We start from the raw sequence: 57,671 nt of genomic DNA, 5'->3' as shown, positions 1-57,671 counted from the left end.
GCTCAGGCCATCGCGAATCATATAACCACAAGTTACTGCTGCAGTGCTTACAAAAATGGCGCTCAGCGGGGCTGGTTTTATCACCCACTTTGGCATGGTAAATAGTAATATGCTCACGCCCTGTAACCTTAAGCGTGCTGTATTGTGCGTTCAAGTTTATAACAAACCCGCCACTGCCGGCCGTTTTACGACAAATAGAGCAGTAACATAAGTTATAAGGATAAGGGTGTTTAGAGCTCACACTAAACGTTACTTTGCCACAGTGACAAGCGCCTTTAAGCTTCATAATAAATCCAATTAGTTACTGTTTAGAGTTAATACCATAACCAGTTAGCCATAAAAAAACCACACCCTTTACAGGGTGTGGTTATTATTTGCTAAAGCGTTTTGTTCTAACGCTGCCAAAATCTTAAATTGCGCAATGTTTCAATAAATTTATCTGCAGAGTGCATGTTTAAATCTATCCAACCATCGTCGGCTTTACCATCAAGCCCTGCGGCTTCAAATAATGCCATGGCATCTTTTGTGTAGCCTATGTATTTCATGTGCGCGAACGCATCGCTCACAAAGTCTTTCGCCTCAGGGATACCAGCAAGCTTCTTAGCGCCCTCTTGCGTTGCAAGTACCATCACCGCATCGTAAAGCACCGAAGGGCCGCCATTAATTACTTGATCCGCTGCTACATGCTTACCTTTACTACAACATGCACCACCTACTTGTGCGGCCACAATTTCGTAGTTAGCACCTTCAGCGTCTAAGGCATTTGTAACCGAATTAAAAATATCAGCATCAAAGCCATCGCTCACTAAAATACCTAACTTACGACCTTTAAAGGTATCTGGCGCATTTTTTAAAATACTTAGCGCATCTGATACAGGTAAATCGTTACGCGTTGGCATAGCAGCTTCAGCCGGCTCTGGCATATCTTGTAAGCGCAGGCCTTTTGCAACTTCTTGCGCTAATGTGTTATCTACATTTAATAAGTGCGAAACCACACGCTCACGAATCGGTACATGCTCTACTTTTGAAAGCTCAAATACAAATGCATATTGAATGTGCGCTTGCTCTACGTCTGTTTGGCTTAAGTAAAATTGGCGCGCTTGGCTGTAGTGATCGCTAAATGTTTCTGAGCGATAACGCAGCTTATCTCCACCGCTTACTTCTGGCTCGCTTGAGCTTTTAAAGCCATGCACTGGGCATTCGCGGGGGTTATGCTCATCGCCGCTCCAGGAGTTTGGCTCGTAGTTAGCACGCCCTTTAGGGTTATGCATTGCCATGTGGCCATCTTGTTGAAAATGACGCATTGGGCATTTAGGCGCATTAACCGGAATGTGCGTAAAGTTAGGACCGCCTAAGCGTTTGGTTTGAGTATCTAAATACGAAAAGTTACGCCCTTGCAGTAATGGGTCGGGTGTAAAATCAAGCCCAGGTACAATGTTTTGTGTACAAAAAGCAACTTGCTCTGTTTCGGCAAAAAAGTTATCAACTACACGGTCAAGCACCATGCGGCCCACAATTTTTACTGGTACTTGCTCTTCAGGTATAAGCTTCGTGGCATCAAAAACATCAAATTCAAATTCATCAGCAAATTGCTGATCAAACACTTGCACACCTAGCTCCCACTCTGGGAAGTCGCCTTTACCAATAGATTCCCACATGTCTCGACGATGAAAATCAGGGTCTGCACCATTAAGTTTAAGTGCTTCGTTCCACACTACTGACTGCATACCGGCTTTTGGTTTCCAATGAAACTTAACAAATTTTTCATCGCCATTTGCATTAATAAATTTAAAGGTATGAACACCAAAGCCTTCCATAAAGCGTAAAGAGCGCGGTATGGCTCTATCTGACATGGCCCACATAATCATATGAATTGACTCAGGCGATAAACTTACAAAGTCCCAAAAGTTATCGTGCGCGGTTTGCGCTTGTGGAAAACCACGGTCTGGTTCAGCCTTAGCTGAGTGAATTAAATCAGGAAACTTCATCGCATCCTGAATAAAAAATACAGGTATGTTGTTACCCACTAAATCCCAGTTTCCTTCTTGGGTGTAAAATTTAACAGCAAACCCGCGAACATCACGTGCTAAATCGGGAGACCCTTTATTCCCTGCCACAGTTGAGAACCGTGCAAATACCGGTGTTTTTTCACCTTTGCGCTGAAAAATATCAGCACAGGTTAAATCTTCAAGCGTGTCGTAGGTTTCAAAATAACCATGAGCACCGTAGCCTCTGGCATGTACCACACGCTCTGGAATGCGTTCGTGATCAAAGTGAAACAACTTTTCGCGCATTACATGATCTTCTAATAAACCTGGGCCGCGCTTGCCTGCACGTAATGAGTTTTGATCGTCGCTAACAGGGCACCCTTGCGCGGTGGTCATCGTTGGGTATTCATCAGAAGCCTTTTGATGTAATTCGCCACCATGCCCTTTATTGCCTGAGTATTTAAATGATTCAGCCATGTTTAGTCCTTCATACAATTTGATTTAATGGGTCGATAGTTTTTATGAGCTTTAAAACTAAAAGCGACTATGCAAATGCAAAATAAAGACCAGCCATCCAACCTAGTAAAAAAGGGCTGTACAGACAAAAAAGTAGTATTTGAGGTAATTTATAAAAGAAAAAATTACACAGGCGTGTAACTTTTTCAGACAAAAAAAAGAGCACTTAAAAAGTGCTCTTAGGTTTAAGCCTTAATCTTTATTCTCGTTAACTAAAATAACTTTACGATGTGGGAATGGAATTTCGATATTGTTTTCATCAAGGGCTTTTTTAATAAGCTCTGGCACCGTGTATAAAATTTCGAAGTAGTGCTCGCCTTTACAAAAAGGTCTTACTAAAAAGTCTACCGAGCTGTTGTTTAGTGTTTCTACTTCAACAAAAGGAGTTGGATCTTTTAGTATGTATGGATGAGCCTCAAGCACGCTATCAATAACTTTGCGAACAGCGTCGGTGTTTTCATCGTATGCCACACCAAAGTGCATATCTACGCCGCGAATAGGATGATGCGAGTGATTAATAATTTGCGCTCCCCAAATTTGGCTATTTGGGATAATAACTTGCTGATTATCGAACGTTTGCAAAATTGTTGTAAACATATCAACCTCGGTCACTTTACCAAAGCGCCCTGCGGCTTCAATAAAGTCGTTTACTTTGTAAGGTCTAAATATAAGTAACATTACACCTGCAGCTAAGTTAGACATAGCACCTTGCAGCGCTAACCCAATAGCTAAACCTGCCGCACCTAATAGCGCAATTATTGAAGCTGTTTGCACACCAAAGCGGTTTAACACGGCAATAAATACAAACGCTAAAATAACATAGCGCGCCATACTGCCTAAAAAGCGAAACAGCGTGTCATCAAAGTGAGTGTATTTATGGCATAAACTAATAATCATATTACGCACTTTACCCGCAAGCCATAAGCCTATTAGTAATATAACTATTGCCATTAGAATATTTGTTGCCCACATTACTGCTGCCGGCAAATACTGATTTACATCAATATTATTTATTATCTCGTCCATTTTATTGTTCCTGTTAGACTGGTTGTAAATATAAAAGCACATTAAACACTTTACATTAACTTTTTATTAACTAAGTTACGAATTTTTACCTATTCGCTGTATTTGCCTTTCATTTTTATCACCAATAACAGTTACAAAAACAAATTAGTACATAAATTGACCGAAAATATTTTTTATTGCGTATATATTGTTCAATTTGTAAATAAAGCCAATGTGTTCTAAACCTTTAAGAGACACCTTGTTAAGGAGCGTTGTTATGCCAACAACAAATACGATTAATAAACACTCTGAATTTGCCCGCTGCATTGAATGCAATAAGGTAAACACATTTGCGGCTTTTCACTGGCTAGCACTGGCATTTAAAGACATGACCCGTGCGCCCATATTGAGCCTTATTTACGGGGTAATATTTACCCTTATTCCTGTTGCTATTGTTTACTGGGCAATGTTTACAGGTACATATTTAGTAATACTGCCTGCAACCGTGGCGTTTGCATTAATAGGCCCAGCCTTTGCGGCAGGCCTTTACGATGTAGCATGGGAGCTTGAAAAAGGTCATAAACCCACACTTAGCCACTCTATAAAGTCGATGTTTAGAAACCCAGTAGGCGAATGGGGCTTTGCAATAATGCTAATGGTTATCATGATTGCTTGGATGCGTTTAGCCGCACTTGTGCATGCTTTGTATCCTAGCCACGCCAATCCCACCTTTGAAGAGTTATCGGCGTTTTTAACGTTAGGCAGCATAATAGGAGGGGTATTACTGGTGACTGTATTTTCGCTTTCTGCTTTTGCTCCACAAATAATGATGGAGCGCCGAGTAGATATTATGACCGCTGTAATAAGCTCTATGAACGCTGTAAAAACTAACTTTGCCGCTATGGTGGTATGGTCAATTTGTATATTTTTACTGGTAGCTGTTGGTTTTGCTACCGGTGCCACGGGCTTTATTGTAATTATGCCTTTGCTTAGTTACGCCAGTTGGCATGCTTATATTGCAGTTATTAAAACCAAAAAACCTCGTGGTTACGAGTAACAGTCAACCACTTAAAGTTCCAACCACACTGACTAAAAATAGCGCCAAAAGGCGCTATTTTTTTATCAGCCTAGCAAAGCAAGCTTTGCTTAAAATACCCAAATAGCATGTAAAAAGGGCTGGTTTTCTATTTTATTAGTCCCTAACTTGTTGTACCAATAGCGCCACTCTACCCCTACCATTAACTGTTGCGGGTTTAAATTAAAGTTTTGCCCTACATCCCAATGCACAGCGGGTTGAGCAAGCAACCACTCATTAACTTTATTGCCTAGTTCGTCATCACGCCCAGAAATATATTCTACGTGGCCGGTAAAATAAAATGCTTGGCTAGCTAGTGTAAAAGGTGCACCCCATGCAAGGTCTATAAAAATGCTGTTGTCTTGCTTGGCTAGCTGATCTTTTTGCACGCCGCCGTTGGCATCAATGTAACCTGCAAAAGTAGTTGTTAAAAAATCAAAACCAGGGGCATCCCAGCTGAGCTTGATGCCTGGGGTGTATTTCATTAACCCCTCTTCACCGGCGTTTATACCAAACACTAAACCTGTGTCTTTTATTGCACCGTAACGCACAGAGGTATCAAAGGCTTTTGATAAGCTAAGTGTTGTGTACCACTCGCCATATATACCCGTATCTTGAAAACCATCACTAAGGCTGTCGTTTAAAAAGTCGATAAAAAAGTAGTTATCACCTAAATCATGCTCTGAGGCATGCTCTATGGTGTAGGTGCGTGTAAATGACGACTCCCCGGTAAAGGGATTTAAGGCATCGCCAAAATTTGTGTGAAGCTGTGTAACGCTCCAATTTTCTGCTAGTGCTGAGTGAGACAAAAGCAGTATAGATGTTGTAAACAGTGTTTTTAAAAAATTCATGATTTATTTACATAACCCCAATTAAAATGCGGCGGGAGTATATCAGTGAGCATTCACCAACTAAAGAGATTAAATAAGTACAAAGGCTGTTTTTTAAAATCTAAGTAGTAAAGCCCAGTAGCGCGGCTTTAAAAGAGCAGCGTTAGCCCTGTATAAAACACCTGAATTAATCATTACGCAGGTAATAAATAAGCACCTTTATATTTTTATACCCTTGCTTAGCTTATTTACTGGGTTTTATTTAGAGGTTGTAGCGCATGCAATATTAAGGTGAGCTTTAAAGGCAATTTAATAACGGCGTGAATTGTAAGGCTAAGCACATTAGATAGCTGTATTACACAGACTATACCTTATTGAGCATAAACAAATTTCAACTCAATCGATAAACAGCCACAGCTTTTTTACTACTGTGCACAATTTACAAAAATAAGTGCATAAAATTCATATTCTACGCCTCTCCTTTTTTAACCCTACGTACCCAATTATAAATAAAACATTAAATATCAATATCTTAAATAAATAAACTTGGTAGGCATAGGCTTTGCTTCATGTATTGCAAGTTAAATGGTAGCAATGGCTACATACAACAAATTACACAACGGGAGACATTATGAGTAACTCACAACACCCAATTGAATTTACAGCCCCAGGTATGGATAACGAATCAGCAAAAAAAACAATTGAAACACTCGATAACCGACTCGTAGCGCTTTTAGACTTACAACTTACTTTAAAGCATATTCACTGGAATGTAGTAGGCCCAAGCTTTATTGGTGTGCATGAAATGTTAGACCCACAAGTCGATGCTATTCGCGAAATGACCGACACCATCGCAGAGCGTATTGCTACATTAGGCGGTACGCCACAAGGTACACCTAAGTCAATTGTAGATCGCCGCACATGGGAAGAATACTCATTAGGTAAAGCCTTTGTAGTAGAGCATTTAGGTGCATTAGACAAAGTATACAGTGGCGTAAACGCCGACCACCGCAAAGCCATTGGCACGCTGTCTGAATTAGACCCAGTATCAGAGGATATGATCACCAGCCAGCTAGGTGACTTAGAGCAGTTTCAATGGTTTGTACGTGCACACATTGAATCGTCTGCAGGTAAACTAAATCATTAATTTATTACCCACTTTGCCATACAAGGAATGTTAATAAGAGTTAAAGGACTAATAAAGATACAAGGATACGTTACATAAGTAGGTATAGGATGAAGTGCAAACTACAAGGACCCGTTGCTTATTACATAAAGGATGTAGTAAATGCACCAAGGATGACTAAAGCTTGCTAACGGATTTGGTAAACCTACAAGGATTGTTAAAATACAAACGCTTAGTATACCTATACTAAGCGTTTGTATTTTTTACCACTTTAAAGCTTAAAACTATCCCAAGGACCAGTAATAGCCAACGTTTTAGTTGGCATGTATACGTTTACAAACAAGGTTTGTCCGTCAGGTGAAAAACACGCCCCAGCAAGCTCTGTTTGCGCATGCAATTTAGCAAAGTTATACACCTCTCCTTTGGGTGTTACTCCGCGTAAATGGTTATTCACCGTGTCTGTGTATTGATCCTCACATACAATTAAATGCCCGTTAGGTGCTACCGTTAAATTATCACCAAAGTTGTATAACGACTCGTTTGTACTTTCTACAAATAGTTGTATTTTACCAGGCTCATTTTGCTCTAACTCAGTGCCTTCGTTTTTTGAAGGTGTGTACTTCATTACCTGACCTAACTGCTTTTTGCCCCCATTAGTACAGCAAAAATAAAGCTCATTTTTACCCCAATGTATTCCCTCTCCTCGTGCAAATAAGGCTGCACCTTTTTTATAACCTTGCTTACGTAGGTCATCATTTGGGCTTTTAGGGTCTGTGAGCGTTATCCATTCAACTAAAAGGTCGCTGTGTAATGGCATGGCCGGTGAATCCCAATTTCGGCTATCAAACTGAGGCTGGTTTTTAATTACCATCGCTTGCAATGTGCCGCCTTTATTTAACTTATCGCGATGATGAGGAATAAACCGATAAAACAAACTATCGCCTCTATCTTCAGTTAAATAAACAATACCGGTTTGTGGGTCTATTGCGGCGGCTTCATGATTAAACCGGCCCATATCATATAATGGCTCTGGCTTAATTAGGCCTTTGGCGCTGGCTGGTACCTCAAAAATGTAACCGTGAGATTGAGACAAGCCATCGCCTTTATCCATAACGGTTTCTTCGCAGGTTAGCCAACTCCCCCACGGCGTTACACCGCCTGAGCAGTTTCTTATTGTGCCACACAGCGATAAATACTCTTGCTCGCGTTTTTGCTCTTTTAAGTTATAAATTATATGGCTAGTGCCCCCAGGCAAAGCTACACCATTTTTAAATGAATCATAGGCTAAGGGGGTTTTGTGGTTACTAATTAAATCAGATGCTTTATTAATGTGTTTAGGTTGTAGCTCATGGTTACGTATAAGGGCTACGCGTTCGTTATCTAATGCAATACAACCCATGCCATCGGCACGGTCGGGTACGTCTAAACCATCATCCATTTTATCGCCAGTGCCGATATAACCCGATAACTAAAACCTTCAGGTAAATCTAATAAGGCCTGAGGGTCGGCTATTAATGGGCCATAAGCAGGTAACTTTGTTGTTACTTCAGGTAAAGCAACGTTACCCATTGCGCTGCGCGATAAGCCAATAAACGCAAGCGAGCCTGCACTAAATAAAAACTCTCTTCTAGAAACCATTATTTTATTCCCGTGTTTTTTATTAAATCTATAGTAAAGGAAATAACTCGCTAAAAGTGCGGCGCTTTGCTAAATTCATCAAAATGTAATAATGTAACATTCCATCCGTACCAGATATCAGTTAATTCAACTTTAAATAATTGCCCTCACTGTTTAATAGTAGGATAGTAAGTTACTCAAATGACAACGGCTTAATTAGGAGTATCATGATCAAAGTATTACTAGCAACCAGCTTAATGGCCTCTTCATTCGCAGCTTTAAGTAATCCACTCACCGTTGAAGAACAACGCATCAGCAAAGCACAAACAGCAATGCCCACTGTGTTATCGGCCTTTAATAAAGAAGTAACCACCTTTGAGCAACAGTTTAAAGCGCTCAATAACTTTAAAGAGGCAAAGCAGCTCATTCAAACCTATAGTTTTGAGCTGTGGGAAAGCGCTAAGCAACGCATTATTAAAACTAACAATTACGACGACCGAGCACTTTACTGGGCGCGCTTGCTTTCAAGCAAAGTAATACGTACAACCGAAGCTAACGTTGAGCTATCTGACGCACAAATAAATACGCTGCTAAGCATGCTTGAAGAGGGCAGCCGAGGCCGTACCGATTTAGCTTTTTCATCAGGCAGTGATAAAAAAATTATACTTACCGGATTTGACCCTTTTTTACTCGACAAAAATATCAACCAAAGTAACCCATCTGGGGTCGCCGCATTGTTACTCGACGGCCAAGTTATTAATTACAATGGCGTTAGCGCCGAAATTAACACGGTTATGGTACCAGTACGCTACGAAGACTTTGACCAAGGTATAATAGAATCACTCCTTGCTCCCTACTATGCACTTAACAACGTCGACATGGTTGTAACGGTTAGCATGGGCAGAACCGAGTTTGATTTAGAGCACTTCCCAGGTAAACGCCGCAGCGTAACCGCGCCAGATAACGCCAATATTGTCTACGGCGGTACGCAAACAAGCCCTGTTATACCCAAGCTAAATGGCCGCCCACTACCTGGTAATGAGTTTGTAAAATTTAGCCTACCAGTAAGCGCCATGCAAAACGCAAAAGGCCCATATAAAGTAATCGACAACCGCGAAGTAACTACACTTAATAAAACCTTTAAAGCCGGCTCGTACGGCGCGCTTAAAAACAGTGTTGCGGTAAATGGCGGCGGGGGTGGTTATTTGTCTAACGAAATATCGTATCGTAGTATTCGCCTGCGTGACGCGCTAAATTCGAGCATTCCTACTGGGCATATCCATACCCCGCGTATTCAACAGTTTGAACCAGAAACAGAAGCCAACATAGTTAAACAAATTAAAGCAATGCTCACGCAAAGCTTAGTGGCATTATAATAAAGCTAAGCAATTAATATACATAAAAAAGGGCAATATTAATTGCCCTTTTTTACTTTTTAAGCGTTAGCTCTTCGGGTAGTTAGATGGGAAAAACGCACGTTTGGCTTCTTCATCAAACTCTTTTTTAAATGCTACATCAGTACCAATTACGCGTGCACGTGCAACCGCTGGGCGGCTATCAATGCTTTCAAACCAACGCTTTAAATTAGGGTATGGTGCTAGTCCTTCTTCACCAAGTACTACTGGCGCTTTATCAATCCAACCCCAAGCAGATACATCAACAATGGTGTATTCATCACCCACTATAAAGTCGCGACCTTCAAGGTGTGCATCAAGCACTTCGTAATGGCGCTGCGCCTCACGCAAGTAGCGATTAACGGCGTAATCAAGCCCTTCAGGCGCCATGTGTCTAAAGTGTACACTTTGCCCAGAATACGGCCCAAGGCCCGATGCTATAAACATTAACCATGAAAGCATTTCGGCGCGATTCTCTGGCTTACCTGCTAACTTACCGTGTTTTTCACTTAGGTACATTAATATAGCGTTCGAATCAAACACACGAGTTTCACCATCAACAATGGCAGGTGCTTTTGCGTTAGGATTGATGGCTTTAAACTCAGGTGTATGTTGCTCACCTTTTAAGGTATCAAGTGGCACAAGTTCAAACGGTAGGCCTGTTTCTTCTAAAAACAAAGCAACCTTCATTGGGTTAGGTGTATGGTGAAAATAAAATTTGATCATAAAACGCTCCTAAAAGTAGTAGCTACAATTAAACCACAACTTGAGCAGTCGTTCAAAAAATAGTTAGCTAAAGTACTTAACCAAACAGCTCACTTGTATTAACCCTGCACCAATATAAGCAAATATAAAGCGTGCTTCTTCTTGTGCCTTTTTAATAAATGCCACGGCAAAAGTAACTACAATAATAATTACACTTAATGCTAAGCCATATAAAAAAGAGCCACAAAAGTGAGGTAAAACAGCAAGTAAACACGCAATAATTACTGCGCCATAAAAAGCCACAAGCATACGAACGTTAAACAATATCCCAAGCAATGCAGTTATAAACGCAGACGCATATAAAATTACAACCTCCCTAGGCCACGCGTAACTTAGTGGATGTTTAAAATTAAAGTTTGTAGAGTTTAAACTAGTAACCGCAGACGAAGTCGCGTGTATAACAATACTAACTAATAAAGCGCCGATAAAAAATGCAGCAAATGCCGAAACAGCACCGCCGCCTGTATACCCTGCCTTCTCTTTTTCTATCACTATAACAACAACACTCAGTGCCGCACTAAGCTGAAACCATTGCCAGTAATCGTTGCTAAAAAGGGGGATTGCTGCAAAGCCAATAACGGGAACTAATATTTTGGCTTCTTTGTTTTTGTGTAATAAATAAAAAGCCATAATAGCTATATAAAACAGTGCCGTTACATCAGGCATAAAATCTACTTCCTTTTAAATTTCAACACTACTTCTACATTTAGGAAATGCACTACAGCCAAAGAACGTATTTCCTATATTAGTACCTTTCTTTGCTTTACGTAGTACCATTTTCTCACCGCAACGTGAGCATATCTGAGTTTCTGAGCGTTCTTTTTTTGGCGCCTGCTTATGTTCAATAATTGTTTTTACATGGCTTACATGTTGGCGATTTATTTTAAAACTTGGTTTTAATTTTCCGCTTTCAATTGTATTTACTATATCGTTTTTAGTATTAGCACTAAGTACTCGCTCGGTTTTACTTTTAATGTACTCAATACCGCCGCGTGCAAATCTAACATTTTCAGGTAGTTTAGTTTTAAATGTGCTGTCGCCAATAAAAATAATAACCGAAAATAATGCGTTACTGTTTATGTTTAAACACGACTCAAGTGTTTTTAAATGCTTGTAGTTTTGATGCAGGGGGTTTTGAAATTTTGATGAGTGTTTAAAAATTTTTTGTGTCCACATTTTTTGATTCGCTGAACCAAAAATCCAACCTTTCATGTTTTTAGTTTCCACCACAAACACACCAAACTCAGACACAATAATATGATCAATTTGCGTAGTACCATTTTCAATGCCGTTTTCAAAAGTAGGCAGCGTCACATTTTTAATTAACGTGTAATCTGCCTTATTTAAAAACAGTTTAATTAGCACATTAACTTGCCACTCTCCCATCGCTCCTTTAAACCAAGGTGTTTTAAAAACACCAATACAAATAAACAGCGGTATAAAGTACCAAAGCTGGCCTAATAACGTGGCCAAAATCGTAGAAAAATCCATATTTAGTTAATCCTTTAAGCTATACAAATGGCAATAATAGAGCCGCGAAATTTAACAAAAATAAACTAGCAGTACACGCAATAATGCACGTTCAATATTAAACACATTTAAGCATTGTTTTTAATATGCCCTTTCTAAGGCGTGTTCATTAACATGTTCAATTAACTCAGGGAAAAATGCTAAAAACACCGCTTCTAACTCATGGTAGTTTTGCGCTATATCCTCAGCGGAACCTGCAAAGTTATTAGTAAAACGAATGCGTTTGGCTATGTTATCAAGCGCAAGCCCTACCCCTTCTATAGTTTCGTATTCTTTAAACCAATCGTTTGTAGTCATGCTGGTTACAACGTGCTGCATGCGCGGTGGCATAACTGCTATGCGCTCATTTAAAAGTGCGTAGCTGCTGCGTTTAAAATCATTTAAAGGGTGTTTGTTAAATTGCTGCCAATGCCTAATTAAAAAGTGATCAAACAGCACGTCAATCGCTACGCCTGCAAAGCGCTTTCGCTCGGGCGAAAAGTACTGTTTAGTGGTTTTTACTAAAGCGTGTGAGTCGGTAAATTTATCCACTAAGTAATGGTTTTCTAGTGCACTTTTAACGCTATTGGGCAGGTATTCTGCGTGCCTGCGTCCACCAAAATCACCTAATAAATTGCCAAAGTGTGAATCGGCTGTAGGCTTTGCTAAGTAAAGGTGAGCTAAATAATTCAACGTAATCCCAATGGGTTTAAACAAACTTAATTTTGCCAAATAGTAACGCACATTTAAGCGAAACTCACACGAGTGTTTAGCGCACTCCCTGAGTATTTACCTAACACTTTAGTTTGAAAATTATACAAACACTCTGTAAAGCCGTTGCACTCAATTCAGCATTAAATATTTAAAATAGAATTATCAATCACTTAAAATTCAAAAATCGCTGGAATATATATTGCTACTTAGCGTATTTAGCACTCAAACATGTATAGCTCTTTTTATTAGTGAGTAGTTTAAAGGAGCATAAAACATAGGTTAAATCAGTTATGGATATAGCTATATTTTTTAAGTCGTTACTACTACTGGCCTTTTTTTTAACGCTAGGTAATTTAATTAAGTACACATTTTTAAAGGGCTTAATTGTGCCCTCATCGTTAATTGCTGGCGTATTAGCTCTTTTATTAGGGCCACAATTACTTGGTGAGTATATTAATTTGTCGCTCCAAGGCACTAATTTATGGATAGATGAAAAGGTCACAAGCATATGGAAGGAGTTACCTGGGTATTTAATTGTAGTGGTGTTTGCAGGTTTATTTTTAGGTAAAAAAATACCTACAATTAAACAATCGCTAAATCAAAGCCTACCCAATTTATGCTTTGGCTACAGCATTGCCATAGGCCAATATGTGGTGGGTATGATCACGGCATTATTAGTACTTGCCCCTTTATTTGATACCAACGAAGTTGCCGGCGCACTCATTGCGGTGGGATTTCAGGGCGGGCATGGCACCGTAGCTGGCCTGCAATCCACTTTTGAAAGTATCGATTTTGCAAAAGGTATGGACTTGGGGTTAGGTATAGCAACAATAGGCCTTATAAGCGCCATCATATTAGGGACTATTATGTCTAACCGCACCGATGGGGGCGACCAAGAACTTGAAATTAGCCACGACGAAAAAGTAGAGGTAAAAGACCGCCCATTTGGCCTGCACTTTGCTATTTTAGGCACAGTTGTTATTGTTGCTTGGCTTATTCTTAGTGGCTTACAAGTAGCCGAAAAAAGCCTTTTTGCCGATTCATCGGTAAAAATACTTGAGTACATGCCTTTATTCCCCATTGCGATGATGGTGGGTTTAGTGGTGCAAATAGTGCTTAATAAATCAGGCATGGGTAACTTAATTAGTCACTATCAAATAAACCTGCTTTCTAACCTCTCCCTCGATTTACTAATAATTGCCGCACTGGGTGCGCTTAACTTATCGGTACTTGCTAAATATTGGCAAAGTATTTTAATTTTAGGCGCAGTGGGGGTTGCCTATAGTGCAGCTATTTACTTTTTCTTTGGTGGGTGGTTTTTCCCAAAGGATTGGAAAGTGAGAGGAATTGGCGAGCTTGGGCAATCTATGGGCACTACGGCGGTTGGGCTGTTAATGCTAAAACAGGCTACCTCAAACCCAAGCGAGCATATTCGCCCCTTTAGTTACAAACAACCACTTTATGAGCCCGTGGTTGGCGGCGGTATTGTTACCGCCCTTGCTCTCCCTGCCATTGCTAATTTTGGGCCGTGGGCATTTACTATTATTATGGCGGTTATATTAGCCTGTGTAGTGGGTGGTTTTGCCTTTTATAAACGCCGCAAACACAAAAGCGAGTAGCCTAATTGCGCTATAAAAAAGCCGCTACAACTTTTGTAGCGGCATTTTTATGCATTGGTTTTTTACTTGTACAAGTAACTAATTACTCGACTTAACCCAATTTCCATTATCATTTTTACTGTAGCTATTTTTAACCGCAGACCAAGCCACTTTATGCGCTGTGGTTTCGCGGTCGTCGTCGTTTTTTCTCTCGCTTGGGTCCTCGTAGGTATCCCACGCGCTATTAAACGCCTCTTGATATATCTCTTGGGCATGTTTAGGTAAGTTACTTTTTACCGAATCCGGTAACTCGTTTGTGTTTTGATAAGGCATAAATAATCTCCGAATTACTTAATTACGCCGCACGCAACACGTTTACCACCGCCACCTAATTTCTTGGGTTCGTCGGCATAATTGTCGCCCCCTTTGTGGATCATCACTGCGTGTTGTTTAAGCTGCTCAAGCTTGAGCCTTGGCGCTAAAACAGGCGATTTAGCTTCGCCACGCTCATTTATAAATAACGCAGGTAAATCGCCTAAGTGGCCATTACTCCAGGGTTCATCGTGGTGTTTAGCGCTGTTAGGATCAAAGTGTCCACCAGCAGCACCGGCCGGTACAACTTTACCGTTTTTTTGCTTTGGCTCGCAGCTAGCATATTGATGAACATGAAAGCCATGCTGCCCAGGCGTTAAGCCTTTAAGCGCAGGGGTAAATACCACCCCGTGCTCATTTTCTGTCAGTGTAACGGTGCCAAGTAACTCACCTTGCCCCGACTTACTTACTGCATGCATATCAACATCTACATTCGCCAATGCGCTATTTTGTAGCATTGCAGCGGTAAATAATATGGCGCAAGCTGGTTTAAAAATACGTGTTACGCTTTTTTTAGCGGTTGAATCAAACTGTAAACAATTCATCGTGATCTCCTCATGTAGTATCAGGTTTGTAAATAACGCGACTGCTCAGTTATTAGGTACAATCTCTATACCAAGCTCACTGTAGGCAAAAAATTTCACCTGCGCTAAACGTAACGCATTGATTAAAAATAAAATAAAAAAGGCTAGATAATTAACCACTACACATACTTAAAATTTACTGCGTGTTTTTGCTTAAACGCTGCACAAAAACTAGGGCAAATTTACAAAAGAAATGACAACTTTACAGGCTTAACACGCCCACCCGCCTAATACTAAGTACCGCTCAAAACGGGTAAAAAAGCAGCTTAAACGCTTAATAGAGCATTTACTAATACCGCGCTAAGCCAATAGCACAGCGCGTTTAATCAAAATACGCGCCTATGCACACGCTAAAATAAACCATGCTCACCACGCCTGCTGCGCTATCGGTATACTAATTGCTGAACATACTAGTGTTATTAAACGGGTTATAGATGACCCTATCGCTATTAAACAATCGAGGGAATTATGAGTAACAAGCAACTAATTAAAACACTAGGTATAGGCCTAGCCGCCGCATCAGCTGGCATGCTAACCAGAAAAAGTTTACAAAAGTCGTGGGAAAAGGTAACCAACGAGCCCGCCCCAAAAGACAAGCCAAGCGAGCATACAGATCTTAAAGAAGCCGTTACATGGGCAGTGGTATCTGGCATTGGTGCAGGCGTGGCAAGAATGGCCGTACATTATGTGCTCGACAAACGTAAATCTAAGTAAGCCAATAGCCACTAAAGTGCAACGTAAAAAAGCATAAAAAAAGGTGAAACTAAGTTTCACCTTTTTTATTACTTTAAACTAATTAGCTTTACGCGGTAGACACACTACTCGCGCCTGCATTTTTAAGTATTTCTTCAATCGCGCTTTTGTTATCGCTGTCGTACTTAACACCAATTAATATAGAGCCTTTTTCAATGGCGTCTTCGTAAAATTTAACTTCGTGCTCAGGAATAAACGCCCCAATAGCAGCGCCTAAACTTCCGCCAACGGCAGCACCAGCGCCGCCCGCTGCAAATGCAGCCACTAATGGGCCTGCTACTAATAAACCTGTACCACCGGTTGCCACGGTACCTACGGCAGTAAAACCGCCAACAATTGCAGCTATAATACCACCAGACGCTGCACCAACAATGCCGCCTTCAGCCGCTTTGGTTCCTTCGTCTAAGGCAAAGTCTTCCTTTGCGTATGAGTCATTGGCAACAATGCTTATATCAGCTTCATTAATACCTAATGCTTCTAATCTATAAATAGCCAGTGTTGCTTGTGATGCGCTTTCAAATAACCCAGTAATAACCGTGCTCATAATAACTCCTTTATTTATTTAAAAAATACAGCTATTACTAAGCAAAACCTAAACCACTTAAATTATTACTATTAATCAATGAGTTAAATAACAAACCTAAACTACTGCTTTCATTTACACAGTAAATATTGCTAACCGTTGTAAAAAACTCCTACCACATAAATAAATGCACTAACGCTAAGCGCTTTTATATAACGCGTTAATAAACTCAATTACTTAGACCACGTAATTTCGGCTAATTGATTAGTAGCCGTTTGATGAATAATTAAGCCGTTATTGCCCATACGCATGTGCCTAATTAAGCCAGAGTAAACCCCTTCTTTACTCGGAATTTGCCAGCTTTGCATGGTTTGAGTTTTTAAATCAAACCTAACCAGCGTTTCGGGGCGCTTAGCTGACTCATTAAACCAAATAGCATTATCGGCATATTCAATGGCATACGGGTGGCTGTTTTCGCCGCTGGGATTATCCCACTGCGTTATTTTACCGTTTTTGGGGTTATAGCGACCAAGTTTACCCATGCCAGAGTTTACATAAAACACCATATCATCAGGCGTAATAGCAAGGCGCCTAGTATGTGTTTTAGCACCTGGGAGTTTTATTTCGCTAAGCTCCATGGTGTTTTTATCAACTTTAACCAAACAGTTACTGCCATTACACGACACCCACGGCGTCCCGCTAGAATCAAGCTTTATACCATAAGGCCGCGAGCCTTTAGTGGGTAAAGTAGCCAGTTTAATATCGCCGCTTTTAGGGTTTAGCCTGCCAATCATGTTGCTGTGCTGCAGGGTAAACCAAAATATGCCCGCATCATCAAACACGCCTGTATGCGGGTCACGGGCGTTTTTATCAGGCATTTTATACACTTTAAATTTTTCGGTTTTTAAATCTAAATACCCTACCGTGCCATTTTTATTACCTAAAAACCAAGGGGTTTGGTTTTTATCAAGCGATACACTGTGCGCATACGTACCACTTGGCAAAGTGTACTCTTTCATTTCACCGGTTTTAGGGTTTAACCTACCTAAAATATTGCCCCACTGGCCAACCCACCAAATAAGCCCGTTTTCACCTTGCACAGGGTCGCGAGCGCGTTGCCCAAGCGTAGGCACTTGCCAGTATTTAAAGCTTAGTTTTAAATCGCCTTTAACCACCGTTGACTCGCGCTTATTATTAACAGGGTAATGCTTGGCCAAATACGCGCTAATATCTTTACTAAGCGCAGTACCCTCGCCTGTATCTACCATATAACTTATGAGTGTTTGCCAATCCGCTTGGCTATAACCCGCACTGCGCTCAAGGTTGTTTAAACTATGGCAACTAGCACAAAGCTGCTCAACTAATACCCCAGGCTCGTTACTCAATACAGGTAACGGCGCAGCTAAAGCCCCTAGCGCAGCCATTGCAGCAAAGTGTTTATTAAATAAAAATCGATTTTTACGCATAACGTCCTCCCTTTTTTAATATTAAAGCATAGGGCGAAAGTGTTTACTATGTGAGCACTTTTAGCTTTTAGCTTTTAGCTTTTAGCTTTTAGCTTTTAGCTTTTAGCTTTTAGCTTTTAGCTTTTAGCTTTTAGCTTTTAGCAAAATAGTGTCGTTTTTATTTTCGGTGTGGGAATCGTTCTTTTGGAGGGAGTAATAGTAATATAGATACGTTTTCCTGCTTAAAAAAAGAAAACAAACTCCCTCTACATGTAAAACCAAATAGTGCCCGCTTTCGGCCAACGCGCTAGCAAGCTAAGCGCCTACAAGTAATAGCATTTTATTTATTGTGATTGTTACATTGGCTGTGCGTTGGGTTTCGCTTCGCTTCGCTCAAACCAACCTACGGTTGTTACATAGCTACAAGCTTGCGTATAATGCCCGCATTCTGGCTGTATGTATTAGCCGCTAATTTGGATTTTAATAATGAAAAAACTCTCTGCAGTGCAAGTAAAACAACAAGCACTTGTGCTTAACGTTGCCGATAAACTCGAAGCACAAGGGCGCGAAGAAATCCCTGGTATGTTGCAGTGCTGGTTTGATGTGGAATATCACTTATTTCCAAGTTCACTACTGCTTTGTTTTCAGTTTGAAAACGAACAAGCTTTAGCAGCCGCAGAGCCTGATTTATTAAAATGGCAAAAGCGCTTAAGCGCCGCAATGCTTAAAAAAGGCGTTATTTTAAAAGATATGCGTAAACATTTAGTGTTTACTTTAAAAGGCCCTGATGACTAAAGAAGGGCTAGAGCAAAACGTAGTCGCGCTATGGGTTATAAAAATAAGTTTAAGCGCATACACAAGGGCAATATTATTGCCCTTTTTTTAAATGGGGTTACTGGGGCAGTTTTGCACTTTTCCTTAATCACGAAAGGCAAAAAGAAAAACCTGACCTTGCTGATTTTGGAATATCTAGCGCAACTAAACGTTTTAACCTCACCCTAAATTAATTGCCCAACAACGTTAACGCTATTATGGGCGAGAATTGGAAATACCAAGCTTCCCGTTCGCTCTCTTAGCCACAGTAAAATAAAGCCATAACCTCCAGTTAATAAAATAGAGGTAAACGAAAAATACCACTCGCCATCGTTAAACATAACGCCGTGCACCAAGCCAAATAATAAAACTAAAAGTAATCCACCTATATTTATCGGCGCGCTTACCAAACTGTATCGCTTAGATACTATTGCCAAGGAAATACAAAATAGTAAGACCCCTCTAAACATCGGTTCTTCGTCAAACCCTGGCATGGTTGCTTGATAAAGTAATGTTTCTAAATCATAGCGAGGCTCTCCACTCCAGAACCATGAAACAATGGCTTGGAGAATTACAAACAAGCACAAAACAATAAAAGCAGGTTTTAAAGAGCCTTCACTTTGTTTGAAAGTAAAACCAGCATCAGCAATACGAAAGCCATGTTTATATTTCGCTAAGGCTAGGATTACACCTCCCCACAGGATAATTACAGCTATCTTGCCAGACCAATTCCAAGACAAATCAGCAAAAAATATATCTAAAGGAATAACCTCGGCGCCTCTAAATAAAGCAAAAACGTAACACGTAAAAATGCCTAATGAGATTAAAGACCACGCTATATTTATATCGACTTTATTAAATGCTTTTAATGTTAAAGCTAAAATTAATATAACGCCGGCATTTGCAAATACGGCTATGAATGCATCTTCCATGTATACCTCTTAAGCAAGGGCACGTTGCTTCTTACTTTTATTATTGTTTTATGTAGTACCTAATATTAACCCTAAATGAGATAGCATTAAATAACTATTTAATTAGCAAAATAGTCTTAGGCTTTATAAATAACATAGACGTATTTAGTGAGGTTTTGTAAACTCAAAAGACCAAAGTAAAAGAAATAAAAGGGTCACCCATCAATCGACGTTATTACGAGGTGCATAGTCATATTTAAATTGAGTTTAAATAATAAGAACACTTGGTTTTTGAATAAAAAGATCAAGTAAACACAGCTGTCTGCTTGACCGGAATTTTCTAATGGGAGAGACCTTTGTTTTTTATTTATTACCTTCTAACCTAACTGGTTGAACGGCTTCAACTAAGCTTTTTATATCTAAATTAGGTAGGTTGCCAGCTTTAGCTTTGGTAGCTAAATATTTTGGAAACTTCATCCTTAAATACGTATCATCGAACCATTCCCTAAATTCACCTAAAGCCTTTACTGGATAAATCCATGCCTCAGGATCTTTTTGAGGAAAATCAGATGGAAACTTGTGTAAATGTTTTACTCTTTTACCATAGGCAATATCAAATTCACTTTCTCTCCAAACCTTACCCCAGCCTTGTCCTACACTTATATCAGGCATACTATTTTGGTCGAATGGCATTCCTTTTCGGATCCCCGTAATCAAAAGGCTAGCTATCTCTTCGAATACACTAAAATACCCCGAAGGCACCTCATTAAGTGTTATTCTTTCATGAAAAATCTGCCAATATTTAGGAACTTGTTCTACAGGGTCATATCCAGTTCTTTCATAAATAAAAGCTCGTAACGTTAATCTGGCTAGACTTCTATAATTCCGCTTCGCCTGTTCTGATGGCGATTGAGATTCAAAGGCATAATATTCAAGTATAGCCATGCAATTAATTTCGTTAATAGCATGATAACTTTTTCCTTTTACTTTAATTGGTGTGTAAAGACCTGAAGATCTACCGCCCTGTTCTTCAATCAGTTTTTTAATTATCTGACCTCTAGGGCGATACTTTTGCTCATCCCACTCTTTTATCAATGTAATTATATTACTCGGAGCTGTACCACATAAAGCAGCTAGCCCTCTAGCACCTAGGTATGGGGTTCCATCTGCCATAACCCCCATCTCAATTCCATCTGGTGTATTATGCATGATAGATTCAAGTTGAATCTCCATTTTATTACTGCTCATACCATTATCCTTTGCAACTATTTTATTACATAATAACCCCATATATTTTAGATTCAATAGCTATAATCGATTTGAATAAAAGAGAAAGCAATTACCCTGATATGTCAATAAACAAAACATAATCAAGCAATGAAATCCACTAGCTCATCCACTCGCATTTTGCTAAGACTAAACACCACCGTCACGTTTAACACCCTTCCCCGTCATCACACCCTGAAAATAAGCAATTGATGAGTAATGTCGCGCATGGATGCGCGATAAGGCGGAACTAGGCCATGGATGGCCTATCTTCGCCGTTTACGTTCAAATCAATTGTGTTTTGAAGGATTAAGCGTGATGCTCGGGGCGCCGTGGGGTTCCAAGGGGCGGTCGGCGGTAGCCGCCCCTTGGTTGCCGCCAGCAACCTGGCAAAAAACCTTGAATAAGGTTTCTAATCTTTAAAAGTACGAAACGCATTCACATTATCGGTGATAATAACCTCAAACACCTATTCAATACTTATTCGGGCTCCCGCCCGCGCGTCAGCAAGCTATACGCCTACAACTAATAACACATACTCTTGGCTTTTGAGCGAGTAAGTATATTTGTGTTTCGTTGGGTTTCGTTTCACTCTACCCAACCTATGTTCATATAATTTATAGCGAATCACCACACACAAAAAAGCCGTGCATTGCTGCAACGGCTTTTATAATTTTGATAAATTCCCAAGCTATAATGGAGCTTACTATCCATTAAAGTTCAAAAATTAGTCTGTTCTCTTAGTCGCGATAAGTCTCTACCGCTGGGCATGAACATACTAAGTTACGGTCGCCGTATACGTCATCTATTCGTGTAACCGTTGGCCAGAACTTGTCTTTTGCTACCGAAGGCACTGGGAATGCAGCGTAAAAACGGTCGTACGCGCGATCCCATTCGTTACCTAACACGTCTGCTTGTGTGTGCGGTGCAAACACAAGCGGGTTGTTTTCAATTGACCATTCGCCAGAGATTACTTTGTCGATTTCGCCTTTGATTGACACCATAGCTTCGATAAAGCGGTCTATCTCGCCTTTTGACTCAGATTCAGTTGGCTCAATCATTAACGTGCCCGCTACTGGGAACGACATGGTTGGTGAATGGAAGCCGTAATCTTGCAAGCGCTTAGCTACGTCCATTTCAGTAATGCCTGATTGCTCTTTAAGTGGGCGTAGGTCAACAATACATTCGTGCGCAACGCGGTTGTTACGGCCACGGTATAAAATTGGGAAGTGCTGGCTTAACTCGTGCGTTAAGTAGTTAGCATTCACAATCGCCATTTCAGTGGCTTGTTTTAAGCCCTCGCTCCCCATCATGGTAATGTAAGCCCATGAAATAGGTAAAATAGCGGCTGAGCCGTAAGGCGCTGCTGATACTGCACCGTTGTTAATGTTTGTACCCGGTACGTTAATTACGCTGTGGTTTGGCATAAATGGCGCAAGGTGCGATTTAACACCAATTGGGCCTACACCTGGGCCGCCGCCACCGTGTGGAATACAAAATGTTTTGTGCAAGTTTAAGTGCGATACATCTGAGCCAATAAAGCCTGGGCTTGTTACGCCTACTTGCGCGTTCATGTTTGCGCCGTCCATGTAAACTTGGCCGCCGTGCTCGTGCACAATGTCACAAATTTCGCGAATGGTTTCTTCGTAAACGCCGTGTGTAGATGGGTATGTGATCATAATACACGATAAGTTTTCAGACACTTCTTCAGCTTTCGCTTTAAGATCTGCCATGTCTACGTTACCGTTTTTATCGCAATCAACCACTACAATTTTCATGCTGGCCATTTGCGCAGATGCAGGGTTAGTACCGTGTGCTGAGCTTGGAATTAAACATACGTTACGGTGCGCATCGCCGCGTGACTCGTGGTATTTACGAATAGCAATTAAGCCTGCGTATTCACCTTGTGCGCCAGAGTTTGGCTGAAGTGAAACTGCATCGTACCCAGTAATGTTAACGAGCCAGTCGTGCAGCTCGTTAATCATTATTTGGTAACCTTCGGCCTGATCGAGCGGGCAGAATGGGTGCAAGTTTGCAAATTCAGGCCATGTAATTGGGATCATCTCAGCGGTCGCGTTTAGTTTCATGGTACATGAACCTAACGAGATCATTGAGTGGTTAAGCGCTAAATCTTTGTTTTCTAGGCGCTTAATGTAGCGAAGCATGTCTGTTTCGCTGTGGTAGCTGTTAAAGTTTGGATGCGTTAATACTTCGTCATCACGTACTAAACTAGCTGGAATAGAGTCGCTACCGTTTGCTTCAATATCGGCTGTAATACTATCTACGCTTAGGCCATGGCCTTCACCTAGTACAATATCAAATAGCTCAGCTACATCGGCGCGTGTGGTGGTTTCTGAAACCGAAATAGAGTATTCGCCGTCGTGGTTTGTGGCAAAGTTAACGCCTTTGGCAAGTGCACGTGCTATTACGTCGTCTTTGCTGTCGCTAACTACTGTTAGCGTATCAAACCAGGTGCTGTGCTTAAGTGCGATACCTTTAGCTTTTAGGCCAGCAGCTAAAATATCAGCAAAGCGATGTATACGCTGCGCGATAGTTTTTAAGCCTTGTGGACCGTGGTACACCGCGTAAAACGCTGCCATGTTGGCAAGTAGTACCTGCGCTGTACAAATGTTTGAGTTGGCTTTGTCGCGGCGAATGTGTTGTTCGCGCGTTTGCATTGCCATACGCAGTGCGTCGTTACCTAAACGGTCTTTAGATACACCAATAATACGCCCTGGTAATGAACGTTTGTAAGCGTCACGTGTTGCAAAAAATGCAGCGTGAGGGCCGCCGTAACCCATAGGTACACCAAAACGCTGAGCCGAACCAAGTACTACGTCAGCACCTAATTTACCCGGTGCTTTTAGTAGTAATAAGCTCATAATGTCGGCAGCAACACAGGCAATGGCCTTTTTGCTTTGTACGCCGGCAATTAGGTCGGTTATATCGACTACTTCACCTGATGTAGTTGGGTATTGGAAAAGTGCGCCAAAAATGTCGTGGTTAACGGCATCTTCTGCTTTACCTACAATTATTTCAAAACCAAACTGCTCAGCACGGGTGCTTACTACATCGATTGTTTGTGTGTGTACGTCGTCGGCAATAAAAAAGGCATTGGCTTTTTTAGCTTTAGATACGCGTTTTGCAAGGCCCATTGCCTCAGCAGCAGCGGTTGATTCGTCAAGTAACGACGCACTTGCTAAATCTAGGCCTGTTAAATCTAGGGTCATAGTTTGAAAATTTAATAACGACTCTAAACGCCCTTGCGCAATTTCTGGCTGGTATGGCGTGTACGCAGTATACCAACCTGGGTTTTCTAGTACGTTACGTAAAATTACGTGCGGTACGTGCGTTGGGTGGTAGCCTTGGCCAATGTACGATTTGAAAACTTTATTTTTGCTTGCTACCGATTTTAAGTAGCTTAGTGTTTCAACTTCAGTACGGCTTTCGCCAACTGTTAATGGCTGCGCTAAGCGAATGCTTGCAGGTACAGTTTGGTCGATCAGCTCTTGCACACTTGATACTTCTAAAGCACTTAGCATATCGCTTACTTGTGCTGGGCTTGGCCCAATGTGGCGGCGAATAAAATCTTGCTTTTGCTCTAACTGTTCAAGAGATTTGGCGTTTGACATGCGTCTAGATTCCTATGATCCTAAATACTAACGGGTGATTAGTATTGATTAAAATATGTGATGATTTAATAACGTACTGTGTATGGGAAGTAGGCAGTTAAATCATAAAAGCCCCAAAAACTGTGAATGGGGCTTTTGTCATCTACTTAGAGTATTACTCTTCGTCGATTGTGTTAGCGTAGTCTTCTGCGCTAAGTAGGTTTTCAAGCTCTGACTCGTCAGTTGCTTTAATGCGGAATAACCAGCCGTCACCGTATGGGTCGTTGTTAACCGTTTCTGGTGCGTCTTCTAGCTCTTCGTTAATCGCAACAATTTCGCCGCCAACTGGTGCGTAAATGTCTGATGCAGCTTTAACCGACTCTGCTACTGCACAATCTTCGCCTGCATCTACTGCATCGCCTACTTCTGGTAGTTCTACAAATACCATGTCGCCAAGCAGCTCTTGCGCATGCTCAGAAATACCCACAGTAAATGTACCGTCACCTTCGTTGCGAACCCACTCGTGAGAAGAGGCGTATTTTAAATCGCTAGGGATATTGCTCATTATTTTGTTCCTTTGGTTTATATTGGGAGGATACCAATCACAATAATTATTGTGATTGGTATAACCAAATTTTTAAATGATTGATTTGCCGTTACGTACAAAGCTAGGCTTTACTACTTTAACGTTAACTAATTTTTTGCGCATTTCTACTTGGGCTGTATCCCCTGTTGAACGCGGTACACGTGCAAGAGCTACACTAAAACCAAGTGTTGGTGAGAAAGTACCTGAGGTAATTACCCCTTCTCCACCTTCAACAATTACTTTTGAGCCGCTACGCAATACGCCTTTTTCTTCAAGCACTAAACCAACAAGTTTAGGGGTGCTTTTTTCGGCGCGTTGCTTAACAAGTACGTCACGACCAATAAAGTCACGATCTTCTGGTTCCCATGCAATAGTCCATGCCATGTTAGCTGCAAGTGGCGATACGCTTTCGTCCATATCTAGGCCGTAAAGGTTCATACCTGCTTCTAAACGTAGCGTGTCGCGTGCACCTAAACCGGCTGGCGCTACACCTGCATCTAGCAGTTGTTGCCATAAATCGGCTGCTTGCTCGTTCGGTACTACAATTTCGTAACCGTCTTCGCCAGTATAACCCGTTGTGGCAATAAATAAATCACCCACTTGTACACCAAAAAATGGCTTCATACCTTCAACGGCTGCTTGTTGCTCAGCATTTAAAAGTGTGGCTGTTTTTGCTTTTGCGTTAGGGCCTTGTACTGCAATCATTGCAAACTCTGGGCGCTCAGTTACGGTTACTGTAAAGTCGGCAGATACTTTAGCTAAGTGAGCTAAATCTTTTTCGCGGGTGGCAGAGTTTACCACTAAGCGATAAAACGTTTCGCTAAAGTAGTAAATAATTAAATCGTCGATTACACCGCCTTGCTCGTTAAGCATGCCCGTGTAAAGCGCTTTACCAGGGACTGTTAATTTTGCTACGTCGTTTGCTACTAACTTACGTAAAAATGCTTTTGCTTGTTCGCCTTCAATATCAACAATGGTCATGTGTGATACGTCAAACATACCTGCATCGGTACGCACTGCATTGTGTTCTTCTATTTGTGAGCCGTAGTTGATTGGCATTTCCCAGCCATGAAAATCAACCATTTTTGCGCCTGCTTCAAGGTGCTTAGCATGTAGTACAGTTTTAGAAGTCATAACATTCCTTCACTTTTAAATTAACCCTGTGCGGGCGTGGCTTAAATAGATTTAACTAAACAGGCAAACACGGTTATGTTTACCGGTTATTTATGTATTAGGCAGCTTCGTTTTGCATTAGGGCAAAACCTTGTGCTTGTAAATGCTGTTGCCATTTTTGTAGTTCTTGTTGCTTGGCTACTAACACAAAGTGCTGTTCGTCGTTTTTATCTATGGCGGTAATAAATACTTCGCCGCTTTGCGCGCCATAACATAGTTGCGGGTTAGATAAACGCAGCCCTGGCGTTAATTTAAACGCGCTAATTAAGGTATCAAATGCGTTTGCTCCACACAGCGCAAGGGTTGCAAGGTCGCTACGTAGTACATAATCAATATCAAAACGAAGTTGTTGCTCGTTTATCAGTGCTTGTAATTGCAAGCTTGCGCTGTGCGGTAATACAAATCTAAATGCGGTTTCGCTAAAGTAATAAACGGCAAAGCTGTAATCAGAATTTAAATCGCCATCTAGCGTGCCTTTTAAGCCTAAGCCGCTGGCTGTAAGCTTTGTGAGATCTAACCCTAAAATAGTGCTTAAAAATACACTGGTTTCACTGCCACTAAAATCCATTACAACGAGGTTGTTATTTGCTTGCACGGCATTGGTAACTGCACTTGCAGCATTGCTGTGGCGGGCAAACATTATTGGGTTAAAAGTCATAACAAACACCTGTGTATTTTTGATACCAAAAGTATATTGCGCCACTGTGACAACAACAAATTGTAATTATTTATCAATTGATAAATAATACTTATATATGTAGCTATATAAATTGTAATTTTAAATATGAAAAACATATCAACCGACAGTTTGCGCACCTTTGTAATGGTTGTTGAGGTAGGTGGATTTGCAAAAGCCGGCGACCTACTTGGGTTATCGCAACCTGCGGTAAGCTTGCAAATTAAACGCCTTGAAGATTTACTCGGTTATAAATTATTTAAAAAGCAGGGCCAGCGCCAGGTGCTTAATCAGTACGGTGAGCTACTTTTGCCTATGGCAAAACAAATGATGCAGTATAACGATGCTATTTTGCAGCAGTTCACCTCAGAGAGCATAACCGGTAAAGTGCGCTTGGGTATTCCTAGCGAATTTGCAGCACGTATTTTGCCCTCAATTATTGGTGATTTTGTCTCGCTTTATCCTGAGGTATCGCTGGAGGTTAAATCGCGCTTAAGTAAACATTTACTGTCAGCCTCAAGGCAAGATCAATTTGATCTTGTTTTAGCGCTTAACGAGCGCCTTAATTCAGACAAGTTCCCTATTTTTATGCAAGACGAGCTAGTATGGGTGGGTGACCTAGCACAGGCAAAAAATGAGGTAGTAACCTTAGTCACCGCGCCCGAGGGCTGTATTTATAGGCGCCGCGCTACAGATGCACTTAAAAGTGCCAATATAAAATACCGAATTGTTTACAGCAATGCCGATTTAACCGGATTAATAGCCGCCATAAAAGAAGGCTTAGGTATTACTGTACTGGCTAAAAGTACGGTGCCAAGCGATCTTAATTTTCAGGCGAAAAGTAAATATTTACCAGCTCTTGGTAGCATAGGCATTAGCTTAATAAAAAGCGGTGGGGAGTCGGAGCACGCAGTAGACAAACTCGCCGAGTTTATCGCATTACGTTTAGGCTATTAGTACGCGTTGGCGATTTGCTTAACCTGTAAAATTACCAACTACGCTACATAAAAAACGCCGAGGTTAAACTAACCTCGGCGTTTTGTAAGCTAAACCTGGCGCTAACTAAAACCCTTATTTAAACGATTAAATAACGAGTTTTTGTCTATCGACACGCTTAGCTGCCTAAAAATAAATATATTAATTAAGCAACTGGATATTAGTTATTTACGTTACGTTGGCGTAGCACTTCAAATAAACAAATACCGGTGGCTACCGATACATTTAAGCTAGAAACACTTCCTGCCATCGGAATTTTAACTAACACGTCGCAATGCTCACGCGTTAAACGGCGCATGCCCTCGCCCTCTGCTCCCATTACTATTGCCATTGGCCCAGTAAGGTTTGCATCAAACACGTGGGTGTCTGTTTCGCCAGCTGTGCCCACAACCCATACGCCTGCGTCTTTAATTTCGCGAAGCGTACGCGCCAGGTTTGTTACCTGAATAAGCGGTACGGTTTCGGCTGCGCCACAGGCTACTTTTCGTGCTGTGCCGTTAAGCTTGGCCGACTTATCTTTAGGTACAATTATAGCGTGTACACCTGCTGCATCTGCGCTACGTAGGCAGGCACCTAAATTATGCGGATCGGTTATGCCATCAAGTACTAATAAAAACGGCGTGTCTTCGCGAGCAATGATCTCATCTAAATCTTTTTCGTTGTAAACACGCGCAGCTTTTACATTGGCAATAATACCTTGGTGCTGCTCATCGTTTGCTTTGTTATCTAGCGCTTTTCGCTGCATAAATTGTACAGAAATACCAAATTTACGTGCTTCATTAATAATCGGGGTTAAGCGCTTATCATCACGACCTTTTAGGGCATAAATTTCTAAAAAACGCTCTGGCTCTTTTGCTAAAATTGCTTCAACAGAGTGAAAGCCAAAAATTAATTCATTACTCACGTATTGTTTGCTCCTGGGCTATTACGTTTACGGGCATTTTTGCCTGGTCTTTTAGGCTTTTTAACTGCCTTTTTTTTCGGTTTTTTCTTAGCGGTGGTTTCAGCGGCTTTTTTTCCGGCTGGCTTTGCGCCAGACTTACCCGCTGGTTTGCCTTTGCTTTTACTGGCTGGTTTTTTACCAGCTTTGGGTTTTTCATCGCCTGATGTGTTTTTGCCAGGGATTTTACCCGCTTTAAGCTGCGATCTTACACTTGCTGGTGCATGGCTTGATTTACCGCGCCCTGCTCCTTTAGCTGAGCCACGGCGACGCGCGTATCTATCTTGAGCTACATCACCACTGAGCGTTAAATTTATACGGCGCTCATCTAAACTTACCGAAGCAACTTGTACCGTTACTTTATCGCCAAGGCGGTAAACGGTATGTGTATGCTCGCCAATTAGGGTGTGTTTTGCACCATCATGATGGAAGTATTCATCACCTAAATTAGTAACATGGATCAGGCCATCAATTTGTAAGTCGTCTAGGCGTATAAATAAGCCAAAGTTAGTAACGGATGAAATAACCCCGTTAAACTCATCACCCACGTGATCTTGCATAAACTCACATTTAAGCCAGTCGGCAACTTCACGCGTTGCGTCGTCTGCGCGGCGCTCGGTGGTTGAACACTGCTCGCCTAGTTGGTCTACTTCATCATCGGTGTACGCGTATGCGCCCGATGTTTGCTGACCTTGTGCTTTTATTACCGCTTTAATTGCACGGTGTACCACTAAATCAGGGTAACGGCGAATCGGTGAGGTAAAGTGTGCATACGCAGGCAGCGCCAAGCCAAAGTGGCCTATGTTATCTGGCTGATAAACCGCTTGCTTCATTGAACGAAGCAGCATGGTTTGAATAAGCTCGGCCTCTGGGCGGTCGCCTAAACGGGCTAACACTTGGGTAATTTCTTTCGGTGTTGGCTCATCACTTAATGTGCTTTGAATGCCAAGTTCACTTAAAAACTGAGTAAAGTTACCTAGTTTTTCTTGATCTGGCTCATCGTGCACACGGTAAAGCGCGCTGGCTTCGTGTTTTTCTAATAATTTAGCGGCCGATACGTTGGCTAAAATCATACATTCTTCAATCAGTTTGTGCGCGTCGTTACGAACAACCGGCACAATTGATTCTATTTTACGGTGTGCGTTAAATACAAAACGCGTTTCGAGCGTTTCAAACTCAATAGCACCACGGGTTTGGCGCGCCGATTTAAGCGCCATATACATTTGCTGTAAGTCAGTTAAATGTGGCACTACGGGTGCGTATTCTTCGCGTAGCTTTTCATCGCCTTGTAAAATGGCGTTTACTTTGGTGTAAGTTAAACGCGCATGCGAGTTCATCACCGCTTCGTAAAACTTATAACCCGAAAGCTTACCTGCGTCTGATACCGTCATTTCGGCCACCATACAAAGGCGGTCTACTTTAGGGTTAAGCGAACATAAACCGTTCGACAACACTTTTGGCAGCATTGGAATTACTTGCTCAGGAAAATACACTGAGTTACCGCGAGCAATCGCTTCTTTATTTAGCGGCGTGTTCATACCTACATAATGTGATACATCAGCAATGGCTACCCATAAGCGCCAGCCGCCAGATTTTTTACGCTCACAATATACGGCATCATCAAAGTCGCGGGCGTCTTCACCATCTATGGTGACCAGTGGCAGGTCGCGTAAATCTACACGGCCTTGTTTGTCGGATTCATCAACAAACTCACCTAAATGAGCAACTTGTTCTTCCACTTCTTCTGGCCAAACATGAGGAATATCGTGATTGCGCAGTGCCACCTCTATTTCCATACCTGGCGCTAAATGCTCGCCCAGTACGTCAATAATTTTACCTACCGCGTTCATGTTACGGCTAGGGTTTTGAGTGATTTGCACTTGCACCATTTGGTTATGGCGCGCGCCGTTTTCACTGCCTGGCAGAATAATAATATCTTGGGTAATACGTGGGTCTTCTGCTACAACAACTGCAATACCATGCTCAACAAAGTAACGCCCTACAATAGGTGCGCGCTCGTTGGTGAGTACTTTAATTATGCGGGCATCACATTTTGAGCCTGAGCCACGTTTTGTGCCTTTAGCAAGTACGATGTCGCCGTGCAGCACCATGTTCATTTGATGCTTGGCTATAAACCAATCTTTGCTCTCGCCTTCAACTTCTAAAAAGCCAAAACCGTCTCTGTGGCCAATTACTTTGCCTTTGGTTAAACCGGCTTCGTCAATTAGGGCGTAACATTTAAACTTATTAAAATACAATTGGCCATCGCGCTCCATGGCACGAAGGCGGCGCTTAAATGCAATTTGGCGTTCGGTATCGTTTACAGCTAATTCATCACAAAGTTGCGTGAAGTTAGCAGGTTTTGAACGCTCTTGAAGGTGAGTAAGTATAAACTCACGACTAGGGACTGGGTTTTCGTACTTTTCTTGTTCTCGGCTGAGATTTGGATCTTGGTTTGACATTCACTATCTTGTTAGTTGGTTATGTAGGTATTTTAACCCATATACGTAAAATGAGACAGGTAAAAGCGTATGAAACTTTTAATAAACCGCTTTAATAAGTAAAACATACGCTTAATGGCCTTAATCATCACTTAATATAAGCGCGATTATAACCAGCCTTTTTGCTTTGCAATACGCGCTGCATCTACGCGGTTAGTGGCATTGAGTTTTGCGATAGCATCGGATAAATAATTACGTGTTGTGCCTTCGCTTATAAACAGCTGTTTGGCTATCTCGCTTGTTTTTAAGCCATCGCTTGCAAGCTTAAGTGCTTTGCGCTCTTTATCGGTGAGCGGGTCGGCATCGTCAAGCGCGTTAATGGCAAGCTCTGGGTCTATAACCTTTTGCCCTTGCATTACCTTTTTAAGTGCATTGATAAGCTCATCACTTGGCGCTTCTTTTAAAATGAAACCTTTAACGCCTAGGGCGAGCGAGCGCCTAATATAACCAGCTCGCGAAAACGTGGTCATAATAACCATTTTAATGGTTGGGAACGTGGCCGCTATTTGCTCACTTAGCTCTATACCGCTCATGTGTGGCATTTCAATATCGGTTAAAATTATGTCTGGCAATGCCTCATCGGCCAGTGCTTTTATTGCATTAAGTGCATCTTGGCCGTTACTGGCTTGGCCTATCACTTCAATATTAAAATCAAGGCTTAACAATGCCCCTACAGCGTCGCGCACGAGTGCTTGATCTTCCACTAAATATACTTTGATCATTGTTAATCCTTAGCTGAAATTGGCAGCATTACGTTTAAAGTAAACTTCTCGCCACAGGTAAACGTGGCATGGCCATTAAGTTGCTCTGCACGCTCTTTAATACCATTTAAACCGTTACCTGCGTTTAACGTGCTGCAAGGTGCGTTATCAACCACACTTATATGCAGCTGATGCTGTGTTTGCTCTATATTTATTTCGGCGTTTTTATTACTGCTATGGCGTAATAAATTAGTTACCGCTTCTTTAATTATAAGCCCTGCGATCCCTTCTACTTTAGGAGGCAAGGTATTTAATACAACATTAAAGTTAACGTTAAAGTCTTGCTCTATTAGCCTTTGTTTAAGCTGGGCTATTTGGCTTATTAAATTAAGTTGTTTTAAATCGCTTACGGCGTTTCTTACATCGCTAAGTAACTGCCTTGCTAGATCTGCTACTTGTGCTATTTCGTTATTGGCTTGTTCGTAGCGCTCTCCTTGATTTAGCTTATTAGCAAGCTCGGCTTTTAAAGCAATAGATGATAGTGAGTGGCCTAAAATATCGTGTAGGTCGCGCGCTATTCGTTCGCGCTCAGCAATAGCAGCTAATTGCTCTAATTGGTTAGCGCTTTCTTGTTCGCGCTTTTTATGCAGGCGCTCTTTTTGGGTTGCAATGCCAAAGGCCAGCAGCGCTCCTGAAATTAATAAAGTGCCGGCTAAAAAGTATTTTATGTTTGCTATATCTGCCAAATAGGCGCTTAACGCCACCGTAAATATGAGGCTAAAAACGGCATATAATCTGCTTTTTTTAGCGTAAGACTCACCAGCTATAAACGCGATAAAACCAAATAATGTAGAGGTACCTGTGGTATAAAATGTGGCGCTAAAACACACCACTAACATAATAACAAACAGCGTTGTTATACGCTTTGTTTCACAGTGCATGGCTTTTATGTAAAGCAAAATAAATACAATATAAAACGCCACGCTCATTACAATGGTATTGACTGGCAAGTTAGATAGATTAAAAAGAGTCGGAAGCAAATAAAACCCAGTAAAAATTAAAGGTGCGTATTCCCAAAACTTTTTATTACTGGGCTTTGAAAGCGTATTTGTTGTACTCATGCCAGTGCCCCTAGTTCATTGTTATTGCTTATAACATTATTTTTATTAATAAATATAAATAACACAAAAATACTAATGAGTATAAAGTAATCATTTATTGAAACACTAAAGCTAAGTGATTCTAAAAACTCGCTAATAGCGAGACTTATTAAAATTAACGTATTCATAGCCACCTCCCATTAAGATAAGTTAACTATGCCAAAGCCGAAAAATAATAAGAGTGTGAAATGTCATTAACTTTGCTGACATTTGTCATGTTTTAAAAATTTCATCCTGTGAGTTCGTACCCAGTGATAAGATAATAAAAAAAGGAGTTCTCATTTAAATGCAGCCACAACAGCAAAGCCTGATTTACTTACATATTGCCGTGTTACTTTTTGGGGGCACCGCCCTTTTTGCAAAGTTAATAGGGTTAAATGCAATTGATATTACGGTGTATCGTACCGCTATTGCTGGCATGGCAATTTTGGCTATGCTGTATTTTCAAAAAAAACAAATTAAGTTAAACAAACCAAAAGATTACCTCATTGCGTTATTTTTAGGTGTAGCGGTAGGTATGCATTGGGTTACTTACTTTGCAGGCATGCAAATGGCGGGCGTAACTGTGGGTATGCTGGCTTTTTTTAGCTACCCAGTAATGACGGTATTTTTAGAGCCCTTGTTTAATAAAAGCAGGCCCCAAGCAAAAGATATTATAAGCGCAGCTGTGGTTGTATTAGGTATATATTTACTCGTACCCAGCGCAAATTTAGGCGACGATGTAACCTTAGGGGTTATTATGGGTGTGGTTTCGGCTTTGTTTTTTTCGATTAGAAATATTACCCATAAGCGCTTTTTTAGCCAGTATGGCGGCCCACAAACCATGTTTTATCAAACCTTAGTGGCAAGTGTTATGCTTTGCGCATTTATTAAGGTCCCTGTGTATGAGGTGAGTAACCACGACCTTATTTTAATTGCTGTGGCGGGTATTATTTTTACCGCTACACCGCACTCGCTGTTTGCAGCGAGTTTAAAGCACTTATCGGCAGCTACTGCGGGGTTAATTTCGTGCTTGCAGCCGCTTTACGGCACTTTGTTGGCTATTGTTATTATTCATGAGCGCCCAACGCTACTAACACTTATTGGCGGTGCACTTATAGTCAGTGCAGCCTGTTTTGAAACGTGGTCTATTACTCAAAAGGCTAGAAAATGAAAATATTTGCGCACCGCGGGGCAAGCGGCAATTACCCAGAAAACACTAAAAGCGCTATTTTAGAAGCGTTAAATGTAGGGGTAGATGGCATTGAAGTTGATATTCAAAGTGCGCTTGATGACTATATGCTCATACACGACTCGTGGCTAGATAGAACCACCAGCGGGCACGGTAAAGTAAGCGACTTTACGGCGCAGCAACTTAGTCTGTTGGATGCCGGTAACGGCGAGCAAATCCCCACTCTACAGCAATTACTTGATTGGAATAACAATAAAACATTACTCAATATAGAGCTTAAACATACCTTTGAGCTTGAAAAGTTTGCCACTATTTTAAACAACAATATTGCTAAAGGCGTTATTACTAAAGGTAATATTTTAGTGTCGTCGTTTGATCACCATCAAATTCATTGGCTTAAAAATAGGTTACCGTGGTTACACATTGGCGCGTTAACCTCATCAATTCCATTAAATTATGCACAGTTTGCTCAACAGTTAAATGCGTATAGTGTTCATGTAGACAAAAGCTTTGTAAATAAAGCTTTTGTAGATGATGCCATAGCGCGAGGCCTGCAAGTTTATGCCTACACCGTAGATAGGCCAGAAGACATGGATTTTATGCTAAAAATTGGGGTGCATGGTATTTTTACTAATTACCCCGCTCGTTCTAAAAAATATTTAGCAAACATTATTACTTGAGTTAACGGTAACTTAGTCGATAATCTAGCTAGGGCGTGATGTTCTTTGCGGATTGAAATTTGTTCAATCTAGGGGCGATTAAATCGCGGCNGCTCACGCCCCTTACCTACATCCATGTAGGCAACAAAGAGTTTATCGCCCTTAGGCAGAACCCAAAGGGCAGCGCATGTTCAACCATCAAAGGTCAACACGCCCTAGATGGGTAAGCAATAAATGAGTGGTGTAATGCAATTTTATAATTATATTGAGCGAACATTTTTTTATACGCTTACGCGTAAAATAGTGGGTAATTTAAGCTTTGTTTTTTTGTTTCAGGCCATTACCTTATTTTGGTTATATCAAAGCTTAAGCGAGCAGCACAGTACTAGCGCATTTTGGTTGTTAACCTTGGTTATTGTAGCGGGCTTTGCCTTTACTATTTTTTATATGCGCTATTTAATAGTGCGCCCTGTAAAAGCTATGTGCGACACTTTAGTAAACATAAACCAGCAAGAGGCTAATTTAGCCGCCAACTTACCGCAATTTTCTTTTGACGAATTTAAAGAACTAAGTACGCAATATAACTTATTTACTAACCACTTAAGTGATTTACTAAGTACAACTCACGCCAGCGCTAAAGCCAGTGAGCAAAGTAATGTTGATGTAAATACCGCTATGCAAAATACGCAGCACTTAAGTGAGCAGCAAACTCAGCTAAGCCACAATATTATTAATGCGAGTAACCAAATAGTGCAAAGCTTAGAGGGCATAGTGAGCAATACCGACAGCGTGCATAGCGTTAACAGCGAGCACTTAGACTTTGTTAAGCTTTCGTCGCAAGAGCTTGCAAGCTTAGTCGATAAGGTGTCGCTTATTGGTACCTTGCTGCAAAGATTTTCTAAAACGGTGTCTGGCCTTAAAGAAAACAGCGAAAACATTCGCAGCATTTTAAAAATGGTTGAGGAGTTTTCGGATCAAACTAATTTACTGGCACTAAACGCTGCCATTGAAGCGGCACGCGCTGGCGAAGCTGGTAGAGGGTTTGCGGTTGTTGCTGATGAAGTACGTACATTATCGGTAAAAGTAAGCGGCGCAACCCGACAAATAAGCGACTTTATTAACCAAATGAATGAGCTGGTTAACGAAACCAATCAAGAAAGTGAGCAGTTAATTAGCCACTCAAGTACCGCACAAAGCGCCATTAGTAATACCTCTGAAGGGTTTAAAACAATGCTAGGTGAGTTTGAACAAAACCAACAGCAGCTACAGCAAATAGCGGATGCGGTGCATACGCTAGAGCAAGCGCAGCAGCACACTCACCAATCGGTAGAGCAAATTGTTACCTTAGGCGAGCAAGCTAAAAGCGCTATTGATCATGCACTAAGTAATAGCCAGCAATCACATGCACTTAGCCAACAAACACAACAGCAATTAAAGCGTTTTGTGCAATAAGCAATTACAAAACAAAAGCCGAGCGGTATATTGCCTTAATATTTTAACTGGCAACATTCAACAGCGCTTTATAAATATGGTAAATTACGCAGCTAATTATTTAAGTGTGTAATGTGTGTGAGTAACTCAACCCCTAACTATCAACAGCTAGCCAAAAATATTAAAGCCTGGGGCCAAGAACTCGGCTTTAGTGAGGTAGGTATTACCGATATAGACCTATCTAAACACGAAGCACAATTACAGCGCTGGTTAGATGCGGGCTACCATGGCTCTATGGATTATATGGCAGCCCACGGCATGAAACGCGCACGCCCTGCTGAACTAGTCCCTGGCACCCAGCGGGTTATTTCGGTAAAAATGAACTACCTGCCCCCTGATGCTAGTTTTGCCAAAACACTAAAAAACACCGAAAAAGCCTATATTAGCCGCTACGCATTAGGGCGTGACTATCACAAATTAATGCGCAACCGACTAAAAAAGCTGGGCCAAAAAATAGAGCAAGAAATTGGCGATTACGGTTTTAGGCCATTTGTAGACTCTGCGCCTGTGCTTGAGCGCCAGCTTGCTGAAAAAGCGGGATTGGGCTGGCGAGGTAAACACTCTTTATTAATAAACCAAGAAGCTGGGTCGTGGTTTTTTTTAGGTGAGCTTTTTGTTGATTTACCCCTGCCAATAGATAATGAAAACACGTTTGAAGGCTGCGGAAAATGTGTAGCTTGCATTACGCTTTGCCCAACAGGCGCAATTGTAGAGCCGTATGTGGTAGATGCACGCAAATGTATTTCGTACTTAACCATTGAGCACCAAGGCCCTATACCTGAGCAATACCGTGCATTATTGGGGAACCGAGTTTATGGCTGCGACGATTGCCAATTGGTTTGCCCATGGAACCGTTATGGTCAAATTACCGATGAGCAAGACTTCCACCCCCGTACACAACTAAAAAACAAAGACTTACTTGAGCTATTTGCCTGGGACGAACCTACTTTTTTAAAAAATACCGAAGGCAGCCCAATTCGCCGTATTGGTCACGAACGTTGGCTGCGTAATTTAGCGGTGGGTTTAGGCAATGCCGATTTTAGCCCTAGCATTATTAACGCTTTAGAAAGCAAACATGAGTCTAGCTCGCAGCTAGTAAAAGAGCATATAGAGTGGGCGCTTGAGCAACAAAATAATAAACAACGAGAACAACTTCGTAAAACACAGCGCCTAATTAGAATTGTCGAAAAAGGCTTACCTCGTGATGCGTAAATCACTCAGGTGAGCCTTATTATGAGAGGTTTATTTTTTAAGTAACAAAGATAAATCTTGTTCAATTTCAGCAAAGGCGGCTTTAACTTGTTTAACCGACTCTTCTCTGGCAATTGAATTTTGAATAGTTTCGTCCACTTTTTTATAAATAAACACCTCTTGGTCTTCATCTAACCCCATTGTGGGTATGCGTACTTCTAAGTCTTCTTGTAATTGCTTGAATACCTTTTCGTTACTTTCGCGGTTTTCGTTTAGTAACCCAATCAAGCCATGAAACTTACTATGCACTGTGCTGGCTACATCATTTAGCTTTTGCTGCTGCGACTCAAGCATTTGCTTGGTCATAATTGCACGTAACTGCTGTTCAGTCACACTGACAATAAAACAAACGTGGTCACGAATACGCCCGTGTTTATCTGGGTCGTGATCTGGCATGTTCAGAATTAACAAGCTAATCATCTCGTAGTTAACTAATATTCGGTGAGAAAACTCATGTAAGCGACCTTTGTTTTTAAGCATATCAAACAGCTCAATTACAATCGGCGAACACACTCCATTAAGGGCAAAGTGCTCTATTGTATCGCCATGTCTAAATTCAACATTACTTTGTAGGTCAAACGTTTGTAAGCAGTCTATTAAGGCTTTACCTAAATCTTGCGGATTATTAATAAAACCAATGTTTTCAATGTAGTTAACTATTTGCCCCATTTCGCTACTGTTTGCCATAGCGTTAAATGCCGTAGATGTTGCATCTTCTACTTGTTTTTCAAGGCTTTGTTTTTCTATTAATACTTGGTTTAAGTTTTTAAGTTTTGATTTAAGCTCATCATGCCCAAACGGTTTTACAATGTAATCCTCGGCACCAACTGAGTAACCTTCCATACGCTCTTCAACCGTTCCTCTAGCGGAAACAAACATAACAATTATATGCGCGGTATTCGGATTCGCCTTTAATGCTTTACACACTTCGTAGCCATTCATTTGCGGCATACTTACATCAAGTAAAATAACTTGGGGCATGTAGCCTTCAACCATGGCTAAACACTCAGGGCCGCTTGTGGCAACTTGTAATTCGAAATCAAGATCTTCTAAAATTTCTTCAATAATTTCAAGGTTGAAAGGTTCATCATCTACAGCAAGAATTTTAGTTAAGGCCATATTTTCATCATCCAATTAAATATAATTTAAACATTACTTACACATATAATTAGCTATCTTGCACTGCTAGCTTATCATCGGCTAAATGCTCATCTAAATCTATTTCTAGGGGTACCTGAATCCTAATTGTTGCACCACCATCGCTATTATTACTTGCCGTAATTTCGCCTTGATGAAGCGCTACAAACTCTCTACAAAGCGCAAGCCCTAAACCAGTACCACCAGCGCCACTGTTCGTTTTGCTGCTTTGTACAAATTTAGTAAACACGTGCTCTAATTCATCCTCAGGTATACCTATTCCATTGTCTATTACATCAATAATGGCGCTGCTTTGATCAGCCATTAAGTTCACTTCAATACGACTTTTAGGTTCGCTAAATTTAAGTGCGTTACCTAACACATTGCGCAATAGCTGATTAATTTGCTCTTCATCACACTGCACAACCACTGGCCCGGGTTTTGAAAAAACAATTTCAATTTCTTTTTCCATAGCCGTACCAGAGACATCATCAATACTGGTTTTTATAATACTTTCTATATTGTATGGGCGTGGATTAAATGGAAATTTCCCCACATCCAATTTTGATAAATCAAGTAAGTTGTTTAATAACGACAATAAACGCTCGCCGCTGCTTTCAATACGCGACAAGTACTTTAAAAGTTTATCTTTAGCAAAATCGCCTGCTTCTAACTTACTCAAACCAAATCGAGAAAAGCTTAATATAGAGTGCATAGGGGTGCGTAACTCGTGCGACATGTTAGCCAAAAATTCCGATTTGCTTAAATTGGCAGCTTCGGCCACATTTTTAGCATGCTCTAGCTGAGAAGTACGAGCTCGTACTTGCTCCTCAAGTAGGTCTTTGGCTTCAAGGAGTAATTCTTCTTTTTGTTTTAAGTGAGTTACATTTTTAAATATAACCGCTAACGCAATTTCGCCATGGTGGTCTATTTCGTTAAACGAGCCAACCAGCGGAATATACCCGCCGTCTGTTTTTTGCAAACGTAGGTCGCTACTAAATTGGCGGTTACGATTGAGTGTGCTGATTTTATTTTTTATTTCAGCACTTGATTCCTCATCTAAAAATTCAAATACCGAAAAACCCGCGAGTTTGTCAAAGGGCAGCTTAAACAGCCTTAAGCAGGCATCGTTTGCTTCTATTACTTTGCCGCTGCGCTCAAATAACATAATGGCGTCAGGCGTATTTTTATAAATAACTTGTAGTAGGCTGTCTTTTTCGATTAATGCATCAACGGTATCTTGCAAACGCTCAACTAGCTCAGCGTTACGGCGTTTTAAAAGCTCTGTTTGCCACAATTTATGTACCGATTGCAGCAGTACGCTATCGGTTAGAGGCTTTATTAAAACATCTTCGACCCCTTTACGAATTGCCTCAATCATTGAAACTTGCTCAGGGCGTGCGGTAAACAATAAGCATCGGCAATCTGGCTGAGACATTTTAATAGCAGAAAAAATATTTAAACCGGTGCCATCTTCAAAGCTAAAATCGCTAATTAAAATATCTATACTGTTTTCATTCGCCACTGTCACCGCTTCAGTTGCGCTGGTTGCGGTTAGCGTTTTGATATGCGCCCCGACTAAATTACTTTTCATTTTTTCAAGGCGCTCAGGCATATGATCAACAAGTAAAATAGTGGGGAGTTTTAAAACGTGGCTAGAGCCAAGCTCTAAGAGATTTTCGAGTAATGAGGTAATTTCTTTATTTGAAAAAAACGGATAAATAACCGTTGCATCTGGGACTAACTTATTAAGCTCGCTAAAGGCGCTAAGTTGCTCACCGCTTTCGGCTTTAGGGGCAAGTAATACACATCGGTCTTGTGAGATTTTTTGAGCTATCGACTTTACTACTTCACACGGCACTCCGTAAGCACCAATTACCAAGTCATACTGGCTGGTGTTAGAGTATAAATCAATCATAGAGTAATGAACGAGCTCAGCCTCACAACCTATTAATTCTAGTAAAACTTTCACTCTCATTGCGATAACACTGCTGCTATCTACAATTAAAATTTTTCGACTCATTAAGCCACACTATCGTAAACACTTTATATGTTAATAGCGTAGCCTATAATTTCTTAGTTGGTATAGGTTGTTAGACTTAATTTTGATTTTTTTACCGATAAGCTCCACAACTATTTTGGTAGATGCTTACCGAATATTGTTAAACTGTAGCGTGTGTTATCCATTACCGCGATATTAGGCAGCTCACCCCATACGCTAAAACCAAAGTGCTTGAATAACTTAATACTTGGTAAGTTGTGGCTAAATATAAAACCAAGCAATACATCAATTCCTAGCTGTTTAGCCTCTATTTGGGCAAACTCCATCAGCTTTTTGCCAAGTCCTTTACCTTGCGCCGCTTTGGTAATATAAATGCTCATTTCGACGGTGCCATCGTATGCGGGGCGCCCATAAAACGATTTATAACTTAGCCAAGCAAGTACTTGGTTATTTTCGCAATAAACATAAATAGGCCGCTTATCGGTGTGGCTATTAAACCACTCACGTTTGCTCTGTACCGATACTTCTTCGGTATCGGCGGTCACCATACGAGAGGCGATCGTTTCGTTGTATATTGCGACAATGGCAGGTAAATCTTCTATAGTGGCTAAACGTGTAGTCATAACAGCTTAATATTGTTGATCACTTTTGTGCATATTAGCGTAAGATAGACTAGTCAAACAATTATAAATTTAGGCGTTGAGTATGTTAAAAAAAACGATACTAGGGCTCAGTATTTTTATTACGAGCTTAGCTGCCCAAGCAAACGACACGTTACCCAGCAAACAACAGCAGCAACAATGTGAAGACTTTACAAATGTAGAGATACGTAAGCTGCGCTCAAAAGAATCCTTAAACTTATGCCAATTTAAAAACCGCCCTTTGCTCATTGTAAATACAGCAAGTAACTGTGGTTTTACATCTCAATTTGAAGGCCTTGAAAAAGTACACCAACAATACAAAGACAAAGGTTTAGTGGTATTAGGTTTTCCATCTGATGATTTTTTTCAAGAAGAAAACGATGAAAAAGACATAGCAAAAGTGTGTTTTATTAATTACGGCGTTACTTTTACTATGTTTACTACCAGCGAAGTTCGCGGCAGTGATGCAAATCCAATATTTAAACACTTAAACGCGCAAACCAGCTCACCTAACTGGAACTTTTATAAATATTTAGTTTCAGCTGATCGTAAAACAATTAAACGCTTTAACAGTAAAGTAGCTCCTAATTCAAAAGAATTAATTGATGCAATTGAAAATACGCTACTCATCAATTAAGTTTATACTGGTACTGCGAGTTAAAACTAACTAGACTGGCTTTAATGGTTAAATACACCAACTTTAAACAGGAGATTTTATGGCAGTGGCAAGTGCAAGGCACATTTTAGTAGACAGCGAAGCAGAGTGCTTAGATTTAAAAGCTAAGATTGAACAAGGCGAAGACTTTGCAGAGCTTGCAAAAACATATTCAAACTGTCCTTCTGGTCAAGACGGCGGAGCACTTGGCGAGTTTGGCCCAGGTATGATGGTACCTGAGTTTGATAAAGTTGTATTTTCAGCGCCAATTAATCAAGTACAAGGCCCTGTACAAACACAGTTTGGCTATCACTTACTAGAAGTGACAAGCCGCTCAGAATAACGTTGACTTATCGCAACACAAAAAGCCGCTTATGCGGCTTTTTTTAGGAGCAATTATGAAACTTATAGGATCTAACCCTTCTCCATTTGCGCGCAGAGTAAGAATGTGGGCAGCACAAAACAATGTTGACTTAGCGCTAGTAAACCTAGATATTTTTTCTGAGCAAGACCGCCCTACCTTAGCCAGTAACAACCCAGGAAGAAAAATACCGGTTTTAATTGATGGCGATTTAACGCTAAGCGATTCAACCATTATTTTACGTTACCTTATTGCCAAGGCTGGTAAAACACCACTAAGCTGGTCGCAAGAGCACCTACTTAATATTATCAACGCCTGTAACGACTCGTTAGTAGAATTAGCACTTAGCAGACGCTCAGGATTTGATACTAGCGACGATAAATTATTTTTTAATCTGCAAAACGAACGAATTGCACAAACATTAAGCTATTTAAATAGTCATTTAAACGATGATGAATTTAAAGGCTGTGAATGCCTTAACATCAGTTTATACTGCCTACTTGATTGGATTTGCTTTCGTGAATTAACAGACTTTAGCCAACACGCTGCTTTAGTCAGTTTTTATAACGACTATGGCACGCGTCAAGCTGCAGTAAGCACCGATCCCAGACTCTAAACAAATAAGGTAAACACATGAGCGATATTGAAATTGAATCACAACTAGTTAGCTTTGTAGAAAAAGTACGTTTAAGCGAGCAAGTGTGGGCGTTAGGTGGCGACGACGGCGGCTTTGTAGTGTGCGAATCTAACCAGTTTGCCGAAACGGATGTACTGCTTTTATGGGAAAGCGAAGACGCAGCAAAAGCCCAGTGTAAAGAAGAGTGGCAAGAATTTACGCCTGTAGAAATTAATTTAGATGAATTTTTAGATGAGTGGGTAGAAGATTTAAACGAAGACAGCGCATTAGTTGGTTTAAATTGGAATGACGACCAAGTGTGTGTAGAAATAGAGCCTGTTGGCTTAGCACGCGCACTTAGCGAATAACTGCCACTATAAATTAAATAGTGAATACAACACCTGCTTTTTAAGTGGGTGTTTTTGTTTTGTAGCTAAAAACACAAATACTAAAATCGATACTCGCATGTTTATCTGTTTTAAGTATAAAATACAACATGTCATTAATTTCAAGGGATTACGTTGAAAACCCATCTTGGCCGCCGCCCTTTTTCAGCAATGGAACTGCATACGCTTTATAACGGCTATATTTATGGCGACTTTAAAGTAGCAAGAGAGCAAGCAAAGCATTGGCATTTTTGGTTGCCTTTAATTGCCTATTACAGTGGCGCATATAGCGATGAAATTGGCTGCTTAACGCTTGACGATCTTGAGCTTAAAAATGGCATTTTATGTTTTAATTTTCATACTAATGGAAAAATAAAAGCGCGCTTGGTTCCGGTGCATCAAGCCTTAGTTGATGCAGGGCTTAACGACTTTATTGCCTTTGTTAAAGCACATAATCACTCACGTTTGTTGTTTGATTTACCGGCTAAGTCTGGCCGTTACAGCGAAAAAGTACGCATTTGGTTTACTGGTGAAGGTGAGCGTGCGGGTTATTTGCAAAAATGTGCCATTCCCACTGTTGATCAACTTGGTATGAAAACCGCCATAAGTAGCCTACGACTTAATTTTGAGCAACAAGTGCGTATTTACGCATTACAGGCTAATTCAAAAGACGCCTTTAATTATTTAATGGGGTTTAACGAATACCCCAATGATAAATTTGACGATACCGCCTTACTAAACAACGTAATACAGCAAATTCGCACCATTAACCCACAGCTGCATTGGCAGCGCTTTAAGCTGCGCCAGAGCCACTGACACTATTTGTTACTATTTTAAATCCAAGCAGCCACTTTATTAAATTACTCTCATAAAAAAAACTGCTAGGATATCTAAATCTCAATTTTTAAGGGCATAGAAATGCCTGTTTGAGTCAGTTTCTAACAACAACAATCTAGGGATCACTATGTTTTTAAAAAGCCTATTAACAGTAAGTGTTGCTTTAGCAATGACTACTGCCAACGCTAACGAGTTCGTTATCGAAAAGCTTGCTAAACCAAGTTCACAAAAGGTGTCGTTAACACTCGACCCAAGCCAAGACACCTTTACAGGGATGACAGAAATAGCCCTAGAAGTGTTAAAACCCACTCATTACATTGAACTTAACGGCGTGGCTTACGCTGTTAAAATGGCGCAGTTACTAGGCGATGAAAACTGCGACTTAAATAACGAAATGCTAAAAACAGAAAAAGTAAAATTTAGCTGTGATGAGCAAATTCAGCCGGGTAAGTACACCCTAAAAATAGATTTTTCTGCGCCGTATAATCGCCAAAGTGTGGGCTTATACAAAACAATTGATCAGGGCACACCTTATTTATTTACTCAGTTTGAAATGAATGATGCACGCCGTGCATTTCCAGTATTTGATGAGCCAAGTTATAAAATACCGTTTCAGTTAACAATTACAGCGCCAACGTCTCAAAAGGTTTATGCCAATACGCCAGAGCTTAAAACCACAGTTAACGGCGAGATGACAACGCATTACTTTGATAAAACGCCACCTATTCCTTCTTATTTAGTGGCTATGGCCGTGGGCCCTTTTGAAGAGCTTGAAATAAAAGACATGCCAATTCCAGGGCGTGTTATTACCCCGCAGGGTAAAATTCATTTAGCTGATTACGCAAAAGAGAACATGCCAAAAGTACTTGCTGCACTTGAGGCGTATTTTGGTATTCCTTATATTTATAAAAAGCTCGACTCGGTAGCAGTACCCGAGTTTCCTTTTGGCGCAATGGAAAACTCAGGCCTAGTAACCTACCGCGAAGATATATTACTGGTTGATTTAGCAGCTGCTACACGCAGTAAAAAACAGCGTAATGTGTCGATTATTGCTCACGAGCTTGCCCATCAATGGTACGGTAACTTAGTTACCATGAAGTGGTGGAACGACTTATGGTTAAACGAAGCATTTGCCAGCTGGATGGCGGCAAAAATTACTAAACAGCTTAATCCAGAATTTGAATCTCACCTTGATTTACCACAAAACAACGTAATGGCATTAGATGCTCGCTTAAGCACTAAGCCGATTCGTAAACCGATTAAAACCGAAGCCGATATTATGGATGGTTTAGGGCTTGCCTACAGTAAAGGCAGCGCAGTACTGGCTATGGTTGAAAACTGGATTGGTGAAGAGGCATTCCAAAAAGGGATTCAAAGTTACTTAAAAAAATTCTCGTATAAAAACGCCGAAGCAGCCGATTTATGGGAAGCACTAGGTAAAGCTTCTAATAAAGATGTTGCGAGTGTTTTAAAATCATTTATTGAACAGTCTTCTTTTCCGCTTGTAGATGTAAAACAAGACGGTAAAAAAATTACTATATCGCAAAGCCGCTTTGCTAATGCCGGTGTAGATGCACCCGCACAGCTTTGGAATGTCCCTGTTGGGATAAAATATGGCGCTGGTGATAAAGTAAAAACAGCCAGTATTTTACTCAATAAGCAAAGCCAAACCTTAACACTTGATTTTGAGCCACAGTGGATTTATCCCGATGAAGGGGCGCTAGGTTATTACCGCTGGGTAATGGACGATGCGCAGTTTGATTCACTTATAAAACATGCTCCGCAAGCACTTAATGATCGTGAGCGCTTAGCGCTGCTCTCTGCCACTGATGCACTACTTGATGCGGGTGTAATATCAGCGGCTAAGTTAATGCAAACCTTAGAAGTATTTGTGAGCGATGATCACCCTCGTGTTGCAAATACAGCGCTGGGCTATTTGGTATCGCAAAAAAATACCTTTAAAGATGAAAGCAACGAAGCGTTATGGCCTGAGTTTATTCGCAGTGCAGTAATGCCTGCAGCTAAAAAATACTCACTTGAAGCACAAGCTGGCGAAGACGGTGCAGTATCGCAACTACGTGCGGGTGTTGTGTCCTTACTAGGTTTTGATGGTGAAGATCAACGTGTGATCAGCAAAGCAAAAGAGCAAACGCAAGTGTACTTAAACGATCCGCAAAAAGTGGATCCGTATTTAGCAGCTACCTATTTAAAACTTGCCGCCTATAATGGGGATAAAGCCTTACTTGATCAATTTATGGCAACCTTTAAAACCACTAAAGATCCACAAGTACGCACAAACATGCTGGCTGCAATGGGCTTTATGGGTAAAGCGCAGTTACAAAAGCAGGTATTAGCGTACACCCTTACCGACGAAGTAACCGCGTCTGATATGCGCACTATTTTAGCGGGTCAAAGTTATAGCGAGCCACGCCAAGCACTATTTATTGAGTGGATATACAACAATTACGACAAGGTAACACAAAGCTTACCGCCGTTTTTTGTGCCTAACTTACCGTACTTTACAACCGCGCGTTGTGATGAACAAAGTTTAGCAACCACGCAAGCATTCTTTAAAGATAAAATTGAAGAAACACCGGGCTACGCGCGTACACTAAGCAAGCTTGAAGAAAGTACCCATGACTGTATTGCGCTTAAAAAGCGTGAACTGGCATCAGTTAATGACTTTTTAAAAAGCAAGTAAGCTTAATTAAAAGTAAATATGCATAATTAAAAAAGCCGCTGAGTTATTCACTCAGCGGCTTTTATTTACCCGTTAATAATCTGTGTTAGCTTGGCAATAAAGTCTTTTGCTGCTTGCTCTGAGTTAATTTTAAAGGCCACACCATAGTGAATCGGCTGCGCACTTTTGTGAATACGTGTAGGAAAGCGCGTCATCTCGCTACTATGAAAATAACCCTGTACTCGTGTTACCTCATCAATTGTTGCAAAATCATCGCTAAACACCTCAAAGGCTGGGCGAATAATTATTTTGCCTTTACCCGCTTCGCTGTGGGTATAAATTGCTTCTTTAGAATTTGCTAACATGTACTCAGCAATGTTTTTAATTTTAAAGTTGCTTCTGCACTTTAACTGAATGAGCTGCTCTGTTAACTCATCTGCACTATAAGCCACGTGGTGATCCCTTTAATGTTTAATTGTGCATTACATTAGCCTATACGCGCTGCAAAGTCCGAATTATTTTACATCGCATACAAAGGCAAGTTTGTCATTTTTATAACTCATTCGCGTTATGTTTGTCTCGCAATATGGGCTTAAGTTAAGCCATTGAGAAACCTCATCGCTGCCGCTTAAGTTACGCATATATACACGATTTTTAACCGCATAAGCCACTGTATTAGCATCTTTTAAAATAAAGTCTTGTACTTGCTCTGGCAATCTAAGTAAATCTTCTACCTGTTTAGATTGCGGGTTAAAGCTTGCTAAAATATACTGATCATTTTTTGTGTAGCTAAATAAAAATGTTGCGGTTTTACTGTTATAAATAAGCGTGCGCCCTATGTTACTTGCTACCACCTCGCCTTTTGCCGCAGCAACCGAAGTATATTGCAATGTATGTGGCTCACCCAAAATAAACATCACTAAGTCGCTTTGAGCGCCCCAGGCGTGGTAGCCAACAGGTTCAATCCAATCAAAAATACGGCTTGGTGCTTGCTCAGTATCAAGTGGGTATTGCCACAACTTTTGTTTGCTATCTTGCTCTACCACAATGGCCGATAAACTTTGTTTTGAGGGCATAACCGTGGGCGAATATTCGCTCACTGGCGTATTTGTTATGTTGCTTACTTGCTTGGTTGCTAAATCATAATAGGCAATATCGGTTTGACTTTGCTCGCTTGAAATAACTTCATGGGTGAAATAAATACCCTGGTTTGTTAAATAAGGTTGGTTGTTATAGCTGTTTTTGTCGCTCACTATACTCACTTGCATACCGTAGGGTGTATTTAAATCAGCAAGTAATATTTGGCTTTTAGGCATGCTAGCCTGCGCTGTAGCAAGGCTTAGCGCCGCTAAAGAGACTAGCCCAAGCCATGGTTTAATAAGTTTCATGCTTTCTCTCGTTTTATTTTTAAGCACCTCATGATAACGTTATTTGCCGATGGCGTCACTTGACCTAAGTCAGTCAACTCTTTATAACTAACTTGGTCCTAAAAAAGAGAAAATACATGTCAGCTAAACATCCTATCATTGCTATTACAGGTTCGTCGGGTGCGGGAACTACCACTACCACCAATGCAATTAAACATATTTTTCGTAGCCTCAACATTGATGCGGCTTTTATCGAAGGAGATAGCTTTCATCGTTACACGCGCCCAGAAATGGATAAAAAAGTACGCGAAGCACAACAAGAAGGTAAACACATAAGTTATTTTGGCCGTGAAGCCAATGACTTTGGCGCATTAGAAACCTTATTTGGTACCTACGGCGAAACAGGCCAAGGCAAATTGCGCCGATACTTACATACCTTTGATGAAGCTGTACCTTATAATCAATTACCGGGGACCTTTACCCCTTGGCAAGATCTTGAAACAAACACTGATTTAATGTTTTACGAAGGCTTGCACGGTGGCGTGGTTGATCAAGATCATGATGTAGCTAAGCACGTGGATCTACTTATAGGCATGGTGCCTATTATTAACCTTGAATGGATCCAAAAATTGATCCGCGATACGCAAGACCGCGGCCACTCTCGCGAAAAAGTAATGGACTCAATTGTACGCAGTATGGATGACTACATTAATCACATTACACCACAGTTTTCGCGCACCCATATTAACTTTCAACGTGTGCCAACGGTTGATACGTCAAACCCATTTAGCGCAAAAGATATTCCTTCGCTAGATGAAAGCTTTGTGGTTATTCGCTTTAGAGGAATTGATGACGTTGATTTTCCGTATTATTTACAGATGATTGAAGGCAGCTTTATGTCACGTATAAATACCCTTGTGGTGCCAGGCGGTAAAATGGGTTTAGCAATGGAGCTGGTGCTTACTCCGCTAATTAAAGACATTATTGTTAAAAAGCGTGCTCTTGAAAACCTAGCCCCTTTAGATATACCCATTTAGCCCCTCTTTTATGATTTACACTTCTGACGTACACTGCTGCTTTTGCTAACAGTGAGGGAAAACGTGTCGCACTCATTAAAAATTATTGTGGGCTCTAAAAACCCAGTAAAAATTAACGCTGCAAAACATATTTTTGCAATGTACTTTCCTAGTTACGAAATTGATTGCCAAGGCGTTGATGCTCCCTCAAATGTTCCCGATCAACCTATTGGCGAGGAACAAACCCGTATAGGCGCACAAAACCGAGTTACTTACTGTAAAAACATGTACCAAGCAGATTACTACTGTGCAATGGAAGGCGGTGCAGAGCAATTTAGCTATGGTGCTGCCACCTTTGCCTATGTTGTGATTAATAATGGCTCTGAGCAAGCGATAGGACGCAGCAGTAACCTGCCGTTACCGCAAGTGTTATATAACGCGCTGCTAAGCGGAGAAGAGCTTGGCGATGTAATGGATAAAGCATTTAACACCCATAATGTTAAGCAAAAAGGCGGCGCGATAGGGCTTCTCACAAACAATCATGCCACTCGCCAAAGCACCTACACCCAAGCGCTTACCTTAGCTATGGCTCCTTTTTTACACCCTAGCCTTTATCAGGAAAATTAATGAAATACAGTTATGTACTGTTTGATGCAGACGAAACACTATTCAGATTTGATATTTTAGCGGGAATGACCCGCATGTTTAAAGCGTACAACATTGAGTTTACTCAAGCTGATTACATCCATTACCAAAAAACTAATAAGCAGCTGTGGATAGATTATCAAGATGGAAAAATTAGCGCCGATTACTTACAAGTAACCCGCTTTAACGAGTGGGCTGTAAAATTAGGGGTACCCGCTAAAGAGCTAAACGATGCATTTTTAGATGCTATGGCACAAATTTGTGAACCACTCCCCGGCGCAATCGATTTACTAAATGCCTTAAAACCGCATGCACGATTGGGTATTATTACTAATGGCTTTGCACGTTTGCAAGCCCTGCGCCTAGCGCATACCGGCCTTGAAAATATGTTTGATTGGCTGGTTATATCAGAGCTGGTAGGCATTGCTAAGCCTAACAAGGCTATTTTTGAGCACACATTTGAGCTTATGGGTAACCCAGACAAAAGCAAAATATTAATGGTGGGCGACACTGCCTCTAGCGACATTTTAGGAGGCAATAATGCCGGTATTGATACCTGTTGGCTACAGCACCCAGGCGAGCAGTTACCAGCAGGCATAAGCCCAACCTACACCATAACTGAACTGGCACAGTTACCAACAATTTTAGCGCTTTAAGCTGCGCGTTAATTATTAAAAATTAATAGTAATTAGCTGCAACTCGCTAATTTAAGGCAAAAAAAATGACGCTATTAAGCGTCATTTTTTATAACTGTTTGTGAGCGTGTATTTTTAAAAAATACTAAATTAGGCCGTCGCTAATTCAAGGCCGGGTGCAGGCATCGTAACAGGCGTTTCAAATGTTGCCCACTCCCATGCTGACTCTGTTGCCATAATTTTGCGAAGTAACTTATTATTTAAATCGTGACCCGATTTATAAGCCGTTACTTTACCTAGTAGGTTATGACCTGTCATAAACATGTCGCCCACACAGTCTAATATTTTGTGTTTTACAAATTCATCGCTGTAGCGCAAACCATTTGGGTTTAGTACTTTAAAGTCATCAAGTACTACTGCGCTGTCCATGCTGCCACCAAGTGCTAGGTTATTAGCATGCATGTATTCTATGTCTTTCATAAAACCAAAGGTACGTGCACGGCTAATTTCTTCAGTAAAGCTTTGCGCAGTAATATCTAAACCAATGCGCTGGCGGCTTTCATTAATGGCCGGGTGATCAAAGGCAATTTCAAAGTCGATATGGAAACCATCATATGGTTCTACTTCGGCCCATTTATCGCCTTCTTCAATACGTACTTTTTCTTTTATACGAATAAAGCGTTTCGCAACATTTTGCTCTTCAATGCCGCCTTTTTGTAACAAATAAATGAACGGTAATGCACTACCATCCATAATCGGCACTTCTGAGCTGTCTAATTCAACAATTAAATTGTCGATACCCATTGCAGCAACTGCTGCAATTAGGTGCTCAGTCGTTGATAAGCGAACGCCATCTTTGTTAATTAAACAGGTACACAGCTGCGTATCACCAACGGCTTCAGGTGTTGTTTCAAAATCAACAACCGGATCAAGGTCGACACGACGAAATACAATCCCGGTATTTGCGCTCGCAGGTCGGAGAGTTATTGTGACCTTCTCACCTTTATGAAGTCCAATTCCTATGGCTTTGACTACTTGTGCAATCGTACGCTGTTTAATCATAGGTTCGCTCACTTTTAAATCAGTTACAGTTAGACGGCGGAGTTTAACATAAATCCTTTTGCCTTTCAATATTTGTACATATTTCAAACAAAAGCATTAGTAAATGTTAATCAGCCTGCTTACGTAAAAAAGCCGGAATATCAAAATAATCTCCGCCTTCTGATTTATCCGCTTTTTTACTGTTTTGCGCTGATGAACTTGCCGTGTTGCTTGAGCTTGTAGATGGCGCTTGTTCTTTGCTTTCTACTTGCGTGCTTGGCGTCGTTTCTTCAGTGCTTGTACCTTGGCTTGCAAAGCTTGGTACGTACATGCTGCTAGATTGGTTTGATGAACTTGCTACATCAGAACCTGATGCCTTTTTAAAGCCGTTATCAACAATACCAAACTGCGGACGACGATCGCCGCCTAAACCCGTAGCAACAACGGTTACACGTAACTCGTCGCTCATTTCTGGGTCAATAACTGCACCCACAACTACGGTTGCATTTTCAGACGCTAGCGCTTTAACGTGGTTACCCACAATTTCAAATTCTTCAATCGCAATGTCCATACCCGCGGTAATATTAACCAAAATACCTTTAGCACCGGTTAAATCAACGTCTTCTAGTAATGGGCTTGAGATAGCCGCTTCTGCAGCTTCTTGAGCACGATCTGGGCCTGATGCAGAGGCTGTGCCCATCATGGCAGTACCCATTGCTGACATTACGGTACGTACGTCGGCGAAATCCACGTTAATTAAACCAGAACGTGTAATTAGCTCAGCAATACCTTGAACCGCACCAAAAAGTACGTCGTTTGCTTTAGCGAAGGCATCTAACAGTGTAGTCCCTTTACCTAAAACTTTAAGCAATTTATTGTTCGGAATTGTAATAAGTGAGTCTACAATTTCTGACAATTCGTTAATGCCTTGTTCAGCAGCTGCTGCGCGCTTTTTGCCTTCAAAGTCAAAAGGACGCGTTACTACAGCAACCGTTAAAATACCTAATTCTTTGGCAATTTTAGCAACCACTGGTGCAGCACCTGTACCTGTACCACCACCCATGCCGGCAGCAATAAATACCATATCTGCGCCTTCAAGGCTGGCACGGATTGTTTCTGCATCTTCTTCAGCCGATTCGCGGCCTACTTCTGGGTTTGCACCTGCACCTAACCCTGAGGTTATTTGCGTGCCTAGTTGTACGGTAATATCGGCAGCGGAATTACGTAATGCTTGTGCATCCGTATTTGCGGCTATAAAGCGCACGCCTTCTATTTGTTGTTTTACCATGTGCTCAACAGCGTTACCGCCGCCACCGCCCACGCCAATTACCTTAATTACAGCTTCTTCGCTGTGTTGTTCCATCATATCAAACATGTTTACTCTCCGACTTGAGTACTTTAAAACTCGCCTTGGAACCATTTAGTAATGCGGTTCCACCAATTATTATTATCCTCTGCTTTCGACTTTTGTGCATTCATCGATTGCATAGTGCGCCCGTATTGTAACAAACCTACAGCGGTTGCGTACGAAGGATCGTCTACGTAGTCTGTCAAACCAACTATCCCGATTGGTTTGCCTATTCTCACTGGCATTTGGAAAATGTCTTCAGCCACTTCCATTGCGCCAGTCATTTTAGCAGTCCCGCCTGTAATAACGAGGCCTGCCGCAATTTGGTCTTCTAAACCTGAGCGACGAATTTCTTCCATCGCTAATTCAAATAATTCTCTAAAACGAGGCTCTACCACTTCAGATAAAGTATGGCGCGACATTAATCGTGCTGGTCGCCCGCCTACACTTGGTACTTCTATGGTGTCTTCGTTACTGGCCATTTGGCTACTTGCACATGCGTATTGTACTTTGAGTGACTCAGCATGTGATATAGGTGTACGAAATATTTTTGCAATATCACCGGTTACTTGATTACCCGCCACTGGGATAACCGAAGAATGGCGTAATGCCCCGTTAATATAAATAGTGATATCCATTGTACCACCACCAATATCAAGTACCGCTACACCAAGCTCTTTTTCGTCATCGGTTAAAACCGAGTAACACGATGCAAGTGCGGTAAATATAAGCTGATCAACCTCTAAACCACAGCGCTCAACACATTTTTCAATGTTTTTAGCCATGTCGTTTGAGCAAGTAATAATGTGTGCACGTGCTTCCATACGTACACCGCTCATCCCAAGGGGGTTTTTAATGCCCTCTTGCATATCAATGCTGTATTCTTGCGGTAATGCATGCAGCATTTTACGCTCGGCCGAAATAGGCACAGAGCGCGCTATATGAATTACATTTTCAATGTCTTCATCGGTTACTTCTGTATTATTGATAGCAACCACGCCGCTTTCGTTTTGACATTGTATGTGCTTGCCAGAAATCCCTAAGTACACTGAGCTAATACGACAATCGGCCATTAACTCGGCTTCATCTATTGCTCGGCGAATCGACTCAGACACTAAGTTTAAATCGTTAACGCCGCCTTTATCCATACCATGAGATACTTGGCTGCCCACACCAACAATGCTGAGCTTGTTATCTGCGGTGATTTCACCTACCGTGGCCACCACTTTTGAGGTACCAACGTCTAATCCAATCACTAGGTTTCTTTCTGCTGACTTAGTCATGCCTTACTCTTATTTTGTAATTGCTGTTCTTGCACAGGCTTATAGCTAACTGCAAGGCCGGTATCATAGCGTAAATCTATTGCATCTATTTGTGCATCTGCACGCTTTTCCATGCGCGGGTACACATCTATAAACCGCTGTACTCGCTTTGCTTTGTCTTTGCGCCCTAAATTTAAGCGCACACCATTATCTAACCATAACTGCCACGAAAAACGCTCCGAAAGGGCTAAGCTTTTTAACGTTAATGCATTTACCTTTAGCATTTCGTCAAACTGCTTAAAGGCAATCCACGCTTCTTTTTCGCTGCCTTCTGGGCCGTAAAGTTGCGGTAAATCATTGGCGAGTTTATCGCTACTTGCTTCAAAGGCATCGCCACTTTGGTTTAGCAGTAAATCGCTATTCCAATGGGCTACGGCTTCGTGTTCAACTACGTACACTTGTATTGTATCGGGCCATTGCTTGCGTACCGATACGGTTGCAACCCAAGGTAAATCTTTTACCAGTTGCTGTACGCGTTTTACATCTAGCTCAAAAAAACTGCTTAAATCGGCCTTTTTTATTGCTTTTATTATGGCCTTTTCGTCAGTGTATTTGGGCTTTCCTAGCACTGTTAAGTGCTTTATTTGTGCATCTTTGTTCTCTACTAGCCAATCAGATACACCGGTAGTTATTTGCACGAGCCCAATCACTACCACCAGAAAAAAGCTCACACCAAAAATTAGCGACCAATTAAAGTTAAGTTGCTGTTTTAATTGTTGAGCTTTTTCTAAAAGGGGATGCATATTAAAGCGTTTGCCCCAAAATGCGAACAACTAATTGCTCAAATGTTGCCCCGTTTGCTTTTGCCGCCATGGGCACCAGCGATTTTTCGGTCATGCCAGGGACTGTATTTACTTCTAATAAATAAAAATTCCCCTGCTCATCTTGCATGGCATCTACACGGCCCCAGCCGCTTGCACCCACTAAATCAAACGCCTCTAACGAGATAGCCTGTAAATGCTGTGTATCTTGCGCCGATAAATCTGCAGGGCAATGATACTGTGTTGTATTTGATTGATACTTAGCTTGGTAATCGTAAAAACCATTTGGAGTCGTCATTTCAATCACAGGCTGTACTTCATCGCCTAATACAGTCACGGTAAATTCGCGTCCGGTTATCCACTGCTCTACTAACACTTGGCTATCAAACTTAAAAGCGTGTGTAAGGGCATCTTCAAGCTCTTGAGCGGTACTTGCTTGCGCCATACCTATGCTTGATCCTTCGTGCGATGGCTTAACCATTACTTTTCTAAACTCATCCATAATGGCTTTTGCATCAAAGCCTTTTTTAGCATCAACAACTGCATAAGGCGCTGTGCTTAGCCCTGCAGATTTAAATAAATGCTTACAACGTACTTTATCCATTGCCAAGGCTGAACCTAATACAGTGCTGCCCGTGTATGGCAAGTTCATAAATTCAAGCGCGCCTTGCACTGTACCATCTTCGCCACCACGGCCATGCAAAGCAATAAAAACACGATCGACCTGTAATTCTTTTAGCTCCCACAAAGAGCGATTTTGCGGGTCAAAAGCAATGGCATCAACGCCGGCATTTTGTAGTGCATTAAGCACCGCTTGCCCTGAACGTAGTGACACTTCGCGCTCTGCTGAGTTACCCCCAAGCAGTACTGCTACTTTACCAAATTGCGCGTTTTCTTGCGTCATACTTCACCTTGCTTTAATTTTTCCACCGACATACCTGTTGCCGCTAATGTTTTAACCAATTGTCCTATATTACCAGCGCCTTGCGTTAAAACTAAGTCGTTATTTTGTAAGTTATCTGCCAGCACACCAGCAAGCTCTGCGCTCGTTGCTACATGTAGAGGCTCTTTTCCGCGCTGACGTAAGCTGCGGCACAGGCTTTTACTGTCTGCGCCAACAATAGGCTCTTCGCCGGCACTGTACACATCAAGTAATAAAAGTTGATCTACATCTGCCAATACTTTTACAAAGTCTTCGTATAAATCGCGTGTACGGGTAAACCTGTGCGGTTGATAAACCATAACTAAACGTTTTTCTGGCCAGCCTTCGCGTACCGCTGCAATGGTGGCAGCAACTTCTGATGGGTGATGTCCGTAATCATCCACCAGCATGACATTGCCGCGCTCGTTTTCAAAATTGCCATAATGCTGGAAGCGTCGTCCTATGCCTTCAAATTTTTGCAGCGCCTCTAAAATTGCGTGGTTAGCAATGTTTTGATCTTTAGCCACTGCAATTGCCGCCGTGGCATTAAGTGCGTTGTGCTTACCTGGCATATTAAGCGTTGCACTTAAGCTTTCACCGCTTTTATGTGTCACTGTAAAAGTACAAGTACTTGCTGATTGGCTAAAGTCGCTCATGCGGTAGTCGGCATCTTTTGACTCGCCATACGTGATCACAGGGCGACCAAAACGCGGGATCAGCTCACTTGCTACCTGCGAGTCTATGCACACTACGGCTAAGCCATAAAATGGCAGGTTATGAATAAAGTCCACATAAGTGTCTTTCATTTTCTCAAGGCTGCCGCCATAGGTTTCCATGTGATCTTCTTCAATATTGGTGATCACCGATACCATAGGCTGTAAATGTAAAAACGATGCATCGCTTTCATCTGCCTCAGCAATTAAAAAGTCGCTCTTGCCCACTTTTGCGTTACTGCCCGCACTATTTAATAAGCCGCCAATAATAAAAGTAGGATCAAGCCCTGCCTGAGCATAAATGCTGGCAATTAAACTGGTTGTAGTGGTTTTACCATGTGTGCCCGCAATAGCAATGCCATGGCGAAAACGCATTAATTCGGCAAGCATTTCTGCACGGCGAACTACCGGTATACGCGCTGCTTTTGCAGCAATAATCTCAGGGTTTGTTTCATCAATAGCACTTGAAACAACAACTACGTTGGCATCTTTTACGTTGTTTTCGTGATGGCCTATAAATACTTCTGCACCGGCTTTAATTAAGCGTTCGGTCATTGCGCTGTGCGCTATATCTGAGCCTGTAATGCGATAGCCTTCAAAAGCCAGTACTTCAGCAATGCCGCCCATACCCGCACCACCAATACCAATAAAATGGATGGTTTCTATTCGACGCATAGCAGGTCGAGTTTGTTGTTCTTGTATTGACTTATCTTTCACTTATTTTCTCTTATTTGTTACTTGCTCACAGTGCGAGGCAACGCTTGCTGTGGCATCTAAAATGGCTTGCTGCTTAGCATTGCTGGCCATTTGTTTAATTAATATAGGCTTTGCCAAATACGGGTTTAATAGCTCAACTATTGAATCTT

At 41.3% G+C, this 57,671-nt stretch carries 55 protein-coding genes and 1 pseudogene (2 of these 56 only partly in view); 20 read left to right on the top strand and 36 right to left on the bottom strand.

Translation table 11 applies throughout. The features are described from left to right. The 3 genes from AN390_RS01480 to AN390_RS01470 form a co-directional block, all read right to left on the bottom strand. On the bottom strand, nucleotides 1–286 hold the 5' portion of the coding sequence (locus AN390_RS01480) for a GFA family protein (RefSeq protein WP_055252766.1). Its footprint begins 185 nt before the window's first position; the window shows 286 of its 471 coding nt (coding positions 1–286); the start codon lies at nucleotides 284–286; its stop codon lies beyond the left edge, outside the window. A 106-nt stretch (nucleotides 287–392) separates the two neighbouring features. Continuing rightward, the gene (locus tag AN390_RS01475) at nucleotides 393–2,465 is read right to left on the bottom strand and encodes a catalase (protein WP_055252765.1); all 2,073 of its coding nucleotides are present in this window, start codon (nucleotides 2,463–2,465) and stop codon (nucleotides 393–395) included. Between the two features lie 231 nt (nucleotides 2,466–2,696). Beyond that, on the bottom strand, nucleotides 2,697–3,530 hold the full coding sequence (locus tag AN390_RS01470; protein ID WP_055252764.1) for a mechanosensitive ion channel family protein: 834 nt from the start codon (nucleotides 3,528–3,530) through the stop codon (nucleotides 2,697–2,699). Between the two features lie 256 nt (nucleotides 3,531–3,786). On the opposite strand from AN390_RS01470, the gene AN390_RS01465 reads away from it, so the two are divergent. Further along, nucleotides 3,787–4,566, top strand: a complete 780-nt coding sequence (locus AN390_RS01465) for a DUF2189 domain-containing protein (protein ID WP_004589488.1) — start codon at nucleotides 3,787–3,789, stop codon at nucleotides 4,564–4,566. Nucleotides 4,567–4,655: 89 nt separating this feature from the next. Here AN390_RS01465 and AN390_RS01460 read toward each other — a convergent pair whose 3' ends face one another. Further along, nucleotides 4,656–5,435: a nucleoside-binding protein gene (locus tag AN390_RS01460; protein ID WP_055252763.1), complete on the bottom strand. Its 780-nt coding sequence runs from the start codon at nucleotides 5,433–5,435 to the stop codon at nucleotides 4,656–4,658. A 610-nt stretch (nucleotides 5,436–6,045) separates the two neighbouring features. Here AN390_RS01460 and dps point away from each other — a divergent pair. After that, nucleotides 6,046–6,561: a DNA starvation/stationary phase protection protein Dps gene (gene dps / locus AN390_RS01455; protein ID WP_004587573.1), complete on the top strand. Its 516-nt coding sequence runs from the start codon at nucleotides 6,046–6,048 to the stop codon at nucleotides 6,559–6,561. A gap of 250 nt (nucleotides 6,562–6,811) precedes the next feature. Here dps and AN390_RS01450 read toward each other — a convergent pair. Continuing rightward, a pseudogene (locus AN390_RS01450) lies at nucleotides 6,812–8,178 on the bottom strand (alkaline phosphatase PhoX). A gap of 206 nt (nucleotides 8,179–8,384) precedes the next feature. Between AN390_RS01450 and AN390_RS01445 the strand changes: the two are divergent. Then, nucleotides 8,385–9,533, top strand: coding sequence for a hypothetical protein (locus AN390_RS01445; protein WP_055252762.1), 1,149 nt, complete (start codon nucleotides 8,385–8,387; stop codon nucleotides 9,531–9,533). Nucleotides 9,534–9,599: 66 nt separating this feature from the next. On the opposite strand, the gene AN390_RS01440 is transcribed toward AN390_RS01445, so the two are convergent. The 4 genes from AN390_RS01440 to AN390_RS01425 all read right to left on the bottom strand — a co-directional run bounded on the left by AN390_RS01440 (nucleotide 9,600) and on the right by AN390_RS01425 (nucleotide 12,518). Then, on the bottom strand, nucleotides 9,600–10,277 hold the full coding sequence (locus AN390_RS01440) for a glutathione S-transferase family protein (RefSeq protein WP_055252761.1): 678 nt from the start codon (nucleotides 10,275–10,277) through the stop codon (nucleotides 9,600–9,602). A gap of 63 nt (nucleotides 10,278–10,340) precedes the next feature. Then, nucleotides 10,341–10,982, bottom strand: a complete 642-nt coding sequence (locus tag AN390_RS01435) for a hypothetical protein (protein ID WP_055252760.1) — start codon at nucleotides 10,980–10,982, stop codon at nucleotides 10,341–10,343. Nucleotides 10,983–10,997: 15 nt separating this feature from the next. Continuing rightward, a complete protein-coding gene (locus AN390_RS01430; RefSeq protein ID WP_055252759.1) occupies nucleotides 10,998–11,807 on the bottom strand; it encodes an NERD domain-containing protein in 810 nt (269 codons plus the stop codon). Between the two features lie 120 nt (nucleotides 11,808–11,927). Continuing rightward, nucleotides 11,928–12,518 (bottom strand): ACP phosphodiesterase, encoded by a 591-nt coding sequence (locus AN390_RS01425; protein WP_055252899.1) that lies wholly within the window; start codon nucleotides 12,516–12,518, stop codon nucleotides 11,928–11,930. A 311-nt stretch (nucleotides 12,519–12,829) separates the two neighbouring features. Here AN390_RS01425 and AN390_RS01420 point away from each other — a divergent pair, with 311 nt between their 5' ends. Beyond that, complete coding sequence (locus AN390_RS01420) at nucleotides 12,830–14,158, top strand: sodium/glutamate symporter (protein ID WP_055252758.1); 1,329 nt, start codon at nucleotides 12,830–12,832, stop codon at nucleotides 14,156–14,158. Nucleotides 14,159–14,236: 78 nt separating this feature from the next. Here AN390_RS01420 and AN390_RS01415 read toward each other — a convergent pair whose 3' ends face one another. Then, nucleotides 14,237–14,470 (bottom strand): ChaB family protein, encoded by a 234-nt coding sequence (locus AN390_RS01415; protein WP_055252757.1) that lies wholly within the window; start codon nucleotides 14,468–14,470, stop codon nucleotides 14,237–14,239. Nucleotides 14,471–14,484: 14 nt separating this feature from the next. Further along, a complete protein-coding gene (gene sodC / locus AN390_RS01410; RefSeq protein ID WP_095206712.1) occupies nucleotides 14,485–15,054 on the bottom strand; it encodes a superoxide dismutase family protein in 570 nt (189 codons plus the stop codon). Nucleotides 15,055–15,561: 507 nt separating this feature from the next. Here sodC and AN390_RS01405 point away from each other — a divergent pair. Further along, complete coding sequence (locus AN390_RS01405; protein ID WP_004587585.1) at nucleotides 15,562–15,807, top strand: DUF4235 domain-containing protein; 246 nt, start codon at nucleotides 15,562–15,564, stop codon at nucleotides 15,805–15,807. 88 nt (nucleotides 15,808–15,895) lie between these two features. Here the strand turns inward: AN390_RS01405 and AN390_RS01400 are convergent, their stop codons facing one another. Continuing rightward, nucleotides 15,896–16,390: a hypothetical protein gene (locus AN390_RS01400; RefSeq protein ID WP_004587586.1), complete on the bottom strand. Its 495-nt coding sequence runs from the start codon at nucleotides 16,388–16,390 to the stop codon at nucleotides 15,896–15,898. 212 nt (nucleotides 16,391–16,602) lie between these two features. Continuing rightward, entirely contained in the window at nucleotides 16,603–17,835 is a 1,233-nt protein-coding gene (locus tag AN390_RS01395) for a hypothetical protein (RefSeq protein WP_055252756.1), read from the bottom strand. A gap of 465 nt (nucleotides 17,836–18,300) precedes the next feature. Here AN390_RS01395 and AN390_RS01390 point away from each other — a divergent pair, with 465 nt between their 5' ends. Beyond that, nucleotides 18,301–18,609, top strand: coding sequence for a hypothetical protein (locus AN390_RS01390; RefSeq protein WP_004587588.1), 309 nt, complete (start codon nucleotides 18,301–18,303; stop codon nucleotides 18,607–18,609). Between the two features lie 203 nt (nucleotides 18,610–18,812). Here the strand turns inward: AN390_RS01390 and AN390_RS01385 are convergent, their stop codons facing one another. From AN390_RS01385 to AN390_RS01360, 6 genes are all read right to left on the bottom strand, one after another. Further along, entirely contained in the window at nucleotides 18,813–19,559 is a 747-nt protein-coding gene (locus AN390_RS01385) for a type II CAAX prenyl endopeptidase Rce1 family protein (protein ID WP_055252755.1), read from the bottom strand. A 342-nt stretch (nucleotides 19,560–19,901) separates the two neighbouring features. Further along, nucleotides 19,902–20,786 carry a hypothetical protein gene (locus tag AN390_RS01380; RefSeq protein WP_055252754.1) on the bottom strand — a complete coding sequence of 295 codons (885 nt, stop codon included), beginning with the start codon at nucleotides 20,784–20,786 and terminating at the stop codon, nucleotides 19,902–19,904. Between the two features lie 758 nt (nucleotides 20,787–21,544). After that, nucleotides 21,545–24,436 carry an aminomethyl-transferring glycine dehydrogenase gene (gene gcvP, locus AN390_RS01375; protein WP_024033277.1) on the bottom strand — a complete coding sequence of 964 codons (2,892 nt, stop codon included), beginning with the start codon at nucleotides 24,434–24,436 and terminating at the stop codon, nucleotides 21,545–21,547. 154 nt (nucleotides 24,437–24,590) lie between these two features. Then, nucleotides 24,591–24,980, bottom strand: coding sequence for a glycine cleavage system protein GcvH (gene gcvH / locus AN390_RS01370; protein WP_004587592.1), 390 nt, complete (start codon nucleotides 24,978–24,980; stop codon nucleotides 24,591–24,593). Nucleotides 24,981–25,052: 72 nt separating this feature from the next. Next, a complete protein-coding gene (gene gcvT / locus AN390_RS01365; protein WP_055252753.1) occupies nucleotides 25,053–26,135 on the bottom strand; it encodes a glycine cleavage system aminomethyltransferase GcvT in 1,083 nt (360 codons plus the stop codon). Between the two features lie 97 nt (nucleotides 26,136–26,232). Continuing rightward, complete coding sequence (locus AN390_RS01360; protein ID WP_004587594.1) at nucleotides 26,233–26,832, bottom strand: hypothetical protein; 600 nt, start codon at nucleotides 26,830–26,832, stop codon at nucleotides 26,233–26,235. A gap of 126 nt (nucleotides 26,833–26,958) precedes the next feature. Between AN390_RS01360 and AN390_RS01355 the strand changes: the two genes are divergently transcribed. Beyond that, nucleotides 26,959–27,807: a LysR family transcriptional regulator gene (locus AN390_RS01355; RefSeq protein ID WP_024033279.1), complete on the top strand. Its 849-nt coding sequence runs from the start codon at nucleotides 26,959–26,961 to the stop codon at nucleotides 27,805–27,807. A 199-nt stretch (nucleotides 27,808–28,006) separates the two neighbouring features. Here the strand turns inward: AN390_RS01355 and rlmB are convergent, their stop codons facing one another. The 5 genes from rlmB to AN390_RS19760 form a co-directional block, all read right to left on the bottom strand. Continuing rightward, a complete protein-coding gene (gene rlmB, locus AN390_RS01350) occupies nucleotides 28,007–28,750 on the bottom strand; it encodes a 23S rRNA (guanosine(2251)-2'-O)-methyltransferase RlmB (RefSeq protein WP_024033280.1) in 744 nt (247 codons plus the stop codon). Then, nucleotides 28,747–31,248, bottom strand: coding sequence for a ribonuclease R (rnr, locus tag AN390_RS01345; protein ID WP_055252752.1), 2,502 nt, complete (start codon nucleotides 31,246–31,248; stop codon nucleotides 28,747–28,749). Before rnr ends, rlmB begins: the two co-directional genes overlap by 4 nt. A gap of 146 nt (nucleotides 31,249–31,394) precedes the next feature. Next, nucleotides 31,395–32,009 (bottom strand): DNA-binding response regulator, encoded by a 615-nt coding sequence (locus AN390_RS01340; protein ID WP_029772010.1) that lies wholly within the window; start codon nucleotides 32,007–32,009, stop codon nucleotides 31,395–31,397. Between the two features lie 2 nt (nucleotides 32,010–32,011). Next, nucleotides 32,012–33,109 (bottom strand): histidine kinase, encoded by a 1,098-nt coding sequence (locus AN390_RS01335; protein ID WP_055252751.1) that lies wholly within the window; start codon nucleotides 33,107–33,109, stop codon nucleotides 32,012–32,014. Next, nucleotides 33,106–33,276, bottom strand: coding sequence for a hypothetical protein (locus AN390_RS19760; protein ID WP_024033282.1), 171 nt, complete (start codon nucleotides 33,274–33,276; stop codon nucleotides 33,106–33,108). The genes AN390_RS01335 and AN390_RS19760 overlap by 4 nt, the downstream gene beginning before the upstream one ends. 158 nt (nucleotides 33,277–33,434) lie before the next feature. Here AN390_RS19760 and AN390_RS01330 point away from each other — a divergent pair, with 158 nt between their 5' ends. The 4 genes from AN390_RS01330 (at nucleotide 33,435) to queG (ending at nucleotide 37,681) form a co-directional block, all read left to right on the top strand. Continuing rightward, nucleotides 33,435–34,301 (top strand): DMT family transporter, encoded by an 867-nt coding sequence (locus AN390_RS01330; RefSeq protein WP_024033283.1) that lies wholly within the window; start codon nucleotides 33,435–33,437, stop codon nucleotides 34,299–34,301. Further along, nucleotides 34,298–34,999 (top strand): glycerophosphodiester phosphodiesterase family protein, encoded by a 702-nt coding sequence (locus AN390_RS01325; protein ID WP_055252750.1) that lies wholly within the window; start codon nucleotides 34,298–34,300, stop codon nucleotides 34,997–34,999. Before AN390_RS01330 ends, AN390_RS01325 begins: the two co-directional genes overlap by 4 nt. Before the next feature lie 213 nt (nucleotides 35,000–35,212). Further along, the gene (locus AN390_RS01320) at nucleotides 35,213–36,430 is read left to right on the top strand and encodes a methyl-accepting chemotaxis protein (RefSeq protein ID WP_055252749.1); all 1,218 of its coding nucleotides are present in this window, start codon (nucleotides 35,213–35,215) and stop codon (nucleotides 36,428–36,430) included. Between the two features lie 117 nt (nucleotides 36,431–36,547). Then, on the top strand, nucleotides 36,548–37,681 hold the full coding sequence (gene queG, locus AN390_RS01315; protein WP_055252897.1) for a tRNA epoxyqueuosine(34) reductase QueG: 1,134 nt from the start codon (nucleotides 36,548–36,550) through the stop codon (nucleotides 37,679–37,681). A 30-nt stretch (nucleotides 37,682–37,711) separates the two neighbouring features. Here queG and AN390_RS01310 read toward each other — a convergent pair whose 3' ends face one another. The 3 genes from AN390_RS01310 to AN390_RS01300 all read right to left on the bottom strand — a co-directional run bounded on the left by AN390_RS01310 (nucleotide 37,712) and on the right by AN390_RS01300 (nucleotide 41,482). After that, a complete protein-coding gene (locus AN390_RS01310) occupies nucleotides 37,712–38,839 on the bottom strand; it encodes a PleD family two-component system response regulator (protein WP_024033288.1) in 1,128 nt (375 codons plus the stop codon). A gap of 49 nt (nucleotides 38,840–38,888) precedes the next feature. Beyond that, nucleotides 38,889–40,880 carry an ATP-binding protein gene (locus tag AN390_RS01305; RefSeq protein WP_055252748.1) on the bottom strand — a complete coding sequence of 664 codons (1,992 nt, stop codon included), beginning with the start codon at nucleotides 40,878–40,880 and terminating at the stop codon, nucleotides 38,889–38,891. A gap of 110 nt (nucleotides 40,881–40,990) precedes the next feature. Beyond that, nucleotides 40,991–41,482 carry a GNAT family N-acetyltransferase gene (locus AN390_RS01300; protein WP_055252747.1) on the bottom strand — a complete coding sequence of 164 codons (492 nt, stop codon included), beginning with the start codon at nucleotides 41,480–41,482 and terminating at the stop codon, nucleotides 40,991–40,993. Nucleotides 41,483–41,564: 82 nt separating this feature from the next. Between AN390_RS01300 and AN390_RS01295 the strand changes: the two genes are divergently transcribed. From AN390_RS01295 to AN390_RS01270, 6 genes are all read left to right on the top strand, one after another. Then, entirely contained in the window at nucleotides 41,565–42,137 is a 573-nt protein-coding gene (locus tag AN390_RS01295) for a glutathione peroxidase (protein ID WP_004589433.1), read from the top strand. 79 nt (nucleotides 42,138–42,216) lie between these two features. Then, the gene (locus AN390_RS01290; protein ID WP_004589432.1) at nucleotides 42,217–42,498 is read left to right on the top strand and encodes a peptidylprolyl isomerase; all 282 of its coding nucleotides are present in this window, start codon (nucleotides 42,217–42,219) and stop codon (nucleotides 42,496–42,498) included. Nucleotides 42,499–42,553: 55 nt separating this feature from the next. Next, on the top strand, nucleotides 42,554–43,132 hold the full coding sequence (locus tag AN390_RS01285; protein WP_029774054.1) for a glutathione S-transferase family protein: 579 nt from the start codon (nucleotides 42,554–42,556) through the stop codon (nucleotides 43,130–43,132). A gap of 17 nt (nucleotides 43,133–43,149) precedes the next feature. Beyond that, on the top strand, nucleotides 43,150–43,500 hold the full coding sequence (locus AN390_RS01280; RefSeq protein ID WP_004589430.1) for a DUF2750 domain-containing protein: 351 nt from the start codon (nucleotides 43,150–43,152) through the stop codon (nucleotides 43,498–43,500). Between the two features lie 153 nt (nucleotides 43,501–43,653). Further along, on the top strand, nucleotides 43,654–44,334 hold the full coding sequence (locus AN390_RS01275; RefSeq protein ID WP_055252746.1) for a hypothetical protein: 681 nt from the start codon (nucleotides 43,654–43,656) through the stop codon (nucleotides 44,332–44,334). Between the two features lie 148 nt (nucleotides 44,335–44,482). After that, nucleotides 44,483–47,056: a M1 family metallopeptidase gene (locus tag AN390_RS01270; RefSeq protein WP_055252745.1), complete on the top strand. Its 2,574-nt coding sequence runs from the start codon at nucleotides 44,483–44,485 to the stop codon at nucleotides 47,054–47,056. Between the two features lie 65 nt (nucleotides 47,057–47,121). On the opposite strand, the gene AN390_RS01265 is transcribed toward AN390_RS01270, so the two are convergent. Together AN390_RS01265 and AN390_RS01260 are read right to left on the bottom strand one after the other, a co-directional pair. Next, nucleotides 47,122–47,487 carry a hypothetical protein gene (locus AN390_RS01265; RefSeq protein ID WP_004589427.1) on the bottom strand — a complete coding sequence of 122 codons (366 nt, stop codon included), beginning with the start codon at nucleotides 47,485–47,487 and terminating at the stop codon, nucleotides 47,122–47,124. A 63-nt stretch (nucleotides 47,488–47,550) separates the two neighbouring features. Beyond that, on the bottom strand, nucleotides 47,551–48,423 hold the full coding sequence (locus AN390_RS01260) for a hypothetical protein (protein ID WP_055252744.1): 873 nt from the start codon (nucleotides 48,421–48,423) through the stop codon (nucleotides 47,551–47,553). Nucleotides 48,424–48,539: 116 nt separating this feature from the next. Here AN390_RS01260 and AN390_RS01255 point away from each other — a divergent pair, with 116 nt between their 5' ends. From AN390_RS01255 to yjjG, 3 genes are all read left to right on the top strand, one after another. After that, nucleotides 48,540–49,439, top strand: coding sequence for a phosphoribulokinase (locus tag AN390_RS01255; RefSeq protein WP_004589425.1), 900 nt, complete (start codon nucleotides 48,540–48,542; stop codon nucleotides 49,437–49,439). A gap of 63 nt (nucleotides 49,440–49,502) precedes the next feature. Continuing rightward, a complete protein-coding gene (yjjX, locus tag AN390_RS01250; protein WP_004589424.1) occupies nucleotides 49,503–50,045 on the top strand; it encodes an inosine/xanthosine triphosphatase in 543 nt (180 codons plus the stop codon). Continuing rightward, nucleotides 50,045–50,719: a pyrimidine 5'-nucleotidase gene (yjjG, locus tag AN390_RS01245; RefSeq protein ID WP_004589423.1), complete on the top strand. Its 675-nt coding sequence runs from the start codon at nucleotides 50,045–50,047 to the stop codon at nucleotides 50,717–50,719. The genes yjjX and yjjG overlap by 1 nt, the downstream gene beginning before the upstream one ends. A gap of 129 nt (nucleotides 50,720–50,848) precedes the next feature. Here yjjG and lpxC read toward each other — a convergent pair whose 3' ends face one another. The 7 genes from lpxC to murG form a co-directional block, all read right to left on the bottom strand. Next, nucleotides 50,849–51,760, bottom strand: a complete 912-nt coding sequence (gene lpxC / locus AN390_RS01240) for a UDP-3-O-acyl-N-acetylglucosamine deacetylase (RefSeq protein WP_004589422.1) — start codon at nucleotides 51,758–51,760, stop codon at nucleotides 50,849–50,851. A gap of 106 nt (nucleotides 51,761–51,866) precedes the next feature. Next, the gene (ftsZ, locus tag AN390_RS01235; RefSeq protein ID WP_004589421.1) at nucleotides 51,867–53,114 is read right to left on the bottom strand and encodes a cell division protein FtsZ; all 1,248 of its coding nucleotides are present in this window, start codon (nucleotides 53,112–53,114) and stop codon (nucleotides 51,867–51,869) included. Nucleotides 53,115–53,137: 23 nt separating this feature from the next. Next, a complete protein-coding gene (gene ftsA / locus AN390_RS01230; RefSeq protein WP_004589420.1) occupies nucleotides 53,138–54,370 on the bottom strand; it encodes a cell division protein FtsA in 1,233 nt (410 codons plus the stop codon). After that, the gene (locus tag AN390_RS01225) at nucleotides 54,367–55,152 is read right to left on the bottom strand and encodes a cell division protein FtsQ/DivIB (RefSeq protein WP_004589419.1); all 786 of its coding nucleotides are present in this window, start codon (nucleotides 55,150–55,152) and stop codon (nucleotides 54,367–54,369) included. The genes ftsA and AN390_RS01225 overlap by 4 nt, the downstream gene beginning before the upstream one ends. Nucleotide 55,153: 1 nt before the next feature. Further along, nucleotides 55,154–56,074, bottom strand: a complete 921-nt coding sequence (locus tag AN390_RS01220) for a D-alanine--D-alanine ligase (protein ID WP_055252743.1) — start codon at nucleotides 56,072–56,074, stop codon at nucleotides 55,154–55,156. After that, complete coding sequence (murC, locus tag AN390_RS01215) at nucleotides 56,071–57,480, bottom strand: UDP-N-acetylmuramate--L-alanine ligase (protein ID WP_051063459.1); 1,410 nt, start codon at nucleotides 57,478–57,480, stop codon at nucleotides 56,071–56,073. Before murC ends, AN390_RS01220 begins: the two co-directional genes overlap by 4 nt. Before the next feature lie 42 nt (nucleotides 57,481–57,522). Then, nucleotides 57,523–57,671, bottom strand: the final stretch of a protein-coding gene (murG, locus tag AN390_RS01210; protein WP_055252742.1) for an undecaprenyldiphospho-muramoylpentapeptide beta-N-acetylglucosaminyltransferase. 928 nt of this gene lie beyond the right edge of the window; the window shows 149 of its 1,077 coding nt (coding positions 929–1,077); its start codon lies off the right edge, out of view — the gene reads right to left on this strand; its stop codon occupies nucleotides 57,523–57,525.

Origin of the sequence: Pseudoalteromonas sp. P1-11, from assembly GCF_001399995.1 — a bacterium.
In the GTDB taxonomy this organism is placed as follows: Bacteria; Pseudomonadota; Gammaproteobacteria; order Enterobacterales; family Alteromonadaceae; genus Pseudoalteromonas; species Pseudoalteromonas atlantica.
This window is presented reverse-complemented; position numbering and strand designations above follow the sequence as displayed.

Excerpts from the sequence above, each read along its gene's own strand:
- AN390_RS01225 (WP_004589419.1), bottom strand. The coding sequence starts at position 55,152 with ATGCATCCCCTTTTAGAAAAAGCTCAACAATTAAAACAGCAACTTAAC.
- AN390_RS01220 (WP_055252743.1), bottom strand. The coding sequence starts at position 56,074 with ATGACGCAAGAAAACGCGCAATTTGGTAAAGTAGCAGTACTGCTTGGG.
- AN390_RS01415 (WP_055252757.1), bottom strand. The coding sequence starts at position 14,470 with ATGCCTTATCAAAACACAAACGAGTTACCGGATTCGGTAAAAAGTAAC.
- AN390_RS01310 (WP_024033288.1), bottom strand. The coding sequence starts at position 38,839 with ATGGCCTTAACTAAAATTCTTGCTGTAGATGATGAACCTTTCAACCTT.
- AN390_RS01420 (WP_055252758.1), top strand. The coding sequence starts at position 12,830 with ATGGATATAGCTATATTTTTTAAGTCGTTACTACTACTGGCCTTTTTT.
- yjjG (WP_004589423.1), top strand. The coding sequence starts at position 50,045 with ATGAAATACAGTTATGTACTGTTTGATGCAGACGAAACACTATTCAGA.
- AN390_RS01270 (WP_055252745.1), top strand. The coding sequence starts at position 44,483 with ATGTTTTTAAAAAGCCTATTAACAGTAAGTGTTGCTTTAGCAATGACT.
- AN390_RS01440 (WP_055252761.1), bottom strand. The coding sequence starts at position 10,277 with ATGATCAAATTTTATTTTCACCATACACCTAACCCAATGAAGGTTGCT.
- AN390_RS19760 (WP_024033282.1), bottom strand. The coding sequence starts at position 33,276 with ATGAATACGTTAATTTTAATAAGTCTCGCTATTAGCGAGTTTTTAGAA.
- AN390_RS01430 (WP_055252759.1), bottom strand. The coding sequence starts at position 11,807 with ATGGATTTTTCTACGATTTTGGCCACGTTATTAGGCCAGCTTTGGTAC.
- AN390_RS01385 (WP_055252755.1), bottom strand. The coding sequence starts at position 19,559 with ATGGAAGATGCATTCATAGCCGTATTTGCAAATGCCGGCGTTATATTA.
- AN390_RS01360 (WP_004587594.1), bottom strand. The coding sequence starts at position 26,832 with ATGACTTTTAACCCAATAATGTTTGCCCGCCACAGCAATGCTGCAAGT.
- AN390_RS01400 (WP_004587586.1), bottom strand. The coding sequence starts at position 16,390 with ATGAGCACGGTTATTACTGGGTTATTTGAAAGCGCATCACAAGCAACA.
- lpxC (WP_004589422.1), bottom strand. The coding sequence starts at position 51,760 with ATGATTAAACAGCGTACGATTGCACAAGTAGTCAAAGCCATAGGAATT.
- AN390_RS01355 (WP_024033279.1), top strand. The coding sequence starts at position 26,959 with ATGAAAAACATATCAACCGACAGTTTGCGCACCTTTGTAATGGTTGTT.
- AN390_RS01290 (WP_004589432.1), top strand. The coding sequence starts at position 42,217 with ATGGCAGTGGCAAGTGCAAGGCACATTTTAGTAGACAGCGAAGCAGAG.
- AN390_RS01325 (WP_055252750.1), top strand. The coding sequence starts at position 34,298 with ATGAAAATATTTGCGCACCGCGGGGCAAGCGGCAATTACCCAGAAAAC.
- AN390_RS01340 (WP_029772010.1), bottom strand. The coding sequence starts at position 32,009 with ATGATCAAAGTATATTTAGTGGAAGATCAAGCACTCGTGCGCGACGCT.
- AN390_RS01435 (WP_055252760.1), bottom strand. The coding sequence starts at position 10,982 with ATGCCTGATGTAACGGCACTGTTTTATATAGCTATTATGGCTTTTTAT.
- AN390_RS01475 (WP_055252765.1), bottom strand. The coding sequence starts at position 2,465 with ATGGCTGAATCATTTAAATACTCAGGCAATAAAGGGCATGGTGGCGAA.
- murC (WP_051063459.1), bottom strand. The coding sequence starts at position 57,480 with ATGCGTCGAATAGAAACCATCCATTTTATTGGTATTGGTGGTGCGGGT.
- dps (WP_004587573.1), top strand. The coding sequence starts at position 6,046 with ATGAGTAACTCACAACACCCAATTGAATTTACAGCCCCAGGTATGGAT.
- AN390_RS01330 (WP_024033283.1), top strand. The coding sequence starts at position 33,435 with ATGCAGCCACAACAGCAAAGCCTGATTTACTTACATATTGCCGTGTTA.
- AN390_RS01445 (WP_055252762.1), top strand. The coding sequence starts at position 8,385 with ATGATCAAAGTATTACTAGCAACCAGCTTAATGGCCTCTTCATTCGCA.
- sodC (WP_095206712.1), bottom strand. The coding sequence starts at position 15,054 with ATGAATTGTTTACAGTTTGATTCAACCGCTAAAAAAAGCGTAACACGT.
- ftsZ (WP_004589421.1), bottom strand. The coding sequence starts at position 53,114 with ATGTTTGATATGATGGAACAACACAGCGAAGAAGCTGTAATTAAGGTA.
- AN390_RS01255 (WP_004589425.1), top strand. The coding sequence starts at position 48,540 with ATGTCAGCTAAACATCCTATCATTGCTATTACAGGTTCGTCGGGTGCG.
- AN390_RS01390 (WP_004587588.1), top strand. The coding sequence starts at position 18,301 with ATGAAAAAACTCTCTGCAGTGCAAGTAAAACAACAAGCACTTGTGCTT.
- AN390_RS01295 (WP_004589433.1), top strand. The coding sequence starts at position 41,565 with ATGTTAAAAAAAACGATACTAGGGCTCAGTATTTTTATTACGAGCTTA.
- AN390_RS01305 (WP_055252748.1), bottom strand. The coding sequence starts at position 40,880 with ATGAGTCGAAAAATTTTAATTGTAGATAGCAGCAGTGTTATCGCAATG.
- AN390_RS01285 (WP_029774054.1), top strand. The coding sequence starts at position 42,554 with ATGAAACTTATAGGATCTAACCCTTCTCCATTTGCGCGCAGAGTAAGA.
- gcvP (WP_024033277.1), bottom strand. The coding sequence starts at position 24,436 with ATGTCAAACGCCAAATCTCTTGAACAGTTAGAGCAAAAGCAAGATTTT.
- AN390_RS01465 (WP_004589488.1), top strand. The coding sequence starts at position 3,787 with ATGCCAACAACAAATACGATTAATAAACACTCTGAATTTGCCCGCTGC.
- ftsA (WP_004589420.1), bottom strand. The coding sequence starts at position 54,370 with ATGACTAAGTCAGCAGAAAGAAACCTAGTGATTGGATTAGACGTTGGT.
- AN390_RS01320 (WP_055252749.1), top strand. The coding sequence starts at position 35,213 with ATGAGTGGTGTAATGCAATTTTATAATTATATTGAGCGAACATTTTTT.
- AN390_RS01335 (WP_055252751.1), bottom strand. The coding sequence starts at position 33,109 with ATGAGTACAACAAATACGCTTTCAAAGCCCAGTAATAAAAAGTTTTGG.
- rnr (WP_055252752.1), bottom strand. The coding sequence starts at position 31,248 with ATGTCAAACCAAGATCCAAATCTCAGCCGAGAACAAGAAAAGTACGAA.
- AN390_RS01280 (WP_004589430.1), top strand. The coding sequence starts at position 43,150 with ATGAGCGATATTGAAATTGAATCACAACTAGTTAGCTTTGTAGAAAAA.
- AN390_RS01470 (WP_055252764.1), bottom strand. The coding sequence starts at position 3,530 with ATGGACGAGATAATAAATAATATTGATGTAAATCAGTATTTGCCGGCA.
- AN390_RS01460 (WP_055252763.1), bottom strand. The coding sequence starts at position 5,435 with ATGAATTTTTTAAAAACACTGTTTACAACATCTATACTGCTTTTGTCT.
- AN390_RS01380 (WP_055252754.1), bottom strand. The coding sequence starts at position 20,786 with ATGAGCAGTAATAAAATGGAGATTCAACTTGAATCTATCATGCATAAT.
- gcvH (WP_004587592.1), bottom strand. The coding sequence starts at position 24,980 with ATGAGCAATATCCCTAGCGATTTAAAATACGCCTCTTCTCACGAGTGG.
- AN390_RS01395 (WP_055252756.1), bottom strand. The coding sequence starts at position 17,835 with ATGCGTAAAAATCGATTTTTATTTAATAAACACTTTGCTGCAATGGCT.
- gcvT (WP_055252753.1), bottom strand. The coding sequence starts at position 26,135 with ATGACTTCTAAAACTGTACTACATGCTAAGCACCTTGAAGCAGGCGCA.
- AN390_RS01405 (WP_004587585.1), top strand. The coding sequence starts at position 15,562 with ATGAGTAACAAGCAACTAATTAAAACACTAGGTATAGGCCTAGCCGCC.
- AN390_RS01300 (WP_055252747.1), bottom strand. The coding sequence starts at position 41,482 with ATGACTACACGTTTAGCCACTATAGAAGATTTACCTGCCATTGTCGCA.
- AN390_RS01260 (WP_055252744.1), bottom strand. The coding sequence starts at position 48,423 with ATGAAACTTATTAAACCATGGCTTGGGCTAGTCTCTTTAGCGGCGCTA.